This is a genomic window from Erythrobacter sp. S43 (assembly GCF_057364955.1).
Genome location: NZ_CP200285.1, coordinates 2,124,884 through 2,180,208, shown reverse-complemented (window position 1 = coordinate 2,180,208; position 55,325 = coordinate 2,124,884). Strand labels below are relative to the sequence as shown.

Genomic DNA, 55,325 nt, shown 5'->3' with positions numbered 1-55,325 from the left:
ATTGCCTTTCGGGCCTATGGGCTTGGGCTGAACCACAAACATCTTCCCGAGATGCAGAGATACGCTGAGCTGGGATTGGCACCGGTCTTTTCGCCAGCCGTTGTGCCTGCGCATCGCGGGATGATTGTCGACGTTCCGATCTCGCTCGACGTCATGCTCGATGAGAAATTTGAAGAGCCCGCCCTGCCCGTTCTGATTGAGGCGCTGCAAAAGCAATATGCGGACAGCCAGATTGTGACGGTCAATTCGGACAATGCCGACCTGTCAGAACTGCTGTTACGCGAAGATGCGGAGCCTTGGGACGGGATGGAACTGTTCGCGTTCGAAGGTGATTATCAAGCTCGCCTCATCGCGCGGCTCGACAATCTCGGCAAAGGGGCATCGGGCGCGGCAATCCAGAACCTCAACATCATGTGCGGCCTGCCCGAGACGACTGGTTTGCGGCTCTAAATCACATTGCGCTGCCTAATTATTAGGCAGTCAACGGTTGCACATTGGGCAGTGTTGCAGCGCACCAAACAAAATTGCTAGTTCGCTTGGCACCAGTTGCGACTCGTTGCGTTTGATCAATGCGTGGGGTCACAAACTGGCTCAAAAGCTCCAATCTCTTGGCACGATTCTTGTTAGGGTTTCGTCAAGAATTAGACCAAAAACGGGCCCAAGAGGACGGATTTCACGTGAAGAAGATCGAAGCGATCATCAAGCCCTTCAAACTCGATGAAGTGAAGGAGTCGCTCCACGAGATTGGTGTCTCCGGTATCACCGTCACCGAAGCTCGCGGTTTCGGCCGCCAGAAAGGTCATACGGAGTTGTATCGCGGCGCTGAATATGTCGTCGATTTCCTGCCGAAGGTTAAGCTCGAAGTGGTCGTCGAAGATGATCAGGCAGAGCGTGTGGTTGAAGCGGTTGCTGCAGCTGCGCAAACCGGCCGCATCGGCGACGGCAAAATCTTCGTGACCGCAATCGAAAGCGCTCTTCGCATCCGCACCGGTGAGACCGACGGCGACGCGATCTGACGCAAGTACAAATTACCCTCTCACGCTCGCAACGCTGCGAGCACAACTTTTAAGAACTCTCAACTGGAGGCAATACCAAAATGGCAAGCACCAAGGACGTCCTGAAACAGATCAAGGACGAGGAAATCGAATGGGTTGATCTGCGTTTCACCGATCCGAAGGGTAAGTGGCAGCACCTCACCATGGCCGCCTCCGTCATGGACGAAGACGCGCTTGAAGACGGCCTGATGTTTGACGGCTCTTCGATCGAAGGTTGGAAGACCATCAACGAATCCGACATGATCCTGAAGCCGGACATGGATGCCGCTTACATCGATCCGTTCAGCGCAACGCCGATGCTCTCGCTGTTCTGTAACATCGTCGAGCCTTCGGACGGTCAGCTTTATTCGCGCGACCCGCGTTCGACCGCGACCCGCGCCGAAGCTTATCTTGCTTCGACCGGCATCGGTGACACCGTCTATGTCGGCCCAGAGCCGGAGTTCTTCATGTTCGACGACGTGCGCTTCGAAGACGGCTATGCCGGTTCGGGCTACGCCATCGACGACATCGAACTGCCGACCAACACCGGCAAAGAATACGAAATGGGCAATATGGGCCACCGCCCGCGTGCCAAGGGCGGTTACTTCCCCGTCGCGCCGGTTGACAGCGCCATGGACATCCGCGGCGAAATGGTCGCCACAATGATGGAAATGGGCCTCAATATGGATAAGCACCACCACGAGGTGGCCGCTGCCCAGCACGAACTAGGCATCACCTTCAGCTCGCTGACCCGCGCAGCCGACCAAGTGCAGGTTTACAAGTATGTGGTTCAGCAAGTCGCGCACGCTTACGGCAAAACCGCGACCTTCATGCCGAAGCCTATCAAAGAAGATAACGGTTCGGGCATGCACAGCCACATGTCGATCTGGAAAGATGGCAAGCCGACCTTCGCTGGCAATGAGTATGCCGGTCTTTCGGAAACCTGCCTCCATTACATTGGCGGTGTGATCAAGCACGCTAAAGCCATCAACGCTTTCACCAACGCGACGACCAACTCGTACAAGCGTCTGGTGCCGGGCTTCGAGGCTCCGGTTCTGCTCGCTTACTCAGCGCGTAACCGTTCCGCATCGTGCCGTATCCCGTATGGCGCTGGCGAGAAAGCCAAGCGCGTCGAGTTCCGTTTCCCGGATGCTCTGGCCAACCCGTATCTCGCTTTCTCGGCGCTGCTTATGGCTGGTCTCGACGGGATCGAGAACAAGATCCACCCGGGCGAAGCCATGGACAAGAACCTCTACGATCTGCCGCCGGCAGAGCTCGCCGAAGTTCCGACCGTTGCCGGTTCGCTTCGCGAAGCGCTCGAAGCTCTGGAAGAAGATCACGAGTTCCTGCTCAAGGGCGACGTGTTCTCGGTCGATCAGATCGAAGCTTACGCCGAACTCAAGTGGGAAGAGCAGCTGCGCCTCGAAACGACGCCTGCCCCGGTCGAGTTCGACATGTATTACTCGTCATAATCACGAATCACACGGACATAAAAAGGGCCGCTCGGGAAACCGGGCGGCCTTTTTCTTTTGGCAAAAATGAGATGGCTACCCTGCCCGCGAATACGCCTCGGCAATGTAACCGCGCACTTCGTCATCCAATTCATCAACGCCCTCGATCCGCACACGGTGTGAGCACATCGCGTTGTAAGTCTCCAGCCGTCCCGCCGGCTCATCTCCTTTGAGCGCTAGCCCCAGATCAACCCGCGTCTTCGTCGCAGGTGTGATCAGCGCGAACTGTTTTTTGCGGCGCAGGCTTACGCTCGTTTTCTTGGGCGCGATTTCGACATCATCACCGAGCCCCTTGGCATAAGCGACAATCGCATCGTGGATCGGTTTGAGATCGGCCTTCGCGCCCGAGTACTGCTCGGCAACCGGATCAGTGGACGCATCGCTTTCCAGCGCTTTCGCCGCGATCAGGTTGGCAAAACCATGAGTCACACCGTGTTCGCCTTTCAGGAACTTCACGATCTGACCGTGCTTTTCCAAGCCCTCTTTGCCGACTAGCGTGAGCCAATCATCCAACGGCTTGCCGGTTTTCTCCGGTAAGTTCGCAAGCATCGTCGCAAGCTGCTTGTCTACGTCTGACATGATTGTCCCTCCCTTGTCCAAGACTCTACACGCGTGATGCCGCAAAGCAAAAGGGCGAGCCTCACGGCCCGCCCTTTCGTGTTCAAATCTTGTGAGTGATCAGATGCCGTCGAGGCTCTTGCTCACCAGAACGTTCACCGCGACGCGGCGGTTCTGCGCTTTGCCGTATGCGGTGTCGTTGTCTGCCAGCGGATCAGCCGCAGCCATGCCCGTCGGGGTCAGCATACGCCACGGCTTCCAACCACACTGCTGTTGCAGGTAGTTTTTCACCCGTGCGGCGCGCTTCTCGCTCAGCGCCTGGTTCAGTTCATAGCTACCGCTGGAGTCGGTGTAACCAACGACCAGCAGAAGCGAGTTGTCCATCGAATCTGCCTGCGATGCAGCGGTGCACAGATCAGCGCGTGCTTCAGGCGTCAGGTTCGATTTGTTCACATCGAAATAGACGTTGGTCGTCGCTTTGATGTTGTACTTGTCGATATCGCCAAGCGCGCCGCGAAGAGCCTCGGTCGCTGCAGTGTTTTTCGTGATGCGCTTGCCCTGCGCATCAAACTGCTGCGCCGTGCCGCTGCGGATCATCTGAGCCGTCTTCAGGTCTTTGCCTTTGAAGCGGATGCGGCTTGCGACCAGTTGGCCCGCCCATTCGACGGTGTCGACTTTGACGACCAGACCGTTGAGAAGCGATTCCGCACCAAGCGACTGACGTGAAACACCCAGGAAACCTCCGGTTGCTTTGATGTCCGTGCCGTCGGAAATCGATACCAGCGTGGTTTCGCCGTTGGCTTTGGTCACGCGAACTTTGTTGTCATTGCGTTCGGAGATGAAGCCGGAAACTTCCGGGCCTTCAACCAGACCCGAAAGATCTGTTGGCGGTGAACCCAACACCGTCGTGAGCACTTCGCCTTCAGGCGGGGGAACATCTTGCGCTACGGCGATGCCTGATGCCGGGATGGCGGCAACTGCTACCAGCGCCAGCGCGCTCGTTTTCAAAGGGGTGATACGCATTTTACGACTCCAATAATTCTTCAATTTCCGACCTCGCATGTGACCGGCGTTCTGACCGTCCCCTGTCATCACATGAACGTTATTCAAGGCCCCACTTGCGGAACAAATCGGACCGTGTGAACCCGACCGGTCCGCACTGCTCCACGTTGCTCGGCTTGTTAAGAATACCCTTGATGATTGATGAATAAAAGGGGTTAACGGGGACTTAGCAACGTCCGCTAGGGCATCAAATGCGGCGAAGCGAAGTGTATCTCGAAGCGCCTGTGAATTTTCCTACTGCACTCAATTCTGCCTAATAGGGCCGCCTCAATTTCAATCAAACGAGGCACATCCCCTATGAAAAATGTAATATTTTCAAACCCTCTGGCGATTTTTGATTGGATGCGTGGCACCGTTGGCCAATCGTTGAAAACGATCGGCTCCGTTCCCCTGCAGCCCGAGCAGAGCCAAACCAATCAGCCTGAAGTTTTGGATCAGGACAGTGTCTCATGTGGTTCAAGTGAGCCGAAAGTGCGGCGAACCGAGTCTAAGCCGTTACCCACCCCAAAGAAGGTAAGTCCAGCGGGCATTGCGTTAATCAAACGCTTCGAGGGCTGTGCGCGCTTGCGCCGTGATGGCAAGCTGGAGGCCTATCCCGACCCAGGTACTGGCGGCGATCCTTGGACCATCGGCTGGGGCGCGACCGGCCCGGACTACAACGGGAAAGGCCGCATCACGCGCGGCACGGTCTGGACGCAGGCACAGTGCGACAAACGGCTCGAGCGTGATCTGAAACGCTATACCGCCGGGGTGAAGCGCGCATTGGGAAAGGCCCCGACCACGCAAAGCCAATTCGATGCCATGGTCAGCTTTCATTACAATACCGGTGCGATTGGCCGTGCGACGCTGACCAAGAAGCATAAGGCAGGCGACTATGAAGGCGCGGCGGCCGAGTTTGCACGCTGGAACAAGGCGGGCGGCAAGGTGCTGAAAGGGTTGGTGAGAAGGCGCGCCGCAGAAGCGGAGCAGTACCGGAGTTAGACCGGCTTGAAGCTGCCGGGTTGTCCGTCTTTGTTGCCCGAGCCACCGGCATTCGCTCCGCGCTCGCCGCGCGGAGCGGTGGCTTCGGCAATCAGCTTGGACTGGAGCTGCTCGTCCATCCGTTGCCACCCTTCACGGGTCAGCCGTTCCAGCGGGCGATACCGCACCTTGTACTGCATGCGCGGGCTGCCTTCGACCCAGTAGCCGAGATAGACATAAGGCAGTCCGCCCTGAGCGGCGCGCATGATGTGATCAAGGATTATGAAGTTGCCCAACCCCGCACGATCGGTGTGATCAGGATCATAGAAGGAGTAGATCATCGACAGGCCATCACCCTGGCGGTCTGTCAGACACGCGCCGACAAGCTTGCCCTGGCTGCCATCGGCGGTCGGCTCGCGATATTCGACCAACGTCGTCGATACCGGCGTGTGCTCAACCATATCTGCGTAATCGAGCTCATCCATTGCCGACATACCGCCATCGGGATGACGCACACCGAGATACTTGGCGAGCAATTCAAACTGTTCATCGGTTGCCCATGGGCGGCATTCGGTCACCACCAGATCACTGTTGCGTCTCATGTCGCGCTTCTGGGTGCTCGACGGTTTGAATTCGCGCGTCACCACGCGGACCGAAACGCAAGCCTGACAATCGAGACAGCTTGGGCGGTAAGCTACAGTCTGGCTGCGGCGGAAACCGATCCGACCCAGAGCTTCGTTGAGCTGATCCGCATGCGCACCCTTCAGCTCGGTGAACACCTTGCGCTCTTCTTTGCCCGGCAAATACGGGCACGGCGCAGGGCTGGTCACAAAAAAGCGAGGGAAGCGAGATCGGTGCGGTCACAGGAAGACCTTGGCCCTTGTCAGCTACGAAGGAATCGGCGGCGTGTTGTTAAGACAATGTTATGCCTGCTGATCGGTGCCGGTAAAAGACCCTTAACTATGAAACAAAGTGAATAATGGCTTAGTTTGCACAAGCCACGGGGTCCGAATGCACCGCAATGGAGCAAATCGGGACAAAGCAGGGTGCAATTCCTTCGAGAACGCAGACCCGAGTCGCGCTTAGTTCAATTCGACCAGCTGCACTTCGTACCTGGCGTCGCGCAGAGCGGTCACCAACTCTTCCACCTGCTTTGCATCGCGCGCCTCGCATTCGATATCGGTGATCAGCCCCTTGGCCGGAAGCGTGGTGAAGATACGCTGGTGGTAGATTTCGATGATATTAACGTTGTGCGCATCAAACAGGCGCATGACTTTGAACAGCGCACCGGGGCGATCCTGCAAGGTGACGCGAAGCCGCGCGAGCCGCCCTTGCCGGGCGAGATCGCGAAGCAACACGTTGGCCAGCAAGCGCGTATCGATGTTGCCGCCGCACAGGACCAGACCAATCTTCTTGCCTGCAAACCGCTCCGGATTGCTGAGCACGGCGGCAAGGCCAGCAGCGCCGGCGCCCTCGACAACGGTCTTCTCGATCTGAAGAAGCAGCGCGACCGACTTTTCGAGCGCTGGCTCATCCACCAACAAAATATCATCAACCTTTTCGCCAATGACCTTACTGGTGAAGGCCCCCGGGCGCTTGACCGCGATCCCTTCTGCCAAAGTATCGCCACCGCACTCACGATCTTCGCCTTTGAATCTGGAGAACATGCTGGGGAAGAGTCCCGCCTGCACGCCCACCACTTCAATGTTAGGGTTCATGGCACGCGCCACCGTAGCCATGCCGGAAATCAAACCGCCACCACCAATCGGCGTAACAAGACAGTCGAGGTCCGGCTTCACGTCCAGCATTTCAAGCGCAACGGTGCCCTGACCCGCAGCAATATGCGGATCATCAAACGGGTGGACAAAGGTCAGCCCGCGCTCCACCTCAAGCTCACGTGCATGCGCGGCGGCATCATCAAAGGTTTCTCCGTGGAGCACCACGTTGCCGCCTACGCTTTCGGTCTGCATCACTTTCACAGTCGGCGTCGTGCTAGGCATGACGATGGTGACTGGCACGCCCAATCGAGTGCCGTGATAAGAAAGTCCCTGCGAGTGATTGCCGGCCGAAGCCGCGATTACCCCGCGCTGCTTCTGCTCCTCGGTCAGCTGCAACAACGCATTGAGCGCGCCGCGCTCCTTGTAAGCGGCCGTGAACTGAAGGTTTTCGAACTTCAGCCAAACTTCCGCGCCCGTAATCTCTGACAGCGTAATCGAGTGCATCATAGGCGTGCGGACAACCGCGCCTTCGATGCGAGCCGCGGCGGCGCGCACATCGTCGATGGTCAGGTCGGCTGGGGTCGCTTTCGACTCGCTGGCCGTTACGGCAGAGGCTGTTTCAGTGCTCATAGGCGGGCGGGTTAGGCGCAATGACTTTGCAGAGCAACGGCCCGAAGCATTTGTTGCCACGTTGGCAAGCCGCGCTTTACTGATTAGGGCACGCGCCATGAGTGATTTCAAGAATGTGGCTTTCATTGGACTGGGCGTCATGGGTGGCCCGATGGCGGGGCATCTGGCGCGAGCCGGTCACCGGGTCACGGCTTACAATCGATCGCCAGAACGTGCCGGAAAGTGGCGCGAAGTTTGGGCGGGCGAAGGCCTTGAAGTCAGTTTCGCCGAAACGCCAGCCGATGCAGCATCAGATGCCGAGATCGTCTTCACCTGTGTCGGCAATGACGAAGACTTGGTTTCTGTCACGTCAGCAGCAAGCGGTGTGCTCGAAACGATGCGCGCCGGTTCTCTTCTGGTCGATCACACGACAGTATCTGCCGATATGGCACGAAGGCTCGCCGAAGAAGCCGCCGCGCGACATGTCGAATGTGTCGATGCCCCCGTTTCGGGCGGGCAGGCAGGCGCTGAGAATGGCCAGCTCGCGATCATGTGCGGCGGCAGTGCCGAAGCCATGGCCCGCGCCGAGCCGGTGATGCAGGCTTATGCCAAGTCCATCGTCCATGTCGGCCCGACCGGCGCGGGCCAGACTGCCAAAATGGCCAATCAAATGTGCATCGCAGGCGTCCTTGGCGGCCTGTCCGAAGCGATCCGCTTGGCGGAAGCCGCTGGTCTGGATCTCGAGAAGACTTACGAAGCCATATCCGGCGGTGCGGCGCAAAGCTGGCAGATGGACAATCGCTGGGCGACCATGACCGAAGGCACCTTCGACTTCGGTTTTGCAATTGACTGGATGCGCAAAGACCTTGGCTATGCGCTTGATGAAGCCAAACGGCTTGGTCTCTCCTCGCCGATCTCCGCCCTGGTTGATCAGTTTTTCGCCGATGTTCAGGCTTCTGGCGGTGGACGCCATGATACAAGCGCGCTCATCACTCGCCTTCCACAACGCAAACCCGATCAAGGATAAATCACTTGCGTCTTTTCACCACTGCCATCGCAGCTTTGGCTGCTTTCACCGCCTTGCCCGCTTCGGCTGACACACTGGTCGACAACGTCGATGGCATGACCATCGATGAGAAGGGTGAGGTCAAGCGCTTCACCGGTCTGGTTTTCGATGATGATGGCAAGATCACGCAGGTGCTGGCGCGCGGCGATGAACGCCCCACCACGGACTTTCTGTTCGATGGGGAAGGAAAGGTCATGCTGCCCGGCATGATCGATGCGCATGTCCATGTCATGGATATCGGCTTCGCCGCGCTGACGCTCGATCTGTCTGACACAACTTCTCTTGAAGACGCTTTGGTGAAGATCAAAGCCTTTGCAGAGAACGAAGGTGAAGGTCGCCCATGGATCATCGGGCGCGGCTGGAACCAGGAAAAGTGGGGATTGGGACGTTTCCCGACTGCCGCCGAGCTGGACGCGATTGTTCCGGACAAACCGGTATGGCTTGAACGGGCGGACAACCACGCAAACTGGGCCAACAGCGCCGCGATGAAGATTGCAGGCGTCAACGCACAAACAAAGGATGTCGACGGCGGACGTATCATCCGCGACGCTTCGGGCAACCCGACGGGCATCTTCGTTGACAATGCGATCCCGCTGGTAGGGAAGTTCGTCCCTGAGCCGCGTGCAAAGGATCGCGACGCAGCCTTCCAGAAAGCGCAGGAGCGTTTGCTCGCGAATGGCATCACCGCGGTCGCCGATATGGGCACGCCGATCGAGGATTGGCAGACCTTCCGCCGTGCGGGCGATCTGGGCCAGCTCAAGATCCGCATAATGTCATACGCGAACAGCATCGAATCCATGGTTCTGATCGGAGGACCGCGCCCTACACCGTGGTTGTATGACGACAAGCTGCGACTTAACGGGATCAAGCTGTATCTGGACGGCGCGCTCGGTTCACGCGGGGCTATTCTGAAGGAACCTTATGAGGATCAACCAGATACGCGCGGACTGCCTTTGCTCACGCCGGCACAGTTGCGCAACCTTATGAGCCGCGCGACGCTCGACAAGTTTCAGACCGCAATCCACGCAATCGGCGATGCGGCAAACGCCGATGTGCTCAACGCAATTGCCGATTTGTCAGACAGTTATGAGGGCGATCACCGCTGGCGGATCGAGCATGCACAAATCGTCGATCCCGCTGATCTGGAGAAGTTCGGAAAGAACGGCATCATCGCCTCAATGCAACCACTTCACCAGACATCCGACCGGACGATGGCGGAAGCGCGACTTGGGCCTGACCGGTTGGGCGGTGCCTATGCTTGGCGGAGTATCCTCAATGCCGGTGGACGGCTCGCGTTTGGATCGGACGCGCCAGTTGAGCCCGCTGACGCCTTTGCCGGAATTGCAGTGGCAATCAGCCGTACGGACGCAAACGGGCAGCCCTTTGGTGGTTGGCGTGCTCAGGAAACAATCAATCGCGGAGCTGCAATCAAAGCCTTCACGGCCGACGCCGCTTACGCTGGGTTCGCAGACGGTCGGTTCGGAAGGCTGCTTCCCGGCGAGCGCGCCGATTTCATCTTGGTGGACCGCGATCCCATGCTCGCATCACCCGGCGATATCAGGGAAACGCAGATCTTGGACGTATGGGTTGGCGGAAAGCGCGCTTTCAAACCCTGAGCCAATCACATTCTCTGCTTTTTCGGCATTCATCATTTGGTCATGAATGTGCTGCAAAGGCATTGGAGTGAAAGGGATATACCGAAACCGTTGAGTTGAGTGATTCTTTTGGGAATCGGACACCGTTCGTTGTGCAGTTGCACAAATACGATGAGCCGATTGGCTGAGAAAAGCGATGCAAAATGGCCACTCTCTTTGCAATGCATTGGTATTCAATAGGATTTTTTGCCCCGTCAGATGAGATTGTTCTGAGAAAAGGGGTTGTCACAAATCGCCAAATGACTTAAACGAAGGGCGATTAAAGTTAATAAAAGAGCTCATAGGAGACGAAAAAATGGCATTCCGTACAATCGCTCTGGCAACCGCAGCTGTTTCGCTCGCTGCCGCACCAGCAGTCGCAGAAGCTTCGCTTGAGCGCGCCAGCGCTCCTGTTGAAGGTGAAGCTCTTGGCGGCGAAGGCAACGGCACTGGCGTAATCATCGCCATCGGTGCTGCTGCTGCAATCATCGCCGGTATCATCATCGCTGCAAGCGACGACGACGACGATGCGGTCAGCCCCTAAGGTCGGACCAAAACCAGTTTCAAAAGGGCTCCGTTTACGGGGCCCTTTTTTTGTCTGCGGTTCAGAGGCGAGATTGTTTTGGGCGGTGAGGGAAAAAAGGAAAGCGCTTCGCTCTTCTAGGCCAGGAGCCCATTGGCTGAAGCGTTGCAAGAGTGCCAATAGTGTCACGATTAGTTGAGCGTCGATTTGCGATGGCTATTCGCTTGGCGCGGTCTCATCAGTGATCTGCGCCTCACCCTCGGGCTCCGCTTCGGTGTCAGACTTGTCGACCTTCGCCTCCTGAAAACGCATCAGGAAAAGCGACCCCTCAAACAATACTAGCAAGGGCACAGCCAGGATCAGTTGAGAGCCTGGGTCCGGCGGGGTCACAATTGCCGCCAACGCCACCACCCCTACGATCACGTAACGCCGAGCGCCTGCAAGCTGCTCGCGCGTCACAATCCCGGCTCTATGCAGAAGCATAAGCAGAACCGGCAAAAGGAATGTGACACCAAATGCCAGAATGAACTGCATCACGAGATTGAGGTATTCTCCGGCCGCCGGCAGCGCTTCCACGTCCAGCCCACCAGCATCACCTCCGAATCCGAGAAAGAAGCGGAACGCGGTTGGCATCACGACGAAGTACGCAAGCGATGCACCACCAATAAACAGCACTGGCGTCGCGATCAGAAAAGGCAGAAACGCGCGTTTTTCTTTGGCATAAAGTCCCGGAGCGACGAACGCCCATAACTGGTTCGCGATGATCGGAAAGCTGACCATAAAGCCGGCGAACAAAGCGACTTTCAAATCTACGAAGAACAGCTCCGGTAGCTTGGTGAAAATCAACTGCCCCTCGCCCTCAGGAAAGGCATCCTTGAGCGGCTGGACCAGAAATCCGAGGATAGGGTCAGCGAAGTAAAGGCAGATCCCGAAGCCAACCGCCAGCGCGAGCACACAGCGCACCAATCGCCCGCGTAACTCGATCAGATGATCGAGCAGCGGAGCGCGCGATTCGTCGATGTCTTTGATCTCGAATGCCATGCCCTGCGCCTACTCCTCATCCGCCTTAGGCGGGGTTGCGGGTTTTGGCGTGGTTGGTTGGGGCTGGGCAACCGGCGCAGGCTCGGCTGCCTCTGCCGAAGCCGAAGGGATATCCAACCCATGATCAGCCGGACTGTCGTCAGGGCCGCCCAAAGGATCGCCGGACGGTGGAGGTCCACGCATCTGGTCCATCTCGGCCTCAGACATGCCAGCGGTTTTGCGCATGATCTCGTCGTTCTGCGCTTTCCACTTTTTCTCAAGATCCTCCAATTCGGCCTCGCGCACCATCGCATCAACGCCGGTGCGGAAGTGTGAGGATACCTTGCGGATCTTGCCGATCCAGCGGCCAGCGGTGCGCATGGCGAGCGGCATGTCTTTCGGCCCGATCACAAGGATCGCGACGATCACAATGACCAGTAATTCAGCTGCGCCGATATCGAACATCGCGGACCTTTATCTCAGCTGTCGCGTACACATGTGGCGCGAAGCTGGTGAGATCAATTGGCGGAGTCGGTCTTCTCGCCGGTCTTGGTCTCGGTGGTGGCTTCTTTCGCAGGCGCTTCGATCTGGGCTTTGGCCGCGGGTGTATCATCCACCTCTTCAGTCATACCCTTCTTGAAGCTTGAAATGCCCTTACCGAAATCGCCCATCATCTCCGAGATCTTCCCGCGTCCGAACAGGACCAGCACGACCAGTGCTACGATGAGGATTTGCCAGATACCGATACCGCCCATTGCGAAGTCTCTCTCAAAATTGCTTTACATCTATATAGGCGCTGTCGAGCGGTTGTGCCAGCGCTCTATCAATCAGGCGTCAGGTTCCGCTTCACACTCGCCCTGATCACCCTCGTCACCTTCACCGTCATCCTGCGTTCCTGCCGCATCCATTGCCTCTTCAAAGGCATCATCGACCGGATCAAGCAGACCGGTGGCACGCAGCTCATCAATACCAGGTAAATCGCGGCGAGAACCGAGGCCGAAGTGATCGAGGAATTCTGGCGTTGTGGCGTAGATGACCGGGCGGCCCGGCACTTCGCGGCGGCCTGCCAGCTTTATCCAGCCTGCCTCCATCAGGACATCGAGTGTGCCCGAACTGGTCTGCACACCGCGGATCGACTCGATCTCCGCACGGCTGACCGGCTCGTGATAGGCGATGATGGCAAGCACCTCAGTCGCCGCACGGCTCAATCGGCGGACCTGTTCACGCTCCGTGCGTAGCAGATGCGCCTGATCCGGAGCGGTCTCGAAATGCCAGCGCTTGCCGCGTTCAACCAGATGAACACCGCGGGTGGAATAGTGCTCTGCCAGCGCCTTTAACCCTTCGCGAACGCTCGCATTGTCGAGATTGCCCAGATGCTTGGCAAGAGCATCCACAGCCATCGGCTCCTCGGCCGCAAACAAAGTCGCCTCCAGCGCGCGCTCGATCGCGTCAGGAGCCATGTCCGGCTGGGGCTGCTCTGACGCAGTTTCTTCAGTCACGCTTTTGCTGCCTCTTTCACTCGCCGGATGCGCAGCGGCTCGAACGCTGCCTCCTGATCCAGCTCGGCCTTGCCCAGCCGCGCCAGTTCCAGTGCTGCGACGAAGCTGGAAGCGAGTGCCGATTTGCGCAGCGCAGGTTCGGCGCGCGGGGGTAGGAAGTCGCGAATATCCATCCAATCGAGTGTGACGCCCAGCATGGCGGAGACACGGTCCAGCGCGCTGTCGAGCGTCATTACTGGCCGATCAGCCACTTGATAAATGCGCGGCGCAGTCCGGGCCTTCACCTGTCCATAGGCCTGGATCAGCGAATAGGCATCGGACTTCCACAAGGTCTTGCGGTCAATCCGCAGCCCCTCTGGTTTGCCGCGCAGGAAGATATCACGCCCAATCCGGTCGCGCGCCATCAGGCGGGCCGCCGACTCGCGCATCGCGCCCAAGCGCTGAAGCCGCAATTGCAGGCGCAATGCGAGTTCTTCGGGGCTTGGATCTTCCTGTTCTTCCTTGGGAAGCAGCAACGCGGACTTCAGGTAAGCAAGCCACGCTGCCATGACGAGGTAGTCTGCCGCCAGCTCAAGCCTCAGGGCTTCAGCACGCTCGATATAGTCGAGATATTGATCGACCAGAGCGAGGATCGAAATCTGTCGCAGATCGACCTTCTGACGGCGCGACAGGTCTAGCAGCAGGTCTAGCGGGCCTTCCCACCCGTCCAGCTCCAGATAGAGTTTGTCCTCGACAGACCGCGCGCCGCGCCGTGCGGCATCATCCGCAGGCCAGCTTTCGGGCATCTCAGCGGTTGGCTCGCTCGCGCCAGCTGCTTCACCCGTCAGCATGAAGCCGTCTTCAGTCGAAGCACTCATCCGGCGTCTCCAGCGAGCTCTAGCAGCGCGTCGCGCTTGGCCAAGAGCTGCGGCTGCTCGTCGGGGATGGCATCCGCGATGCTGGTGCCTTCAAGAGCAGCATCCAGCTTGGCAGCGACCGCATCACTCATGGCCGGCAGAACATCGCAAACACCCTTCATGTCATCCATCTTTGCCCAGCAATTCAGGATGATATCACAGCCAGCCGCATGAGCCGCGACAGAGCGTTCGGGGATCGTGCCATCGAGCGCTTGCATATCGATATCGTCGGTCAGCAGCAGGCCTTCAAAGCCGATCTCACCACGAATGATGTCTTTGATGATCGTGCTCGAGAGCGTAGCGGGATTCTCCGCATCCCAGACGGGGAACAGCAGGTGCGCAGTCATGCCGATGGTCGCGGAATTCAGCGCGCGGAACGGTGCGATATCTTGCTCCAGATCCTCCACACTGGCCTCGACGCGCGGCATTTCCTTATGCGAGTCGACCAGAGCGCGGCCGTGACCCGGCATATGTTTGACGCAGCCAGTGACACCGCCATCGGAAAGCCCGTCCAATATGGCCCGGCCAATCGCGGCAACCTGCATCGGATCGCTGCCCAAAGAGCGATCGCCAATTGCGTCAGTAGCGCCCGGTTGGCGAACATCCAGCGGTGGATGATAAGTGACGTTTATACCCATTGCGGAGAGTTCAAGCGCCATTGCGCGGGCGTTTACCCGCGCTGCCTCAATCGCGCTTGCCGGTGCGACTTTGTACAGCAGATCGAAGGCCTCGCCCGACGGGTAAGGAGACCAGTGCGGCGGACGCAGGCGCGCTACCCGTCCGCCCTCTTGATCGATCGAAATGAGCAGGCGTTCGCGCCCATGTAATTCGCGCAGCTCATCGGTCAGCGCGCGCAATTGTTCCGGAGTCTCGCAATTGCGACCAAACAGGATGTAGCCCGCCGGATCAGCCTCGCGGAAGAATGCGCGCTCATCGGCCGTCAGAGAGGGGCCAGAACATCCGAAAATTGCCGGAACCATGGCGAAACTCTCGCAGGCAGGCTCTTTTCAGGCAAGCAATAAGCCGCTCATCCCGCGCGGATTCGTGGGGAAAACGCGCGGATAAGGCGGTGCGCTTGGTTTGACCCGTCCTGAAATGGATCAGGGTTTGACCTGACAAGGCAATCCGTCGGCCTTCAAAGCGTTACACAGCTTGTCTGCCGTAGCACGGTCGCTGGCGACCGCTTGCAGGCGATAGACAGTGCCGATGTCGGCCTGACCCTTCACGATGCGATAGCGGACACCTTCCAAAGCGGCGCTGCTCGCGGTCAAAGTGGCCCAACCCTGCTGAGCACGCTTTTCGCTGCCATAGGCGCCGACCTGCACGCCGACGCCGCCGCTGCTCGAGGATGCCTGCTGTGAACCGCTTGAACCATTCGAGCCAGCACCATCAGAGCCGCCACTCGCCTGCGCGCCGCTGGAGCCTTCGTCCCCGTCGCCATCGCTCTTATCGGCCATTTTACCGTCGGTGGTCTGGCCTTCGCCAACACCCGGAGCGACATTGCCGGTGCCTTCGAATTCCTTGCCGCCGGGGTCCTTGGGCTTCACTTTGTATGGGCCGTCGGGCGCCTCGATCGTGCTGCCATCGGCGACGACCTCGGAGTCGTTCGCACCCTTGCTAAGATACCAGATGCCGCCGACCATCGCGCCGAGCAGCGCGAGCAGGATCACGAAAAAGCCGCCAAACTGCACCCAATCAAAACCACCCGTGTCCTCGTCCTCATCGGACTCAAGCCACGGCAGGCTGTCATCTTCGCTCAGATCAAGCTCGCCTTCGGCATTCTCGATCTCTTCAATCGCGTCGTTATCACCTTCGATCATGGCTGACCCCGCGTCCTTGTTAGCCGCGCTGCATAACCGGCAACGCGTCCCTTACATTGATTCAACGGCTTCAACGCCAAGCACGCGAAGCCCATTGCGGATCACCTGCCCGATTGCGTCTCCGAGGAAAAGCCTTGCGCCGGACAAACCCTTATCGTGTTCCACGATGAAGCGCTTTTCGGTGTCCTTGTTACCTAACGTGTAGAACGAATGGAGCTCGGCTGCCAAATCGTAGAGGTAAAAAGCAATCCGATGCGGTTCGCGCGCCTTGGCAGCGGCTTCGATCTCACGCGGGAATTGCGCGGCGCGCCGGATCAGAGCGATTTCCTCGTCACCCAGCTGGCCTATTGCGTCTGCGCTAGGCGTGATGCCGTGTTCGTCGGCCGCTTTGCGCGCCGAACGCCGCAGGCGAGCATGCGCATACTGGACGTAATATACCGGGTTATCCTTCGACGCTTCGACCACCTTGGTGAAGTCAAAATCCATCTGCGCTTCGGGCTTGCGGGTCAGCATGGTGAAACGCACCACATCCTTGCCCGTTTCGTCGCCCAATTCATCGATCATATCAGCGATGGTGACGAAATTCCCCGAGCGCTTGGACATTTTGAGCGGTTCGCCATCGCGCATCAGTTGGACCATCTGGACCAACTTCACGTCGAACGGAGTCTGAACGCCCTTCCCTTCCGAAAGCGCAGCCACGGCCGCCTTAATCCGTTTTACAGTACCAGCATGGTCCGCGCCCCAGATATCGATCAGAGCGTCGGCCTTTTCCGCCTTCTGCATGTGATAGGCGAGATCCGCTCCGAAATAGGTCCAGGCACCGTTCGATTTCTTGATCGGCCTGTCCTGATCGTCACCGAACTTTGTCGAGCGGAATAACGGCAGTTCCACCGGCTCCCAATCCTCTGGTGGGGCCTTGCCTTTGGGCGCTTCCAGCACGCCGTCATAAACCAGATCGTGTGCGCGCAGCCACGCTTCGGCTTCATCCGGCTTACCCGCTGCATGCAAAGCTGCCTCGGAAGCGAACACATCGTGGTGGATGTTGAGCAGAGCGAGATCAGACTTGATGACTTCCATCATCTGATCGACCGCTTCATTGCGGAAGGTAATCAGCCATTCGCCTTCGTCAGCGGCGGCGTACTGATCGCCGAATTTCTCGGCCAGCGCCTTGCCCACTGGGACCAGATAGTCGCCGGGATATAGTCCCTCGGGAATCTCACCGATATCCTCGCCCAATGCCTCGCGATAACGCAAATGCGCCGAGCGGGCGAGCGTATCGACCTGACCGCCTGCATCGTTGATGTAGTATTCGCGCGTCACGTCATGCCCGGCAAATTCGAGCAGATTGGCAAGCGCATCGCCGACCACCGCGCCGCGGCAATGGCCCATATGCATGGGGCCGGTGGGGTTGGCTGAGACATACTCGACATTGACCGAAGTGCCCTCGCCCATCGCCGTGCGGCCATACTCGTCACCCAATGCGGGGATGTTCTGAAGTTCGCCCAGCCATGCCGATGGATCAAGGCGCAGATTAATAAAGCCCGGCCCCGCGATCTCCGCGCTGGCAATGGTTGGTTCCGCTTCAAGCTTGGCTGCAATCGCTTCAGCCAAAGCGCGCGGATTGGTCTTCGCAGGCTTGGCCAGCACCATCGCTGCATTGGTTGCCAGGTCGCCATGCGCCGCATCGCGCGGCGGCTCCAGCGTCACATTGGCAAAGGACGTGCCTTCCGGCAGCGTTCCCTCAGCGACCAACGCCTGAAGAGCGGTTTCGATTTTCGCCGTGTATGCGGCGTAGAGAGTCTGTGTCTCGGACATAAATCAGTGCGCCTCCGCAAAAGCAGAGGCCTCCTTGTTCCATGACCCCGCCTTTGCGGGGAGTCACAATTTTTTCAAGGGTTCGCTTAACGCGTCGCGTTGTAAGCGAGTTGTGCTTCGGTCAGCTGGAAACCCACGAGCATCTCGAAGCGCGTGCGCGCAATTGCGGCCTTCACCTCGGGATTGGCCAGCGGATCAAGCGCGGCCTCGGGGTCTCCGGGGCGTCGTCGCTTGGTGATGCGTTCACGAATGTCTTCGGGAAGCGATGCGGCAGCGCGATCGACGAATGACCCGGCTTTGCCGCTTGCACTTGCGCGCGCTTCACCGTCGGCAAAGGTCAGCGTGAGCTCACCCAAGCGCTTGGTCACAACAGCGCGGCCGCCCTGCAGGACGGTCACAAAGTATGGTAGCGTGACCGTACGTGCACCGGACGTATCCGCACGGCGAGCATGCACATCAAATGTGGCCTCGCTGTACACTTTCGCGCCCGTGTCATCGCATGATGAGCGAAGATTGGTCATCGAAGCCGACACATCCAAATTGCCAAGCGTCGGATTGCCCGCGCCACGGAACAGGGTCATGTCACCAAGATAATCAGGGATGCCCACAGTCGGGCATGTGGTCAGCACCGATGTGATACCAACGCCCTGGTTCACAACCAGTTCGCCGGTCTGCGCGCAGCCTGCCAATGCGGCAGCAGCGGTAAGAGCGCCAAGGGTACGAGTGCGCAATTTCATCAAGGCCGTCCTCAATATTCGATCAATTCAAAACGCAGCGTTGATCCAATTCCGCTGCATGTGCTTGCTCGCCCTAGCGAGACGCGTCGCAAAGCGCTAGATGCAACCACATGAACGCCTCATTTCCAAATTCGCAAGCGGATGGTGGTGCGACCACCGCCGAGCGCCCGCCTCTCAATCTGCTTATCGCAGCCCCACGCGGCTTTTGCGCAGGGGTAGATCGGGCGATCGAGATCGTAGAAAAAGCGCTCGAAAGGTACGGCGCACCGGTCTATGTCCGGCATGAAATCGTCCACAACAAATATGTGGTCGAAGGGCTGAAAGCCAAAGGCGCAATCTTCGTCAAAGAGCTTGATGAAGTTCCAACCGACGCGCCGGTTGTGTTCAGCGCGCATGGTGTGCCCAAATCGGTGCCTGCCGAGGCAGAGCGTCGCAACATGATCTATGTCGATGCGACATGCCCGCTTGTATCGAAGGTGCACCGCCAGGCAGAACGCCAGCTGGAAAAAGGGCGTCACATCATCTTTATCGGTCACGAGGGCCATCCCGAAGTGATCGGCACAATGGGTCAGGTCGAACCGGGTCAGATGACTCTGGTCGAAAATATCGAGGACGTGGACAAGCTCCCTTTCGATAGCGACGAGCCACTCGCCTACCTTACGCAGACCACTCTTTCGGTCGATGACACCCGCGAAGTGATAGACGCGCTGGAATGGCGTTATCCGAACATTCGCGGGCCCAAGGCGGAAGACATCTGTTATGCAACCTCAAACCGTCAGGCTGCGGTGAAAGAACTGGCGCGTGATTGTGATCTGGTGCTGGTGGTCGGTGCGCCCAATTCATCGAACTCGCTACGTTTGGTCGAGGTGGCCGAACGGCTGGGCACACCGGGCAAACTGATCCAGCGCGCAGACGAGATCGATCCATCGTGGGTTGACGGTATCGAGACGATCGGCCTGACTGCGGGTGCTTCTGCCCCAGAGGTTTTGGTCCGCGAAGTGGTGGATGCCCTGGCGGCGCTGCGCCCTCTGAACGAGCGCGAAATCACGCACACCGAAGAAAAGATGGTGTTCAAGCTGCCGCGCCAATTGACCGAGTAAGAAAGCGCGCAAAATGGCGGTTTACACCCATCTTGGCGCAGAAGAGCTTGGCGCTTTGATCGCGCATTACGATGTCGGCGAGCTTGTCTCTGCCAAAGGTATTGCTGAAGGCGTATCCAACTCGAACTGGCTGATCGAAACGAGTGCGGGACGGTACATCCTGACGATGTACGAGCGGCGCATTGACCTTGCCGACCTGCCTTATTTCCTTGGCCTCCTCGATCATCTGTCAGCAAAAAACTGCCCGGTTCCGCGCACGATTCATGACCGCGAGGGCGCCGCGTTCCGCATGGTCAATGGCAAGGCGGTGGCGCTGATCGAATTCCTTCCGGGGGTTTCCCCGACCCAACCTACGGCCGCGCAAGCACACGCGGTCGGCGCAGTTCTGGCGCACCTGCATCTCGCGAGTGGAGATTATGGCCTGTCGCGAGCCAACACGATGGGGTTTGAAGACAATCTTCGCGTGCTTGAGGCATGCGGTGAAGCGGGGCTCGCATCGATCAACGCCGAGCTACCCTCTGTGTTAGGGCCGGCGCGCACAGCGGCGGACATTGACCTCTCATCGCTCCCCCAAGCGAACATCCATGCCGATCTGTTTCCGGACAATGTCCTGATGCTCGGCAATCAGGTTAGCGGGCTGATTGACTTCTACTTTGCCTGCACCGGGGCAATGGCGCTGGATCTTGCCACGACGCACGCGGCCTGGAGTTTTGATTCCAGCAACGCATACAGGCCCGATGTGGGCGCAGCGCTGCTTGAAGGATACGAAACGGTCCGCGAGTTGACTGAGCAAGAGCGCGCTCTCCTGCCCGCAATCGCCAAAGGGGCAACGCTGCGCTTTGTCGCCAGCCGTGCCGAGGACTGGCTTGATACTCCCGACGATGCTTTGGTGACGCGCAAGGACCCATTGCAGTTCGTGTCACGCTGGGACTTTTACGACAAAAACGCGGAAGAAGTGTTTGCGAAACAGCGTTTGAGCGGCAAGGACTAAGCCCATGAAACGCGTTGAAATCTTCACCGATGGTGCCTGCAAGGGCAATCCCGGCCCCGGCGGCTGGGGTGCTTTGCTGCGCATGGGCAAGCACGAAAAAGAGCTTTCGGGCGGCGAGGAAGACACCACCAACAATCGCATGGAAATGACCGCGGTTATTCAGGGCCTCTCCGCTCTGATTGAGCCGTGCGAGGTCGATCTGTATTCTGACAGCAAATATGTGATCGACGGGATCACAAAGTGGGTGCACGGCTGGAAGAAACGCGGTTGGGTTAATGCCAGCAAGAAGCCCGTGCGCAATGCCGATCTTTGGCACGATCTAATTGAGATCACCGCCAAGCATCAGATCGAATGGCACTGGATCAAAGGGCATTCTGGCCATCCGGAAAATGAGCGGGTGGACCAGTTAGCGAGTGGCGAAGCTGAGAGGATCGCCAGCGAGGTTAGTTGATCAAATACAGCCGAGGGCGGGAATCCGTGATTCCCGCCCCCGTCCTACAATTTCCTAATGTCGCAACAATCTGCTGCGCCAAGCTGATTAGCTGTTGTCTTCCACCGGCGCACCGGGGCCGTTCTTCTGGATCGACTTGATCGCGTTCTGCGCGCTCGTCTTGCTCGAATAGCCTTCAGTCGAGAACATGATTTCCGAATTGTATTTGAAGCGGACGCGGAACTCGCCCTTCTTGTCTTTGTAGATTTCGAACTTGTGCGCCATGTCCCATCTCCTTCGTTGGCCTACCGAGTTTTCCTGACAGATCGCTGTTCGCTTGGCTAGGCGGATTTCGCCTTGGAAACATCGTGATACCTATCCGGCGCATACATTGCCGGATCAATCGCCGCCGTCATGACGTCGAATCCCTGCCCTAGGGCAATCTGCGCGGCCAGCCGCGCCGCTGCTGGCGCAGTTTGGATGCCAAAGCCGCCCTGCCCCGCGAACCAGAAGAACCCCTCAATCTCCGGATCGGCGCCATAGACCGGCAAGCGATCAGGCGAGAAACTGCGCAAGCCCGCCCAGCGCCGCTCCACCGCTTCTATGTGCCAGTCGGTCACGCTCTGGAACCGGTCAATCGCTAGCGCCACGTCGATCTCTTCGGGCGCCGCATCGCATGGCTCGGTTGGGATTTCATCGTGTGGGCTTAGCCATAAGCGGCCATTGTCCGACTTGAAGTAGAACCCGCCATTGATATCGAGCACCAGCGGCAAGTCTTCAGGAGCCGCAGGCGAAACGCGCAATTGTGCGACCGTGCGGCGAAGCGGGTTTATGCCCAGCGTCTTGGCACCAGCCAGCTGCGCCATTGTGTCTGCCCAAGCACCCGCAGCGTTGATGACTGTAGCTGCGCGGTATTGCGCACCCGCCTCGTCAGTGATGCTCCAAATGCCGTTCTGTCGTGACAAGCTGGCGACCCGCGCACGGCAGACCAGTTCTGTCCCACCTTGTTTCATCGCCTTGAGGTAGTGCTGGTGCAATCCTGCCACGTCGATATCCGCACAGGCTGGCTCCCAGATCGCATCGCACCATTCTTCGCGCGTTTGTGGTACGCGCTCGGCCAGACTTTCACGCCCTAACCGTTCAATGGTGACGCCTGTGCCTTCAAACCGTTCGACGAAGGCATCTATCTCGCCTTTATCTTCGGCCCGTCCGACATACAGCGCGCCGCGCCCACGCAGAAAACCGTTGTCGCGCAGGAATGCCCCCGATGGTAGAGTAAGCGGCACTACGCCCGGACCACCATAGCATTCCTCCCAGAATGCCGCCGAACGACCGGTCGAATGGTATCCGGGCGCATCTTCAGCCTCGAGCACCAGCACGCTGGCATGGGGTGCGATCTCGGCCGCGATGCTCGCGCCCGCCATCCCCGCTCCGATCACGGCAAAGTCGTACACCCGCTCCGACATGCTCACCCTTTGGGCGCCACCCGATCAAGGAAATCCGCAAACGCGTCCATCACACGGTCGCGCACAGCATCCACCTCGCGCAAGACTTCGTGGTGGGCTTCCTCGCCCAGCTCCAGCAGTTCGCCCTTGGGCAATCTCTCTGCAGCACGAACATTGGCTGCATGGCTCACAAGCTTGTCCGATGTGGTCGATGCGATGAACACCGGCACCTCTACACCTTCCATCGCGCCGGGTTCTTCCAGCATGCGCCAAGAGGCATAGGCACGCTCAACCCAATTCCAGCTCGCTGGGCCCATCACAATCTCAGGCCGCTTCTCGCGCCACCAGGATTCGTCTTCGTACCGGTCAGGGTCATGGGTCAGCAGATTGGCGCGGTCAGCGGGAAGTTGTCCCGGCTTCTCGCTCCATTTCCATGCCTGACGTTTGGGATTGCCGACACGGGTCATCAATTTGGCGACACCGTGAAGCATGGGCAGCGGCAATGGCGGTCCGTTCATACCCAGCATCGGCGCGCTCAGCGCAACCGCAGCCGGCGCAATTCTCTTCTCAATCAAGGCACGCATAACTAAGTGCCCGCCCATCGAATGCGCGATCATTACATGCGGGCCGGGCACTTCGGCTTTCCATGCCTCCCATTTTGCGGCGAGATCATCCACCCAAACAGCAAAGTCTTCGATATGGCCGGTATAGGCATCATCCCCCAACCGTCCGCTGGCGCCCTGCCCGCGCCAATCGAAAGCGGTTACGCGCCAACCGTCACGGTGCCATTCCTCAAGGCTTTCGAGATATTTTTCGTAATTGTCCCCACGGCCAGGCATGAACAGGATTGATCCGCGCGAGTTAACCGCGTCGCCCCTTTTCGCTCCGGCCCAATCAATTCGCCGCACAGAATGTCCATCTGGAAGATCCCAACGGCTTTCTTTTGCGGCAGGCGGAATGGTGCGTCGATCAATCGGCGCATCCCTGTCTGGCTTGGCTACCGCCTCTGTTTGACTCGTTTGGCTAATGGGAGCCCTCCGGTGTTGGTTACTTTTTGGTAAGCACTGCCCTGTAGCAACACCCTTGAAAGAGACCCGAGCGGGATATCCGCACGGCATTCTAACGGGGGCAAAATGCTTACGACGTACCTTCACTACGGGCTGCTGATTGCCTTGGCAATTGCGCTGGTCTTTGCTGCGTGCACGGACATTAAGCGACGCCAGATCGACAATTGGCTGAACATCGCCATCGCAGTAGGTGCACCGGTTTTCTGGTGGACCAGCGGGCTTTCGCTGTGGCCAGATGTGGCATTGCAGCTCGGTGTCGCGTTGGGCGTGTTTGCTGTCCTTTGCGCCATGTTCGCAGCCGGCATGATGGGCGGCGGTGATGTGAAACTGCTGACCGCGCTGGCGCTCTGGATCGAACCAATAGCGTTTATGCAATTGCTTATCATCATGGCAATTTCAGGCGGCATCCTGACGATCGTCATGGCGGCCTACCATTTCCTTCAGAACTCCAAAGATCGGCTCGCGATTCCATACGGCGTGGCCATCGCATTTGGAGGCCTTTGGGTCCTTGCAACCAATTATCTCCCTGAAACGGCACATGCAGCTGTGACCGGGTGAACCCGATTTTAACCATTCAGACCTTACTGATCGCAACCATACCCGCCCGCTAACCATCAATGGGCACGAAAAAGGGGGCTTAGAAAGCCATGGACAAGAAGAAGCTGGTTCTGCTGCTAGGAGCGCTGATCGTTGCGGTCGGCACTGCGTTTGCAGCCCGGAGCATGTTTGCTGGAAACGCAGCACCCGAAGTTGTCGCCGCTGAGCCGGCTGGCCCATCGGTGCTGGTTGCAAAGCGCGGCCTTCCCGCAGGTACGATCATCACCGCCGATGCGATGGTTTATCAGCAGTGGCCTGAAGAGTTGGTGCAAGACGCCTACTTCATGGAAGGCGAATCTGACATGGACTCGCTGGTCGGTACAGTCGTTCGTCATCCGATCACAGCGGGTGAGCCTGTGACTCAGGGATCGCTTGTCAGCCCCGGCGATCGCGGCTTCCTTGCTGCGGCGCTTGGCCCGGGCATGCGCGCTGTGACCGTTCCGGTCTCAGCCCGTACCGGTGTTGCTGGCTTTATCTTCCCTGGTGACCGCGTCGATCTTGTCCTGACGCAAACGGTCCAAGGTGAAGGCCGTCCTCTGAAAGCCGCCGAAACGGTATTGCGCAATCTGCGCGTTCTGGCGACCGACCAGTCGACCGAGCAGACCACAGACGAAGACGGCAAAACGATTGTTCGTGCATTCCGTACTGTGACTTTGGAAGTGACGCCGAAGATTGCCGAGAAAATCTCAGTCGCACAGACCGTTGGTACGCTCAGCATGGTGCTGCGTTCGCTAGCCGACAATCAGGCAGAGCTTGAGCAGGCGATTGCATCAGGCGACGTAAAAATCCCTGACGGCGCGACGCCTGAAGAAGAAGAGCGTTTCATCCGCGCGGCTATGGGTCGCCCGGTTGACGGCAAGTCAACTTTCGCAACCGGCGGTGACGTCTCACGCTTCCAGCGCAAGTCGATCCCTGAAGATCGCGATGAAACACGGCGCAAAGAGCGTGCTCGTCGCGACGCCGAGAACAAGGCTCGTGCAGCCCGCGCTGAAGCCATGGCAGAACGCCGCCTGGCCATTCAGGAAGGCCGTAATCCCAACGCTTCCGTTCCAACTGGGCCGACTGTTCGTGTGACCCGCGGCAAGAAAGTCTCCGAGGAAGCGGCTGGACGCACACCATCGAACGCTGGCGCAATGCTGCGTGAAGGTGGCGACAACATTCGCCGTGCCGGACAGGCTGGCGCCGGATTGATCCGGTGAGGAGACCAGACATGCCGATCGAGACCAACACTCTGCCACTTCGCACGGAAAAACCCATGGGGGGCCGTAAAATGAAACGCTTCAATGCCAAATTGCTGCTGGCCGGACTGGCCGTTGCAGGCCCGCTGACTGCGGTGCCGACAACGACCGCGACCGCGCAGCAAGTCCAGCGCCCTTCACAGGATGTAGTCCTGTCGATCGGCCGCGGCGAGTTGATCAACATCCCTGGCACCATGGCTGACGTGTTCGTCGCCAATGATGCTGTGGCCGATGTACAGATCAAATCGCAGCGTCAACTTTATGTGTTCGCCAAATCGGGCGGTGAGACCACTATCTACGCCAGCAATGCCGCTGGTGCAGTGATCTGGTCCGCCAATGTTCGTGTGGGTTCGAATATCGACTCTGTTGATCAGATGCTCGCTCTGGCCATGCCTGACGCCAAAGTCGGCGTGGCGACCATGGGCACAAACACTGTGCTTCTGACTGGCACTGTCGGCGCACCTGAAGACGCAGCTGAGGCGGAACGCCTTGTGCAGGCGTTTCTTGGTGAAGAAGCCAATGTCATCAGCCGCCTGAGAACGGCAACGCCGCTTCAGGTAAACCTGAAAGTGACCTTCGCAGAAGTCAGCCGTTCGCTGGTTCGTGAAATCGGCGCAAACCTGACTTCGGCAGACAGCGGCCCAGTCGCTGGTGTGGCTGACAACGGGTTCAAGTTTGGTGTCGGCTCAGGCCGCGGCGCAGTTGCGCAATACACCCCGGGTGGTCCCGCTGGCGTCAACGTTACCGATGGCGCTGACGGCACGACGGTTATCGACTCGATCGAAAACGGCACTACTCTCGCTGGCCTTGGCAGACTGTTCGGCCTGGATCTGGCGGGTACGCTCGATCTCGCAGAGAACCTTGGTCTGGTGACCACTCTGTCCGAACCGAACCTGACCGCGCTCTCGGGCGAAACGGCGACGTTCCTTGCGGGCGGTGAGTTCCCGATCCCGATTTCACAGGGTCTGGGCAACGTATCGGTCGACTTCAAGAACTTCGGTGTCAGCCTCGCTTACACGCCGACGGTTCTGTCGAATGGCCGCATTTCGATGCGCGTTCGTCCTGAAGTTTCAGAACTGTCGTCACAGGGTGCGGTAAACCTCAACGGTTTCCAGATCCCCGCGCTGACCACACGCCGGACCGAAACCACGATCGAGCTTGGCTCTGGCCAAAGCTTCATGATCGCTGGTCTCATGAGCAACAACGCTCAAAACAACATCGAAAAGGCGCCGGGCCTCGGAGACATTCCGATCCTTGGCAACCTGTTCCGTTCGCGCTCTTTCCGCAAGGGTGAGACCGAACTGGTGATCGTTGTGACGCCGTATCTGGTGAAGCCGGTTGATGCCAAAGACATCCGCCTGCCAACCGATGGTTTTGGTGCCGCAAACGAGCTGCAGCAGCTGCTCGGCTTCCGCGACAACAACGGCAAATCGGGCGCAACCCGCCCTGGCCCGACCTCCACGCAAGGCAACGCCCCTGCGCCGGGTGTCAGCAGCGCCGATCCGGCCGCCATCACACCGAACAATCCGCCCAAACCGCGCAATGCGGGCAAGAAGGGCAAGAAAAAAGACCGCTCGGCTGAGAACGCCGCTCCGGGCTTCAGCCTCTAAGTGAGAAAGGTGATACCAATGCCCTTTGCAGTAAAAAACAAACTGACCGGTGCTGTTGCCGTCTCGCTTGGCCTTGCGCTTGCAGGTTGTGGCGGAATGCCGAGCAATCCGAGCCTCTACTCCACCAAGCAGGCTGTGGTTGAACGCACCAACTACACGTTTGATGTGAACACCAACACGAGCGGCCTCGCTATCTCTGAACAGCAGCGTTTGAACGGCTGGTTCGAGGCGATGGACCTTCGCTACGGTGATCGTATCGCGATCGAGGATCCTTCGGCCAACCCGGCTGTGACCACTGCGGTCAACGATCTCGCAAACCGCTATGGCATCGCAGTTTCGACTGCCGCTCCGACGACCGAAGGCTTTATGCAGCCCGGTCAGGCCCGCGTGGTTCTTACTCGTTCGACCGCTTCGGTTCCGGGTTGCCCCGACTGGTCGGCCAAATCGGACATGAACTACACCAACGGCACGAGCCCTGGCTACGGCTGCGCGGTCAACAGCAACTATGCCGCCATGGTCGCCGATCCGCAGGATCTGCTCGAAGGCAAAGAAGCCAAGGGCGGCAGCGTGATCGCAACTGGCAACAAAGCCATTGAGACCCTTCGCGAAGCCAAACCAACCGGTGCCGAAGGTCTTCAAAACGCCGCTGGCGGTGACGGAGGGAACTGATCAATGAACGCGCCTTGGAAATCGGGACTACCCGGAAATCGTGACGCCTTTGCAGCCTACATTTGTGATGATGCTGCTCTGGATATCCTGCGCCCTGTCGTCATCGAAATGGGCTGGCAGCCGGAAAAGTGTAACAAAGGCGGCCTGCGCAACGCGATCCAATCGCTCAGCGTCAGCGCCAGCCCGGCGATCCTTGTCGTTGACCTTTCGGAAAGCGGCGATCCGCTGAACGATATCAACGCTCTGGCCGAAGTTTGCGAACCCGGCACGGTTGTGATCGCCATCGGTCAGGTGAACGATGTTCGTCTGTATCGTGACCTTCTGGCCAGCGGCATTCATGACTACCTGCTCAAGCCGCTTTCGGCGCAGGCTCTGCATGATACGCTGAACCAGGCACTGGCTATCTTCACCGCGCCCAAAGCGGGCGACGATGAGACCGCCAAACGCCACATTTCGACGGCCATCGTTGGCACACGCGGTGGTTCGGGTGCTTCAACGCTCGCAACCTCGCTGGCGTCGCTCTTCAGCACCACGCACGAAGCGCCGACCGCTTTGCTTGATCTTGATGTCCACTTCGGCACCGGCGCTCTGGCGTTGGATCTGGAGCCGGGTCGCGGTCTGACCGATGCGATCGATAACCCCAGCCGTATTGACGGCCTGTTCATCGAGCGCGCCATGATCCGCGCCAATGACAATCTGTCGATCCTTTCGGCAGAGGCTCCGATCAATCAGCCGCTGATGACCGATGGCACCGCTTTCGTTCAGCTGGAGGAGGAATTCCGCCAGGCGTTCGAAATGACGGTTATCGATCTGCCGCGCAACATGCTGATCAACTTCCCGCATCTGCTTGCAGACGTGAATCTGGTTGTACTGACATGCGAGCTCACCCTTGCATCGGCACGCGATACGATCCGCATTCTCTCGTGGCTGAAAGCCAACGCAGCACATGCGCATCCGATGATCGTAGCCAATAAAGTTCAGCAGAATGTTGCAGAAATCAGCAAGGCCGATTTCGAAGCATCGATCGAACGCAAGATCGATTTTGTTGTCCCTTACGACATCAAAGCCGCTTCGAACGCTGCCAAGCTGGGCCAGACTTTCGTCGATGCCAACGCATCCAGCAAAGCCAGCTCTGCCATCAAGCAGATCGCTGAGCGGATCGTGGGTGCAAGCGAAGATGAGGACATGTCCTCTCTGACTGAAGAGAAGAAATCGCTGCTTGGCGGCTTCGATCTGAAGTCACTGCTGGCGAAGAAGAAGAACAAAGAAGAAGAGCCGGCTGAATAAGCGGGTTCCGTGATGGCCAGCGTTGGGATCATTCCCGGTGCTGGCAATCAAGGCCGCAAACTCAGCTTCCTCTAACCACCGCAATCAGGATCGACGTTCATGGATATCACACAGACATTGCTGATCACCGGCGTGATCTTTGCTGTGATCGTTGGCGCCTACTTCGCGTTGAACGGTTCTGGTGCAGGCAAAGCGCAACAGCGCCGTTTGGATGCCCTGCGTTACCGCCACTCGGAAAACACCGATACAAAGGTGGAATCGCAGCTCAAGAAAGCCATCGCTGCGCGTAAGCCAAAAGCGCACAAAGTGGCCGGCTCGGGCTCGCGTACTGAAGCGCTGGAAGGTCGTCTGGATCGCACTGGCAAGGGCTGGTCGCTGTCGCAATATCTGTACGGGTCGCTTGGCCTTGCGTTGGCGGTTGCAGTTGTTCTTTACATCCAGACGGGCGCACTTCCGCTGTCGTTGGGCGTGGGCCTGCTGCTTGGCGCAGGGATTCCACACCTTGTGGTCGGTTTCTTCATCAAGAAACGCACCAACGACTTTAACGCCAAGTTTCCTGACGGGATTGAATTGCTGGTTCGCGGTTTGCGCTCTGGCCTTCCCGTGACCGAAACGCTGGCTGTGGTGGCGCAGGAAGTACCCGGTCCTGTCGGGATCGAGTTCAAAGGTATCGTTGAGCGGATCAAAATCGGTAAGCCGATGGAAGACTCGCTTCAGGAAACCGCTGACCGCCTGGGCATTCCGGAATTCAACTTCTTCTGCATCACGCTCGCCATTCAGCGCGAGACGGGTGGTAACCTCGCGGAGACACTGTCGAACCTCGCCGATGTTCTGCGCAAACGTTCTCAAATGAAGCTAAAAATTAAAGCGATGAGCTCTGAATCGAAAGCTTCGGCGTATATCGTTGGTGCCCTGCCCTTCATCGTCTTCGGTCTGATCTACATGATCAACCCGAACTACATCGGCGGCTTTTTCACCGAGGACCGTCTGATCGTGACCGGCCTAGGCGGCCTTGTCTGGATGGGCATTGGCGTCGGCATCATGGCCAAAATGGTCAGCTTTGAAATCTGATCGGGGGCTCAGAATATCATGATCCAACAAGCATCCGGTCCAACGCTCCTCGGCTTTGACGTCATTGCCGTCGGGACGCTTCTTGCAGGGCTCGCAGCCTTTGCAGTCCTTTTCGCAATCTACACCGCGATCACCATCCGTGATCCGATGGCTAAGCGCGTCAAATCGCTCAACGAGCGCCGCGAACAGCTAAAGGCTGGCATCGTCACGCAGTCGGCGAAGAAGCGCGCGAGTCTCGTTCGCAAGACCGACACGACCGACAAAGTGAAAGATCAGCTGGGCAAGATGAAAATCTTGCAGGACAGCCAGATCACTGATGTGCAGCAAAAGCTGGCTTTTGCCGGGTATCGCAACAAAGAACTCGCTGTGGTCATCATCGGCCTGCGCGCCGTGCTTCCGATCGTGTTCGGGATTATCGGCTTCATCGTATTCTACATGGTCGATTTCTTCGAGTTCGGCGAAGGCTCGCTGAAGAAGGTATTTGGCTTCGGGGGCCTCGTATTCCTTGGCTATAAAGGCCCTGAACTGTTCCTCAGCAACAAGGCATCAAAGCGCACCAAGGAAATCCAGAAAGGTCTGCCTGACGCGCTCGACCTGTTGGTGATCTGCGCCGAAGCTGGTCTGACCGTTGACGCCGCGTTCAACCGCGTCGCCAAGGAATTGGGCCGCGCCTACCCTGAATTGGGTGACGAATTTGCCCTGACCGCGATTGAGCTGTCCTTCCTCAACGAACGTAAGCAGGCCTTCAACAACCTCGCTTATCGCGTGGATTTGGAAGCAGTCAAAGGCGTGGTCACCACCATGATCCAGACCGAGCGTTACGGTACGCCGCTCGCCAGCGCCCTGCGCGTGCTTTCGGCTGAATTCCGTAACGAGCGCATGATGCGCGCCGAAGAAAAGGCCGCGCGTCTGCCCGCCATTATGACGGTTCCGCTGATCCTGTTCATTCTGCCGGTTCTGTTCATCGTGATCCTTGGCCCAGCGGCCTGTTCGATCAACGACGCACTGCTCACCGACGAATAGTCGGGAGCAAGGTTGGCGCGAGCGCAGCGAAGCCCCCGCTCCCTGTGCTCGCGCCTTACCCTTCTGAAAGTTCGGTGAGGCTGGCCGCCTGCTGACGCATACGTTCCAGCAAGGTGCGAAACTGCTCCTGCTCCACCGCATCGAAGCCTTTGAAAAGCTCCTGCTCCGTCGCAAGCGCCAAGGGCATAACCTCTTCATGGATCGACTGACCTTCTCCTGTCAGTTCCAAGAGGTGCGATCGGCCGTCTTCCTTGTTCGGCGCACGCGCAATTAGCCCACGATCTTCGAGCACTTTGCACGCGCGATTGACGGCAACTTTGTCCATCAAAGTGGCCGAAGTCAGCGCGCGCTGGGTCAAAGCTTCGCCCCTTGCCTGCGCGTCGCCCAGCACCGCGATGATGCGCCATTCGGGGATCTTGAGCGCAAACCTCTTGCGGTACCTCTCAGCTATTAGGCTGCTGACCGCGTTTGATGCGATCGACAGCTGATAAGGCAAGAACCCTGCAAGGTGGCCCGCGCCATTGGCTTCGCCCTCAGACATGGTGTGTCGCTTTCATGGCAAGTGGTTTCCCATGAAACCAATCGCAAATGCAAGTCTGTCGCTCAACCGTAGCCGCGATCATCCCACCATGGGTAGAAGTCCGGCATATCCTCGCTGACTTTGCCTGGATACTTGGGTGCGCGCTTCTCCAGGAAGCTGGCGATGCCTTCCTTGGCGTCTTTGCCGCGCGAAAGGCGATAGATGGCGCGGCTATCAATCTTGTGCGCTTCCATCGGGTGGTCCGCGCTCATCAATCGCCACATCATTGCGCGTGTCATCGCCACCGAAATGGCTGAGGTGTTTTGCGCAATCTCCAGAGCGAGTTCGCGCGCAGCGGCCATCAGGTCGCTTTGCGCGTGGACTGATCGGACAAGGCCGCCCTTCTCCGCCTCGGCAGCGTCGAAAACGCGGCCTGAATAACACCACTCAAGCGCCTGACTGATCCCGACGATACGCGGAAGGAACCAGCTCGATGCAGCTTCCGGCACAATCCCGCGCCGGGCGAAGACAAAGCCGAAGCGCGCATTTTCGCTCGCCAGCCGGACATCCATCGCGAGCTGCATGGTTGCCCCCACGCCTACAGCCACGCCATTGCATGCGCTGATCAGTGGCTTCTTCGATTCAAACAGCCGCAGCGTCAGCAGGCCTCCGCCATCGCGGACTTTGGGGTCGCTCAGATCCTCAACCTCAGTCGGGTCAGAGAAGACATGGCCACCACCCTCTGGGGTCAGGTCGGCACCTGCACAAAAGGCTCGGTCGCCGCTGCCGGTGAAGATAACTGCGCGCACCGAGTCGTCTGCGTCGATATCGTCCATCGCCGCCATAATCTCCGCACCCATCGTGCGGGTGTAGGCATTCATTTTCTCTGGCCGATTGAGCGTAATGGTCGCAACTCCATCGCTCTTTTCGACGAGTATTTGTGTGTAGTCGGGCACGTGGACCTCTCTCCAATTGCGTCTCTTATTGGCACCATGAAGCATCGCAAAGCCCCGTCAGGCAACCCAAAATCCGAGTCGCATTGCGCAGCACGGAATTCTCACGTGTGAAAATTTCAAAGAAAGTTTGTGAATTGGCTTTTTTGGTCTAGGCTGCTCGTGTGCAAAGGGACGGCTGTTTACGACGCGGCCGGATATTGGGGGAAAATCTATGGAAGGCTACATTGCCGAGATCAAATTGTTCGGTGCGGATTGGGCACCGCGCAACTGGGCGCTTTGTCAGGGACAATTGCTTCCAATCAACACGAACCAAGCGTTATTCTCGATAATTGGCACAATTTACGGCGGCGACGGGCGCACGACGTTCGGCCTTCCCGATATGCGTGGTCGGGCCTCGGTTGGTCAGGGCACTGGACCAGGACTTTCGCCGCGAAGTCTTGGCCAAAAACTTGGCAGTGAAACCAATTTGCTGACCACAGCAAACATGCCGTCTCACAACCACAGCGTCGCGCTTAAGGGCGAGTCGACACCTGGTGACAGCAAGAACCCCAACAACAAACTGTTGGCCTTCGTGAACGGCGACAGCGAAGTCTATGCAAGGGCAGTACCTGAACAAGAGTACAACATGCATCCCGACTCGATCTCGCAGCAGAACGTCGGTGGCAATACTGCCGTCAACAACATGCAGCCGGCATTGGTGATGAACTACATCATTTGCCTGCAGGGCATTTACCCAAGCCGCAACTAAATTGGAAACGTCAGCGTGGAGCAGAGCTCCACAAAAATTCGGAGAGAAAAATGGATCCCTTCATTGGTCAAATCGTTATGTTTGGCGGAAACTTCGCGCCGCGCGGGTGGGCGTTTTGTAACGGGCAACTGCTTCCGATCGCGCAGAACACGGCGTTGTTCTCGATACTAGGCACAATCTACGGCGGCGATGGTCGAACGACCTTTGGCCTTCCGGAGTTGCGCGGCCGCGCAGCGGTTCACGCTGGCTCATCATCGGGCCCAGGCCTGACAAACCGTCCGCTTGGTTCGCGTGGTGGCAGTGAAACCAACACGCTCACGACCAACAATATGCCGTCGCACAACCACGCCGTCGCGCTGAGAGGCGAGTCAACGCTCGCAGATAGTAAGAACCCGAATAACAAGCTGTTGGCGTTCGTAGATGGCGATAGCGAGGTTTACGCAAGAGCAGTGCCCAACCAAGAGTACGCCATGCATCCGGACTCGATCTCACAGCAGAATGTTGGTGGCAATCAAGCGGTCAACAACATGCAGCCATACACGGCGATCAATTACATCATCGCGCTTGTGGGCACGTTCCCGAGCCGCAACTGATCGACCTACCGGGCATGCACTCGCTCTGCCTTAATGAATAAAAGGACAATCCCAACATGGATCCCTTTCTAGCACAAATCGTTATGTTCGGCGGCAACTTTGCCCCGCGCGGCTGGGCGTTTTGCAATGGCCAGATATTGCCGATCAATCAGTATCAGGCCCTGTTTTCTCTCTTGGGAACGACTTATGGCGGCGATGGCAGGACGAGTTTTGGCCTCCCAGAATTGCGAGGCCGTGCTCCGGTTCACGCGGGTGGGTCATCGGGTCCCGGCCTGACCAACCGTCCGCTTGGTTCGCGTGGTGGCAGTGAGACCAACACGCTCACAACCAACAATATGCCGTCGCACAACCACGCCGTCGCGCTGAGAGGCGAGTCGACGCTCGCAGACAGTAAGAACCCGAATAACAAGCTGTTGGCGTTCGTAGATGGCGATAGCGAGGTTTACGCAAGAGCAGTGCCCAACCAAGAGTACGCCATGCATCCGGACTCGATCTCACAGCAGAATGTTGGTGGCAATCAAGCGGTCAACAACATGCAGCCATACACGGCGATCAATTACATCATCGCGCTGGAAGGGGTCTTCCCGAGCCGCAGCTGATTTTCCATTAATTGGAATTCTCGAAAGGGCCGCCGGAGCAATCCGGTGGCCCTTTTCTATTGTGCATCTGCTGGAAGCTTACCCGCGAAGTGCAAACGCGTGAGGAACTTCTCATGCGCATCAGACCAAATCCGCAACGCCTTGATAAATGTGCCATTGGTTAGCGCCGCACTGACGTGGCGCTCTGGCAGCCAAGGCTTGGCCGGACCGTTGAAGTGCAAAACCATAGCGTCTTCCAAGGCCAAATCCGCAACACCCCGCAAACGGCTTGAATGCAGGAGCATGCGATTGAAGCGTTGGTCCAGCAGCGAGACTGTGTTGCCAAACAGCTTGTACAACACAGCCTGATCGGTGTGATCAGAGCGCATCTGGTCCCAATGCTCCGGCTTTAACATGTCAAGGATAGCCGAGCAGGTTTCTTCATTGCGTATGCTTGGGCGCAGCACCATCAAGCCGGCGTTGAAGCTGTGGAGTTTGTCGGTCCCTGCGTCCCCTTCCCGCTCCTCCAACGTCACCGGATCCCGCCGATTGCCTTGCAACATCGCGCGGTCGGGAGCGGCCAGAATGGTGCCGCGCTCTGCCAGAATGGAACTAACATCACCCGTAAAGACGAGATCGCTGTCGAGGAACAGCATGTCTCCTTTCGCATCCAACCAGAACATAGACAGCGAATGAAAACGCGCGATGCGACCAGCAAGATGCGGTTGCTCTGCGGCAAGTTCATTAAGCGCTGATGCCAACTGCGCCGGCGGCGTTGCAAAGGTGACCTGCGGAAAAGCTGCCTGAAGACCAGCCCTTTCGCCATCATCGAGATCGCTCTGCACCAGCACAATATCGCCCTTGAACCAGCGGTTATGCGCCAGAAAACTATCCAGCATGACCCGCGTCCCCGGCAGAAAGCTGCGGCTGGTCACTGTGACAATGGTCAATGGCGCGCTTGTGTTGCTCACAGGTCGAGCAACTGCACGGCTAGGCGGAGATGCGCAACGCCCTTGGCCTGTTCCGGCTCCCGAATGGCGGCGCGCAAGCGTTCCATATCCAGCATACCGGCGCGTTCGAAGTCATCACGGTGTTCGATGTCTTCGCCAATTTCACGGAGCGCCGGGATCACCGCATCCTTCGCGCCCTGCACCCGCACGGGTTCGTATTTCGAGTGATTCAGACGCACTGTTTCGGGCAGTACACCCTTCATCATCTCACGGAACAGCCAGCGCCGAACACCGTCTCGCCAAAAGAGCTCCACCGGCACCGACAGTGCAAATTCAATCACCCGCCGATCGAGCATCGGGAAGGAGTATTGCAGGCCATACTGCTCCCCACTCTGCGCTAATGTCTCGATCCTCTCGTTCAAGCTGCCGCTTGCCAATCGATCAAGTTGGTGCTCTCTCGGTCCTCGTGCATGTGGTTTCCAAGAAGGCTCGATTTCGACGCGTGAAAGCAAATCAGGGTGCGCAAGTGTCTTCGCTAACTTTTGCGGGTTTGTTGTCTTGGGCTGGCGGATGAAGAATTCACGGAACGCCTGCAATACCCCCGCAGCAAACCCTCGCAAGCCGCCCTTTCGATCCAGTTTTGTGAGCGCACGAACATTCCCGCGCCGCGCGTGGTGGCTGGACATGAACTTGCCGTTGAAGGTCAGCAGTTCATCCCCACCAAAGCCGGACAGGATTAACCCGATGCCCTGATCTGCAGCTGCGCGCTGAATTCGGTCTTCATTGAACAGATTGCCGACATTGTAGTCCGCCGCCAGATCAAGCTTGAGAAGCCGCTTCGAATCCTCAACCGTCGGCTCTAAACCGCTGATTGGGATGCCCAGCTCGCTCTGCAGAGATGCAATCCAACCGCCCTCGCTGGTTGGCGCGTCCTTTTCACTCCATCTTTGCCAAGCGAAGCCTTGTGGGTCGGACAGTCCCTCTTCGCGCCTAAGCCGCGTGCAAGTTGCCGCAATAGCGCTCGAATCCAACCCACCGCTGGCATGGACCCCAATCAAGTCGGCATTCAACGAACGATCTTTGACGGCAGCAGCGAAGACTTCCCGGCCTCTCTCAACATAGGCTTCTGTGCTGGGCAGCTTGAGCGGCTCGGTGCGTTCGGGAAACCAGTACCGGCGCACCGTCTTGCGCCCTTGGCCCCATTCAACTGTATGGCCCGGTGGAACCTTGTGAATAGCGCTGCAGAGCGTTTCGCTGTGGCTCCAATGCATGAAGTCCACCAGCAAGTTAGCTGCAAGCGTCTCGTTCAGCGCGGGATGGCCACCCAAGTGATCAACCAATGCGCGCACCGAGCTGCTGAAAACCGGCTTTCCTTCAACCTCTGCGTAGAAAAGCGGGCGGGTGGCCATATGGTCCACGGCGGCGAACACCATGCCTGAGGACGTGTCCTCAACGACGAATCGGTAGTCACCATTCAGATGCGCGGAGAGTTCGCTGCTCCAGCGGCGATAACCGGCGAGCAGAAGGGCTGTATCCGAGCCGTTGGTGTCTATGGCCAGCGCATCGGCAAGTTTCTCACGGTCAAAAAGTGAAACCTGCGCGACAAGTGTGAGGTTCCTATCGCATACGACTTCACATTCAGCGAATTGTCCAACGCGGATCATGCGACTGCTCTAGCTATGAACCTTTTACCACAAAGAAAAACGGGCCCATCTAACGAAGAGCCCGTTTCAAAAATTTGTCTTTGAGCCCGTGGCGTCGCTCAAGAATCGTAAGTGACACCACTTTCGAAGCCCGCACCAGCATTGAATCCGGAGCGAGTTTCAGTAACGTTGGCTACAGCTTCAACGCGCGGCTCATTCCAAGCCTTCTTCGAAGTCTCTTTTTTCTGATCGGTCATTGTCTTCCCCATTGAAATGCTCCGCGACTTTTAACGGTCATATGACACTTGGCAACTCAATTTTCTAACAATTGCGAAAGGTCTTCGCCAAGGTTTGACACTATCCAAACTCGGTCATGCCACCAAGGCGTTCATTCAAACAACGCTGGCGTGGTTGAGCTCGACAAGTTTACCAAGAAACCCAAGTGTTTGCTGCTCGCACGTCGCTTCATCGACGTCATACTCCTCTAGCAGCTGCTTGCAGATCGCAGCGACGGAGGCTTTTCCGTCAATCAGCTCCCAAATGCGCGAGCCGACTTCCTCATACTGAAAATACTCACCGCGATCGATATCCATCAGCGCGGTGCCATCGCCAACATCGGCGAACAGCATCGTTTCATTCTGCACAACTACGCTTTCAAGCGTCAGGCTGTTGTTCTCTTGGCTCACACGCCATTCCCCAAATAATAATCGGACACCGCCAGCAACTTCAGGATGTATACATTGGTCCTGATTCCATCATGCTCAGAAGGATGCCGCCGCGAGTTTCACGAACATTAGCCAGCGCGTCCACGCGAGGTTCGTTCCATTCTTTCTTATGAGGCCCTGTGTCTCGATCAGTCATTGTTTTCCCCCAAATCGCTTACTCGACCGAATAGCCGAACCGATCCAAGATTGCACCATGATCCGCGACAATCCTGTCGATTTGGCCGCGGCTCAAAGCACGCGCACCATCGCCGCTTTGCCCCGATCGGAAGAAGACTCTTGTTTCGCTTGGCTTTTCGGAGAACCCATTCGCGTCCTCAACGTTCTTCAACCGATCAAACCGGCACGCTTCAACGGCATGGGCAACACCTTCAGGTGCAGTCTCGATGCCGCAGAACCCCGCCACTTTGGCCAATGACGCGTCGGGATCTGCCAACATATCCTCATACCGGATCACCAGCACCGGGAAGCCCGGATCGCTCACCCATCCTTCAACATGATTGCTCCATGAACTCATCAACTGAGGCAGGTTCGCGCCGCTGCGATTCTCCCACTGGTGCAAGGTGGCTCCGCTATCACCCATCCGCGCAATCACCTCGTCGATCGGCTTTGCATCGTGATGCGCGTAAGACACGGTCACATCGAGCGGATTGCGCACCAGATAGACCGCACCGGCGGTGGCCTCAGGCCCGAAAAGCGGGGTACCGTCGCCTGCGGCGATGATTGCAGCATGGGTCTTGGCAAGCTCGGGCGGTTCGGCCTCGCGCGAGACAGCGGCGAACAGCTTCGCTTGATACGGGACAAGCTCTTCAGGCGTCATCGTCATGGACGAGATCGCGGCGAAGTCATCGAGTAACTGTCGGTCAAACAGGTCCATGCCATAGGGCAGATTGCGCAGATCAAGCGGGCGGTCTGGCTCTCTCAAAGCCGCCAGCATGGATCGCAGCCATGTGTTGCCCGATTTGGGATAAGAACTGAGCCAAACGAGGCTGCGGCCAGGAGCGAAATCGGCCTTCATATGCCCAATGCGGCCAGTGCCTGCTTTGCGACGTCGACTGGTGGAATAGCAGTGCTTGGCCGTTCAAACCGCACCATCGGCACATCGCGCGCCAGCGTTGCAACGGCGCGGAACGCGAACGCTTCCAAGCCAAAGCTCTTCAGGAAGTTCTTGCGGTAAACCATCTGGCGCAAGGGTGCGATCCGCTGGGCCGGGTCGAGATGGGTGACCGAAGGCTCCACTCCATTACCGGCGACTATATGGATAATCCCGACTAAGGGCTCAGGTTCGCCGTGGAAGTTGTCTACAGGCACGTAATACTTCGCCATATCGGGCCGCACGCGGTCGAGCGTGGAGAAATTCGTTCCGGCGCGTTCTAGGACATCCTGCCACACTCGGACGGAAGGAAAGGCTGGAATAGCGAGCGGCGCGTCCCCCTCACTCACCAGCACTCCGGTGACGTCATCCACCATCATGGTGCAGCCGGCCTCGAGCAAGCCGGTCAGCGTTGTCGACTTGCCCGCACCCGATTTGCCCATGACAATCGCGGCACCTTTGTCGGTTTTCACGCAACAGGAATGGATCGGCAGTATTTCACGCTGGAGCAGGATAGCAGCCAAGCCCGTTCCCATGATGGTCGAGACGAGATGAAAGCCTTTGTCCCCTGCGAACCGTTCAAACGTGATCCGCCTGCCTTCTTCGACAAGCATGCGCCCTTCACCGAACAGCTCCAGAAACAAGCGGCCCGGTTCGGCCCGCCAATTGCGGAAATTGTCGCCTTCTATTGCGTCAGGATCCACCGGACCTTCTGCAATTGCCAGGTCCGCATCAGCGGCGGCGCGCTCAACCATGCCGGGAAGCGCAATCTCGCTAGCGATGGTCATTCCATAGGCGAAATAGTGGTGCATGGTGTGGCCGGATCAGGCGTCTGCTTCTTCGAAATCGCCTTCATAGACTTCGAAGATGAAGTGGATTCGGTCCTCGGCGCCGCCATTCACCACGCCGTGACGGGCGACATTGTTGACCTCGTAAGCGCGCCCTTCTGCCAAATGGGCTTGTTCGTCGGCGACCATAAACATCGCATCACTATTGGTGATCAGCGGCACGTGGATTTTGTGACAGCGCGGATCTCGACCCTGCCCCGTCCACATGCATGTCGATACTCGCACCTGCCGCCAGCCGCGCGAACATCGCCTTGGCAAAAACTGGTTTGCGGAAATCATAGGGCGCAATCGCCTGCTCTATCACAGGCTGAAGCAATCCACTCCAAGCCGCCCAGCCCGGATTGGAATAATGCACCGCCGGATTACGATTACCCTCAATAAAGCGCAGGATGATGTGCCGGGTGTGATGGAACACCTCGAAGTCATTTTCCTTGAGCGCGTCTTCGCGATTCCACGCCGTTTCCGATAGGCGCGCGACCATGGCCTTCAGCTTTGTGATGTCGACATCGCAAAGCTCACGGATCGTGCGCGGCTTCTTTACGCACGGCGGCAGTGGTGCTTCCTTCCCCATTGGCGGATTTGGTACCATTTGCGCATGCGGGGTCAATTGCCCGCTCCCCCAATATCGTATCCGAGTGGTTCGAATAGTTGGCGATGGGCAGAAAAAATGCGGGCTGCCGCGTTGATGTCCTCTTTGGAAAGGCGAGCGATCTGGTCCGCATTCATATTGCGCAGCGGTTCGTCATACTGGCCCTTCACCGCGAGGCGTTGGGACAAATCGAGGTCATCCAGTTCAGGCACCAACGCCTGAATCTTGCTCGCCATACTGCGAGGATCGGCACACAGTTCTTCATAAGTGAAGGCGCAGGAAATGTCAGCGTAGCGATCCCGGTTTTGGGCCTGCACCTCGAAACAGGTGACGATATGCCGCGCCACCGATTCGACCAGATCGGTGCGCGTTTCGAAGCGGCCTTGCGTCGCATAGCGGCGCACAATCCCCTCCATCATCGCAAACGGGTTTCGTACCATGAAGATGAAACGCGTGCCTACGAAATGCGTTCGCAACTGCTCGGCTATCAGCAGGAACGGCGGCGACTTTGTGAAGAACACCGGCGCATCCTCCCGCGCAGCATTCGCATGGTGATACCAAGTCTTTTCGATCCGCGGCCAATTGTACTCGCCCTCTTCAAACAAAGCCCGCGCTTCGGGTGCGCTTCCCCAAATCAGCGCCCAGTTTGATCCGCGCGTATGTGGGCCGGCAAATCCGAAGACGTGCTGCCCTTCTTTCTCGAAGCCCCAAACATGGTTCGAACGCTTGATCGCGTTGCCGAGAAAGGTCGAACCGCTGTTGTTGGGGCACAGCAGAAACAAGTGGGTGCGTATCGCGGCGCGGCGCGTCTCGATATCAGCGAGGCTCATGCCAGTGATCCCTTTCCCCAACCCTGCGAGGCGGAGCGTTAGGCGATTGCATTGCGCGAAACAAGCAAAGGCCATAGTCCTGTTTCATGACATCGCCCGAGCCAACCCTGTTTGCCAAAGCGCTGAGAAAGGCTCGCGCGGCGACGTCTAGACCTTTCGGTGTGACGCTTTTGACCGGATGCGCATGGTTGTTGCTCTGGCCCGCACGGCTGGCGGTGATGACCATCCCTTTGCGACATCTGGTCAAAGTGTTTGGCAAAGACCAAGGGGTCAGCCCCGCAATCCCTCTTGTAAACGAAGTCCAAACCAAGCGCGCACGCTGGGTAAAACAGGCGATTGCCACAGCGGTGCGATACAGCCCGGAATCGGCCAATTGTTACCCGCAGGCTTTGGTCGCACGGCTGTTTTTGCGGCTGTTCAAAGTGCCGCACGCATTGTCCTTCGGGATCCGCCGCGAACCGGACACCGACGCGCTGGACGCGCATGCGTGGGTAATGTCCGGATCTCTCGCGGTAACAGGCGGCCATTCTTTTGGCCGCTACACCGTGGTCCGCTCATTCCTGAGCGGACCCGGCGATTAGGTTTTAGCGGCCAAGGCCAGCGTCAACGATGTCTGAGCGGCCTGCGGTCACCAGTTGGGCGATCGTGGTCTTTGTGTCGCCGACATTCTGGCCCCACAGGCTGGCGAGACGCGCAGCGTCTTCGTAACTATAGCCAACTTCGCCCCATGCGCATTTGGCACCGCCTTCACGGGCGCGATCCAGATACCAAGGAACGTTGCTGATCAATCCAGCCTTGATCTTGCTGCCGATGAACAATTTTCCCTGATAGGCGTCCTGCGTGAAATACGCGCCGATCATCTGGGCGTCACAATAGGTGAAACCGGAATTGAAGAAGGTCGACAAAGCGGCTGACTGACGCTGCTCGTCATCGCTCGCGCTCGCCAGAGCCTGCGCAACGACCTTGGGCCTGCCAGCAGTGTAGTAGGCAGCAGCTTTGGTCTTGGCTTCCCAAGTGCTTGTTCCCCAATACCGGCCCAGCTTTTCAGCATCGCTGTAACTGTGTGGTAGATCCTGCCAGCCGCACTTGTTGCCCTGAGTGCGACTTTCACGCAGCATCAGCGGGATATTCGATCCAATGCCATTGGCGATTTTTTGACCAATGATGATCTTCCCGCCCCACGGATCGCGATCAAAAATCGCACCGATCAGCTTCGCATCACAGTAATTGTAAGTCGATGCGGCATAACGTTCGAAATCCGCCTGATCCTGCGCGCTCACAGGCGTCGCAATCGCCAGCGTTCCTGCCGAAGCGCTCATCAAAAGCGCCAATGCCATTTTCAATGATTTAGTTTTTGTAGCCATGATAATGACTCCCCCTTTGCTTTGTTGCCTCCACCAATCTGAGACCTACAGGCTGAACGGGGGCTTGCAAGAAATACTAGCGATTAGTCAGGAAACTTCTGACGTCGGGTGCGAGCGTAAGCGTGGCCAGCAAGCCATCAAACGTCTCCGGCACTGGCTCTGATCCTTCGTCGCACCAACGCAGCAGAGCCTCGAAAAACGCCGCGCAGGACAGGATTGTGCCAGTGTCCATCAGTCCCGGTAAAATGCGCACTTCGACGGTGTCTTTGCCGTCCGTCTGGTTGACCATGTTGACCAGATTGAAGTCGCAATACTTGGTGATGCCTGTGCCCAACAGTGTCGCGCGAACCTCGTCCCAGCTGTTGGTCAGGAAATCGGGCTTGGCCACCGCTTTGGCCAGTTCGGGAGGCCATCCACCCATCCGCACGCAATTGGCATTGGCCTGCATCAGCGTGCGCAATTCCATCGGGAACCGGCTGATGGTTTCGACAAAGCGTTTGATAAAGTGCGCCGAACGCAGTGGAGCGGCATCGAAATGGATGTGGGTTGCACTCTCTTTGGGTAGTGAGAAGCCAAGCGCGCGGGCATCTTCGAGCAACGTATCGAGCGCTGTATGATGATCGCTGGCGATGGGCGCCGTGACGAGCTCACAAGGCCGCTCGCGCTCACCTGGCAAGGGCGCACCGATTGCTATGGTGGCCCCGCGCGTGTCAGTCAGCTTCATCATGCCTTCGGGGTGGCTCTCAACTTCGACACCAAACAACACTGCAGCCGGGTCGAGCACCGTCTCGAGCGGCATCGTGGGGTCGCATTGCCGCTCCAGCAGCCGCAGCAGACGAGAATCGTCACTCACGATGCGATACCAATCGGGCTTGGGCCTCGCCTCTTTATCGAAGTCTGCCTGAAGCGTCAGATCATCGACGCAATCGCACACCCACGCGCCCTCGCTGTCCGTTACGCGATAACCGAGCGTAAGATTCTCGAAAATCGGGGTGCCGGGAACAGCCGAATGCTCGGACTCAGGGTGAAAAATGCGAGTGGCGGCACCGCCAATGCGGGCCGCCAACTTCTCTGCGAGCTCGCGCCGAGACGAACCCGGCGGAGCCATCATCTCAATCTCGAAGCCGACTTTCCAGTTTAAGTGCACTGTCATGGTCGGCTTCGATATCGTGTTGTTTACCTCGGCGCCATACGGATCGCGCCGTCGAGGCGGACATCTTCGCCGTTGAAGTAACCGGTCTCGATCATAGTCATGGCGAGACGCGCATATTCGTCCGGATTGCCAAGACGCTTGGGGAACGGAACGCTTGCAGCGAGCGCTTCTTTCACCTGCGGCGGTGCAGCATTCATCAGCGGGGTTTCGAAGATACCCGGCAGGATGGTGTTCACGCGGATGCCTTCGCGCATCAGATCGCGCGCGATGGGGAGCGTCATGCCAACCACGCCGCCCTTGGACGCAGAATATGCCGCCTGACCCATCTGGCCGTCTTCAGCAGCAACCGAAGCGGTGTTGACGATCGCGCCGCGCGCACCGTCTTCGTTGATCGGGTCAACGCTCATCATGCCTGCGGCCGATTTGGCGATGCAGCGGAACGTGCCGATCAGGTTGACCTGAATGACGAAGTCGAACGCGCTGATCGGGAAATGTTTGATCTCTCCGCTTTGCTTGTCGCGGCTGGCGGTTTTGATCGCGTTGCCGATGCCTGCGCAGTTGACGAGGATGCGCTCCTGGCCATGCGCCTCACGCGCCTTGGCGAAACCTGCGTCAACGTCTTCGTCGCTGGTCACATTGACCTTGCAGAAGATGCCGCCGATTTCGGCAGCCATCGCTTCGCCCTTCTCTTCATTCATGTCGAAGATGGCGACTTTTGCACCTTTGGCAGCCAGAGCGCGCGCAGTCGCAGCGCCAAGGCCCGATGCACCGCCGGTGACGACTGCGGGGGTATTTGCAGAAACTTCCATTATGATTTTCCTCTCAGATTGAAGGGCTTAGACCGATTCCACGATGGTTACGTTGGCGACACCGCCGCCTTCACACATCGTTTGCAGGCCGTATTTCTTGTCGTGACGCTTCAGCGCGTGGACCAGCGTCGCCATCAGTTTGGTGCCTGATGCGCCGAGCGGGTGACCCAGCGCAATTGCGCCGCCGTGTACGTTAAGCTTTTCGGGATCGGCACCAGTGTGCTTGAGCCATGCAAGCGGGACCGGAGCGAAGGCTTCGTTGACTTCATAAAGATCAATGTCTGCCATTTTCATACCGGCGCGTTCAAGGGCGCGATCGGTTGCAAACAGCGGTTCTTCAAGCATGATAACCGGATCACCCGCCGTCACGGTCAGGTTGTGAATGCGCGCCATGGGGGTAAGGTTATGCGCCTTCAACGCCTCTTCACTCACCACCAGAACTGCGCTCGAACCGTCGCAAATCTGACTAGCAGACGCAGCGGTGACCATGCCGTTGGGGTCGATCAGTTTGACGCCTGCAATCCCTTCGAAAGTCGCGTCAAAGCGGATGCCTTCATCCACCGTGTGCATCTCAACGCCTTCAGGTGTTTCCACTTCGACGGGCACAATCTCGTTCTCAAACGCTCCCGCCTCGGTCGCGCTGATGGCACGTTTGTGACTTTCCAGAGCAAACTGGTCGAGCTCGTCCTTGCTCATGCCATGCTTCTTGGCGATCATCTCTGCGCCCATGAACTGGCTGAACTGCACGCCAGGATACTTCGCTTGGATGTCGGGCGACATGTAGTGGCCAAGACCTTCCTTCATGTGGAAGGTTGCGTTCGAGCCCATTGGCACGCGGCTCATGCTTTCAACGCCGCTGGCGATAACAACATCTTGCGTGCCGCTCATCACGGCTTGGGCAGCGAATTGAATAGCCTGCTGAGAGGAACCGCACTGGCGATCAATCGAAACTGCCGGAGTCGACTGCGGCAGAAGCTTGGAAGCCAGCACGCCCATGCGGCCAACCTGCATCGCCTGCTCACCCGCCTGCGTGACACAGCCAGTCACAACATCGTCAACCGCGTTGGGATCGATCCCGCTGCGCTCGACCACCGCATCAAGCGACTTGGCGAGCAGATCAACAGGGTGAACGCCAGCGAGACGACCGCCGCGGCGGCCTCCAGCAGTGCGAACGGCATCGACGATATAGGCTGTGGCCATGGGGGGCATCCTCTCGTTTACGTAAACGTTGCTCTCTGCAACCGACCTATGGGAGCCAGAGGAGCAAATCAAGCGAACAAAACGGCGATTTGAAGCCAATCGCCCTTGCCCACCGCCTTGCGCCGGTTATCACCTGTACCGGACGGGAGACATTGAGGCCGATGATCGGACTTTCGCCAGAGGACTGGTACGACAAAGCGCGCGCAGCCACCCAGATGGGTGATCCGATGGGGGCGCTCAACGCCTTACAAAGCGGGCTGGCTGCCCACCCCAAATCTGCGTTGCTCGAACATGCGGCTGGCAGCGTCCTTATGATGCAGGGACGTCCGGACGTGGCGGCGGAGCATTTCGGGAGAGCTCATTCTCTAGAGCCCAAAAACTTTGATCATGCCGTAGATCAGGCAATCGCGCTGACCGAGTCGGGCCACAATTCCGTAGCGCTGGCCGTTTTGACCAAGGTGGAGAAGAAAGCCGCGCGCTATGCACACTACTGCTCCACCCGCGCCAATGCGGAACGCGGCGCTGGCAACGGAGCAAAAGCTGCCGTTTGGTATGACCGGGCTCTCAAAATTGAACCAGAACGGCCCAAGGCTCTGGTGGGCCGAGCCAACGTCGCGCTCGAACGCGGCGAAAGCAGCGCCGTGAAGCGGTTCGACAAGGCGCTGTCGGTCGATCCGGGCAATCCGATGGTCCAGATGGGCAAAGCGCAAGCCTTGGAGATGGCGGGCGATTTTGACGCCGCGATCGAACAGCTGGATCGGGTCACAGCCACCCATCCGCAGCTCACCGATGCCCTGCATTTGAAAGCGCAATTGCGCCATGCGCGCGGGGAAGAGGAGTTTGCGTCTCACTACGCCGAAGCGATGAAGCGTGCACCGGAGGATTCGAATATCCCATCGAGTTGGTGCATCGCGCTCACCGGTATGGACCGAGAGGAAGAGGCGGTGGAGGTCGCTGCGCACGCCCGCACCGCCTTCCCAAATGAACCTCATTTCGCGATGCTCGAGGCGGTCTATGCCGGGGCAGCAGGAGACCAAGCACGCGCGAACGCAATCTTCGAAAGTGGTTCTGCAGCGGGAAATGACTGCGATGTCCACCACGCCCGGCACCTCGTGCGCCAAGGCGAATTTGATCGTGCTGAGGCATTGCTGGAGCACTTTCTGATCGACAAGCCCGACAGCATCGATGGCTGGTCGCTGCGCGGGATCGTGTGGCGCTTGCTGGACGATCCGCGCACCGACTGGCTGCACGAACAGGCTGGGATGGTAGAACTGATACCGCTTAATGCGCGCTCTGGCCTGATCGACAAGGCCGCGCGGTCTTTGCGCAAGCTTCATGAGGCTTCGACAATGCACCTCGGACAAGCCCTGCGCGGCGGCACGCAAACTCGCGGCGCACTGTTCCAGCGCGCGGACCCGGCGCTCGCCGAGCTGCATGAGACGGCCCGAAAGGCCTTGCAGCGATACCGCGCCGGATTGTCAGATCAGGACGGGACCCACCCACTCCTTCGCCATCTTGATACGCCATGGCGGATCACGGGTGCTTGGTCCGTCCGCATGACCGGAGATGGCGGACATCATCGTTCGCACATCCATCCGGAAGGCATCGTCTCAAGTGCGCTCTATCTGGTGGTCCCCGACGAGGTTCAAGACGAAGGGCAGCGTGGATGGCTCGAACTCGGGCGGCCACCGGCGGACCTCGGCCTCGATCTGCCTCCCCTGCGCGTGATCCAACCACAGGCAGGGCATCTCGCGCTGTTCCCATCTACGCTTTATCACAACACCACCCCGTTCGAGACTGCGGAGAGGTTGACTGTGGCGTTCGACGTTGCCGCCGAACCCCGCTAAACGCCGGAACGACATGAAGAAGCTGTTCGAACTCAATCCGGCGCTCGACCGTCCTGCCCTCGCCCAGCGTTTTGCAGAAACAGGCCGGGTGCAGATCCGCGATGTCCTGACCGAGGAAACTGCGCGCGAGATGCTGTCGGTGCTGACCAAGGGCACGCCGTGGGGCATGGCAACGGGTGCAGGTGACGAGAACCGCCAGAGCTTTCGCATGGAAGAAGTGCAGACACCCGAAGGCGCGCAGCGGGTGAACGCCGCCGCGATGGGCGCACAGGAAAACTCTTCGCGCGGTGAATATGGCTTCCGCTTTGCCCATTACCCTATCGTCAAAGCCATGCAGGACGGATGGGACCCCGGCGGCGCGCACGAGGTGCTGCTGGAACATATCAACGCTGAAGAATTCATGGGCCTAGCGCGCGACGTGACCGGCATCGACGGGCTTATCAAAGCCGACGGTCAAGCGACATTGTTCGCGCCCAACCATTACCTTGGCCGCCATATCGACAGCCATGTCGCCGAAGGGTGGGAAGTCGCCTACGTGCTCAACTTCGCTCCGCCAGACTGGCATCCTGACTGGGGCGGCTACCTTATGTTCCTCGACGAGGAGGGCGACGTTGTCGAGGGGTTCCGCCCACGTTTCAACGCGCTAAATCTGTTCAAAGTGCCGCAATCGCATTTGGTCAGCTATGTGCCGCCGTTTGCACCGGTTGGCCGCATAGCAGTGACCGGATGGCTGCGAACGGTATGACCGCTACCGCGCCTCAATCAGCCGCTGAAGCGCTTGTAAAAGCGCGCATGGCGATGCAATCGGGCAATGTTACAGGCGCGCGCTCGATTGTGGAGGCCGCCCGCCTCTCCTTTCCTAAAGATGCGCCATTGGCAGATGCTGCGGGCGATTTGGCCCTGAAGGCTGGCGATGCTCAGGCCGCCGCTCAGCATTTTGGCGCCGCATGTTCTGCGGATCCCGGCAACGTCGATTACGCACTCAATCACGCCATCGCCTTGCAGCGATTGGAACGCCACGCAGACGCGCTCGCGGCGCTGCTCCCCCACGAGAGGACCGCGCGCAGCACAACGCGCTATGGCAGCGTGCGGGCGCTTTCGGAGCGCAGCCTGGGGCGGCCAGCGGAGGCAGCCAAGTGGTATGATGCCACGCTCGCCATCGACCCGCGCCATCCGCGCGCTTTACATGGGCGGGCGCGGGTCGCGCTCGAGCGTGGAGAGGCCGATGCCGTTGCACGCTTTGATGCGGCGCTGGCAGTCAATTCCGGTGATGCGGATTTATGGCTCGGTAAGGCCCAAGCGCTCGAAGTGACGGGCGATATCACCGGGGCCCGCACGATTGCAGAGCAGATTTGCGGTCAGGCCCCCAGCTTTATCGCGGCGCTGGAATTTCTCACCGGCCTGAAGCTGGCAGCAGGAGAAGCGGACTTCACTGCCGCTTTCGCGCAAGCCGCCGCACGGGCGCCGCAAGATCCCAATATCGCTGCTTCGCACGCTGAGGTGTTTGCCGGGCTCGACTACGCCAAGGAAGCCGCAGAGGTGGCCGCAGAGGCGCGTGTCCGTTTTCCCAATGAGCCGCATTTCGCGCTGCTCGAAGCGATCCATGCAGGGTCTGCGGGTGAATGGGACCGGGCTGATGCGATCTTCGCACAATTGCCCGTCCAGAGCGCTCTACGCAGCACGCATGAGGCACGCCACCATATCCGTGCGGGTGACACTGAAAAGGCGCAGGCGCTGCTTGATCAGGCCTTGGCTGCCAATCCGTGGGACATCTCCGCATGGGCGCTGCGCGGTATCGCGTGGCGGGTTGCGGACGATGCGCGCGGGGATTGGCTTCATGAGCAAGCCGGCCTCGTGCAGTTTCAGCCGCTCGTTGGCCGTGACGGACTGATAGATGATTCTGTGGCCGAACTGCGCGTGTTGCACGCGGGGTCGGCCATGCCATTGGGGCAATCACTGCGTGGCGGGACGCAGACACGCGGTATCCTATTCCACCGGACGGAAGCCCTTCTGGCAGAACTGCACGAGGCGATCCTCGTCACGCTTGAGGCGTATCGCGCAGAACTAACTCCGCGTGACAATACGCATCCGCTGCTGCGGCATCGCGAAACACCGTGGCAATTGGCTGGTTCATGGTCCGTGCGCCTGACAGGCGGCGGTGGCAGCGCGGGCGACTACCACACCTCGCACATCCATCCGCAAGGCATCATCTCATCGGCGCTTTATCTGGTCGTGCCGGAGGCAGCACAGGGGCCCGAGCAGTTGGGCTGGCTAGAAATTGGGCGCCCACCTCCAGACCTAGGATTAGACCTGCCACCTTTGCGGACCATCCAACCCAAAGCAGGCCATCTCGCTCTGTTTCCCTCCACACTCTATCACGGCACCACGCCATTCGGCGCAGCGGGCGATGCGTCGGCCGAGCGAATGACGGTTGCGTTTGATGTTGTGACACGCAATGGCTCCAACACATGAGTGACAGCATAACCGCAACGGCAGACCGCGCAGCGTGGAGCGATTTTTGGGCGAACAATGCCGGATCAACCGCCGGTGGTTGCCTGCCCACGCGCTCTGCCGAGATTGAAGCAGCACAGCGCGCGATGTGGGCGTCGTTTGTTGCTGATCTACCAAAAGGCGCAGCGGTTCTTGACCTCGCCACGGGCGATGGCCGGGTACTGGGCTGGATGCGGGCCGAGCGGGATGATCTTAGTCTGTTCGGCATAGACTTCGCCCCAGACCTACCGGAAGCGCCAGAAGGCACGGAAACGCGCGGCGGAATCGCGATGGAAGACCTGCCACTGGACGCAGACACGCAGATCGCTGTCGTTAGCCAGTTTGGCTTCGAATACGGCGATGTCGCCGCCATCGCGGAAGAGATTGCCCGCGTGTTGGCACCTGCCGGCAAGGTGGGTCTGATGATCCACCGCGGCGACGGGCCAATCCTTGAGCATAATCTGGGCCGGAGCGCCGCGATTGACTGGGCAATATCCGAGAAGTCTGTGGGCGCCGTCGTCCGCAACGCACTGACTGCGCCCAATGGTGGGTCAGACGCAGCGGCACAGGTCTGCGCCGCACTAGCGATGCTGGGGGCCAACAAGTTTGGGCAAAACACCCCAGCCTGGGAAATCCCGGAAGCCATGCGCCGCGCAATTGTGATGGGCAAAGATGACGGCACCGAGGGTATTCTTGAAGTGATCACAGCGGTTGAAGAGCAAGCCGCCAATGAAACAGGGCGTATCGCGTCACTGCAGCGTGCCTGCGAAACTGCCGATGATCGTGCAACAATCGTTGAGGCGTTCGCCAAACTGGGACTGACGCTGCAATCAACCCAAGAAGTCTCGGAGCCGACGGGCCGTGCTTTGGCTGACTTCCTGACCTTCAACGCATAACCAAAAAAGCCATCCTGCCTCACTGGTTCGCGTGATGCTAGGCGCTCTCTTGCGCCGCGCGTTCACCGCTGGCGCGCTTTTCATTTGAGCAAAGAAAAAGGGCGGCGGACCGAAGTCCGCCGCCCCTTTCGTTTCACTGATTGCCAGTTCTTAGAACTTGAAGGCAACCGAAGCGAAGAAGTCACGACCCAGCACGTCGTAAGTGCTCGGGTAGGTGTTGGCCTGCTCTTGGTTGTCACCCAGCAGGAGGCTGTTCGGACGGTTCGTGACGAAGATGCCATCGAACTCCGGAGCACCCGGCAGAGTGTTGAACAGGTTGTTGACACCGATTGCGAACGTCACGTTTTCGCTCGCGTCGAACGAGAACGTAAGGTCGATCAGGTCGTAAGCGTCGATCGCGTCAATGCCGCCGAACGATGCATAGTCAACACCGCCGCCGTTCAGGACCGAGTCTTCCGAGGTCACGCTCGAAAGGTGACGCCAGCGGACCGAAGTGGTCAGCGGACCGTCGGTCCAGTTGAAGCGCGAGGTCCACTTGAACGAAGCCTGTGGCTCGCCACAACGACCGCCAAACAGGCCAGAACACTCGATGTTGTCGTCCGGGATAGCGGCAACCGGCGTGAACAGGTTGCTCTCAGTCCAGGTGCCGAGGAACGTCAGGCTGAAGCGCGACGAACCGGTGTCGGTCAGGAGCGAGAACGGAAGATCCGTGCGGTAGTTGACCTGAAGGTCGATACCGGATGTCGACAGTTCGGCAGCGTTAACACCAGCCACAAGCGGCGGGTTGTCGACGCTGATCGCACCGTCGGCGTTACGAATGCCAACGAATGGCGCACACAGCGGATCGTTCACATCCTGGGCCGTGCCGTAGCACAGTTCCAGAAGACCCTGCAGACCACCACCAGCAACGGTGATGAAGTCTTCGACTGAGATGTCGAAGTAGTCAGCAGTGATGGTAAGACCCGGAATTGCATCCGGCTGAAGAACGATACCAGCGGTCCAGCTTGTCGAAGTTTCTTCACCCAGGTTCGGGTTACCACCGAACAGAGCAGGGATCTGAGCGTTCAGCTGGATCACAGCGGCGTTACCAACGTTGCTGGCAGGAACACCGGTCGCGATACAGGTTGCGTCCGCACCCGGGTTGGCTGCGATAAACGCCGAGGTCACCACAAGGGTCAGTTGCGCCTGGGAAGCCAATTGCCTGGCCACCGAAGAGCTCACCCACGTTCGGTGCACGAACAGCGCGCTGGTACTGACCACGCAGGACAACACCGTTGATCGGAGCGAACTCAACGCCACCGGCGTAGGTCCACACACCACCAACTGCGTCGAGCGAGTAGTCAGAATAACGAGCTGCACCGTTCAGTTCGAGACGCTGCGTGCCATTGTCGATGATCGGGATGTTAAGCTCAGCGAAGAGCTCACGTACGTCATACGCGCCTTCGGTTGCTTCACCGGCGTTAAAGCCGATCACGTCACCCGACGACAAAGCTGTGTCAGGAATGAACTGCGAAGCAACACGGCGGTATTCAGCACCAACCGCGAAACCTACGTCCCCAGCACCTTCGGTGAGCTCACCGAGGAAGCCAGAGATCGAGCCCGAAGCCACTTCCACGCTGGAAATGTCGCCGTTTTGGGCTTGGATGCGGAGCGCATCGACCATTTCCGGCGTCAGAGTGTTCGCGCCGAAGATGTTGATCGGAGTGCCCGTGCCGTCGAAGCCAGCCTGCAGAGCGGAACGCGAAACGTTACCCTGCTGGATGTTCGAGTTACGGGTACGTGCGAACATGTAGTACGCATCGTAGGTCAGGTTATCGGTGATGTCGCCGGTAACACCTGCGAGCACGCGGAATGCGTTACGCTCATCGAGGTTATTACGTGCGCCAACTTCGAGCATACGACGCTGAAGGAAGGTGCTGACAACACCAAGCTCAGCTTGCGGGCCGATCGAAGAAAGGCCGTTGGCAAGACGAGCAGCGTCAGCAGCAGCTTCGTTTGCATCGAGGGTGTTCAGTTCGGCGATGGTGTTGGCATCGAGGAACTGCGACACGGTGTCGATGTCGAGCAGGAACGTACCGGTTGCCGGCGTCGGTGCCAGCTCGGTTGCAACGCGGTTGTTGACGAACGCGATTTCCGTGTAGGCGCGGTGCCCATCGGTGAACTCGTAGTCAGCATAACCACCAAGCAGGTAACGCTCTTGCGGGATCTGCAGGTAGTTAACCGGGTTGTAGTTGTAGGTGTCGCCTGCGCGCGGACGCGGGGTGCCTGGAGTGTCGAAGATACCATCATCGATCACAAGGCCCTGTGCCAGCGGCAGGGTGTTGCCAGCAGCGTCTACCACGATTGAACCCGGCGTGTTGATACGACCTTCGAGAACCGACGACGAACCGAACTGGATCAGCGGGAAGTCGAAGGTTTCACCACCAAGAGCGAAGTTCGAGAACTCACGGTCGCCCTGGAAGATGTCTTCACGATTGTAGTATTCAGCGAAGACGGTTGCGTTACCGCGGCCATCGTCGAAGCTGGTGCCGATCGCACCGTACAGTTGATAGCGGGCGCCGTCGCCTTCTTGGGTCAGCGAGTACTGGCCACCCATTTCGAGACCTTCAACCTTCTTCAGGCGGAAGTTCACAACACCTGCGAGAGCGTCCGAACCGTAAACGGCGGAAGCGCCACCGGTCACAACGTCGACCGATTCAAGCAGGAAGTTAGGGATGGTGTTAAGGTCAACCGTTTGCGAGGTGTCGAATGACAACCAACGACGGCCGTTGACGAGAACCAGCGTACGGGTCGAGCCGAGGTTACGCAGGTTCAGAGTAGCAGCACCGTTACCTGGGTTGTTCGAGTTGGCGGTGAAGCCCGGAACAACCTGAGGAAGCGTGTTGACCACGTTCTCAACGTTGACGGTACCCGACAGTTCGAATTCTTCAGCGTCGACAACGGCCACCGGAGCGGCAGTCTCAACGTTGCGCTGCTGAATACGCGAACCGGTGACAATGATACGATTGTCTTCGGTTGCACCGTCTTCAGCAGTCTCGGTGTCTTGAGCATATGCCGGGGTAGCAATCATGGCGCCGGCCATGATCGTACCTGCGAGCAAAGAGCTCTTGTTAAAGCGAGTCATTCTAGTCCCCTTAGTATATGCCCAGTCCATTGGGCAGGCAGAGTCCGACATTCACGGGCAAACGCCCGGATGTTGCGGGCTTATGACATCCGCGATGCCAATCGCAATCTGAGGCTGTGTCTGTCTGAAACGTTGTGTAACACCTGTGGCAATGATGCTACAGTGGTAAACGCCGGCTTGGGCCGCCTCCCTGAGGGGGTGTACAAAAGGTTTACGAGAGGCGGTAAAATTCACCGCCAGACAATGAAGTTTTAGTTTGAGAGGGAAATCAACAATGGGGTCGAATCGGCTTAAAAAGGGACGGTCTGCAGCGCGGCGCTGTATCTTGGCAGCCGCGCTGGGAGTGCTTGCCTTTCCCGCTGCGGCGCAGGACGCACCGGAGCCATCGGGTGAATATGTCGACAAGTTGAAGAAGTGTCAGTCGATTGCCGATGGTGAGGCGCGACTGGCCTGTTTTGATGCTGCCGTTGCCGAGATTGTCGCCGCGAATGACGCAGGCGAAGTGCGGATCATTGATCAGGAAGATATTCGGAACACGCGACGTCAATTGTTCGGCCTGTCTGTGCCCGAAGTGGGTGTTTTGAAACGCGATGCGGATGAGGACAAAGAGGCAAGCGAGCTTCTCGAGACTACGATCACCAGTGTGCGGTATCTCTCTGCCAAGAAGATCCGCTTTACGACGGAGGAAGGCGCAATTTGGGAGATCAATCGCCCACCTCGCCGCCTGCGTACGGTGAAAGCCGGGCACAATGTTGTTTTCAAGAAAGCCGCACTTGGGACTTTCTTCATCCGGATTGACGGCCAGATGGGCGTCAAAGGCAAGCGCATTCAATAGAAAAACGGTAGTCTATAGGACAAAGAAAAGGGGGCGAACCGCTTTGGTCCGCCCCCTCTCTATTTCGCGTTCTTGCAGAACCCGCTGACCCGTTAGAGTCCGCCAGGACCGCAGTCGTTCTTCAGGTAGTCGATGAGCTTGGTGTAGAATTGCTGTTGGTGCTCATACATCAAGGTGTTGCCGAAGTGATCGGCGCCCTTGAGTGTCAGGAACTGACCATAGCTGCCCTTACCTGCCTTCTCGACGGCTTTCTTATAGTCAGTGTAGTGCCAGTAGAGCACGCGACGATCGACATCACCGTGAACCATCAGGAACGGAATATTGATCTTGTCGACTTCATTGATCGGGTTGATACCAATCATGCCGCGACGCTGCGCCCATTCGTCAATCGCCTTCGGGCTGGATCGGCTTCCGCTGCGCTGACGATAAGACTTCGCAGGATCAGACACAGCAGCAACGGCTACAGCACACTGATACAGCTGTTCTTCACGGCTGGTCGCAACCAAAGCGGCATAGCCGCCATAGGACCAGCCAAAAAACGCAACAC

59 protein-coding genes and 1 pseudogene (2 of these 60 running past the window's edge) are annotated in these 55,325 nt (G+C 58.4%); 26 read left to right on the top strand and 34 right to left on the bottom strand.

Annotation, left to right across the window (positions count from 1 at the left end; genetic code table 11):
• The 3 genes from argC to glnA form a co-directional block, all read left to right on the top strand.
• Positions 1-450, top strand: partial view of an N-acetyl-gamma-glutamyl-phosphate reductase gene (gene argC, locus AC0V6K_RS10610; RefSeq protein WP_472622031.1) — the final stretch only. Its footprint begins 486 nt before the window's first position; only the last 450 of its 936 coding nucleotides appear in the window; its start codon lies off the left edge, out of view; the stop codon is at positions 448-450.
• Between the two features lie 227 nt (positions 451-677).
• On the top strand, positions 678-1,016 hold the full coding sequence (locus tag AC0V6K_RS10605) for a P-II family nitrogen regulator (RefSeq protein WP_472622029.1): 339 nt from the start codon (positions 678-680) through the stop codon (positions 1,014-1,016).
• An 80-nt stretch (positions 1,017-1,096) separates the two neighbouring features.
• The gene (gene glnA, locus AC0V6K_RS10600) at positions 1,097-2,506 is read left to right on the top strand and encodes a type I glutamate--ammonia ligase (RefSeq protein ID WP_472622027.1); all 1,410 of its coding nucleotides are present in this window, start codon (positions 1,097-1,099) and stop codon (positions 2,504-2,506) included.
• A gap of 75 nt (positions 2,507-2,581) precedes the next feature.
• Here the strand turns inward: glnA and AC0V6K_RS10595 are convergent, their stop codons facing one another.
• On the bottom strand, positions 2,582-3,124 hold the full coding sequence (locus tag AC0V6K_RS10595) for a DUF4287 domain-containing protein (protein ID WP_472622025.1): 543 nt from the start codon (positions 3,122-3,124) through the stop codon (positions 2,582-2,584).
• 99 nt (positions 3,125-3,223) lie between these two features.
• Positions 3,224-4,126 carry an OmpA family protein gene (locus AC0V6K_RS10590; protein WP_472622023.1) on the bottom strand — a complete coding sequence of 301 codons (903 nt, stop codon included), beginning with the start codon at positions 4,124-4,126 and terminating at the stop codon, positions 3,224-3,226.
• 510 nt (positions 4,127-4,636) lie between these two features.
• Here AC0V6K_RS10590 and AC0V6K_RS10585 point away from each other — a divergent pair.
• Positions 4,637-5,146 (top strand): lysozyme, encoded by a 510-nt coding sequence (locus AC0V6K_RS10585; protein WP_486172693.1) that lies wholly within the window; start codon positions 4,637-4,639, stop codon positions 5,144-5,146.
• On the opposite strand, the pseudogene AC0V6K_RS10580 reads toward AC0V6K_RS10585, so the two are convergent.
• Positions 5,143-5,989, bottom strand: a pseudogene (locus tag AC0V6K_RS10580) (arginyltransferase). The gene AC0V6K_RS10585 and the pseudogene AC0V6K_RS10580 sit on opposite strands and share 4 nt — an antisense overlap.
• A gap of 218 nt (positions 5,990-6,207) precedes the next feature.
• Positions 6,208-7,473, bottom strand: a complete 1,266-nt coding sequence (locus AC0V6K_RS10575) for a threonine ammonia-lyase (protein WP_472622019.1) — start codon at positions 7,471-7,473, stop codon at positions 6,208-6,210.
• 97 nt (positions 7,474-7,570) lie between these two features.
• On the opposite strand from AC0V6K_RS10575, the gene AC0V6K_RS10570 reads away from it, so the two are divergent.
• The 3 genes from AC0V6K_RS10570 (at position 7,571) to AC0V6K_RS10560 (ending at position 10,696) form a co-directional block, all read left to right on the top strand.
• Complete coding sequence (locus AC0V6K_RS10570; protein ID WP_472622017.1) at positions 7,571-8,479, top strand: NAD(P)-dependent oxidoreductase; 909 nt, start codon at positions 7,571-7,573, stop codon at positions 8,477-8,479.
• A gap of 5 nt (positions 8,480-8,484) precedes the next feature.
• Positions 8,485-10,134, top strand: coding sequence for an amidohydrolase (locus AC0V6K_RS10565; protein ID WP_472622015.1), 1,650 nt, complete (start codon positions 8,485-8,487; stop codon positions 10,132-10,134).
• A gap of 334 nt (positions 10,135-10,468) precedes the next feature.
• A complete protein-coding gene (locus AC0V6K_RS10560) occupies positions 10,469-10,696 on the top strand; it encodes a hypothetical protein (RefSeq protein WP_472622013.1) in 228 nt (75 codons plus the stop codon).
• Positions 10,697-10,891: 195 nt separating this feature from the next.
• Here AC0V6K_RS10560 and tatC read toward each other — a convergent pair whose 3' ends face one another.
• The 9 genes from tatC to AC0V6K_RS10515 form a co-directional block, all read right to left on the bottom strand.
• The gene (tatC, locus tag AC0V6K_RS10555) at positions 10,892-11,716 is read right to left on the bottom strand and encodes a twin-arginine translocase subunit TatC (RefSeq protein WP_472622011.1); all 825 of its coding nucleotides are present in this window, start codon (positions 11,714-11,716) and stop codon (positions 10,892-10,894) included.
• A 9-nt stretch (positions 11,717-11,725) separates the two neighbouring features.
• Positions 11,726-12,160 carry a Sec-independent protein translocase protein TatB gene (gene tatB, locus AC0V6K_RS10550; protein ID WP_472622009.1) on the bottom strand — a complete coding sequence of 145 codons (435 nt, stop codon included), beginning with the start codon at positions 12,158-12,160 and terminating at the stop codon, positions 11,726-11,728.
• A 53-nt stretch (positions 12,161-12,213) separates the two neighbouring features.
• Entirely contained in the window at positions 12,214-12,450 is a 237-nt protein-coding gene (locus AC0V6K_RS10545) for a twin-arginine translocase TatA/TatE family subunit (protein WP_472622007.1), read from the bottom strand.
• Positions 12,451-12,522: 72 nt separating this feature from the next.
• Positions 12,523-13,155 (bottom strand): SMC-Scp complex subunit ScpB, encoded by a 633-nt coding sequence (scpB, locus tag AC0V6K_RS10540; protein WP_472626116.1) that lies wholly within the window; start codon positions 13,153-13,155, stop codon positions 12,523-12,525.
• A 35-nt stretch (positions 13,156-13,190) separates the two neighbouring features.
• Positions 13,191-13,979, bottom strand: coding sequence for a segregation and condensation protein A (locus AC0V6K_RS10535; RefSeq protein ID WP_472626114.1), 789 nt, complete (start codon positions 13,977-13,979; stop codon positions 13,191-13,193).
• 68 nt (positions 13,980-14,047) lie between these two features.
• Complete coding sequence (nagZ, locus tag AC0V6K_RS10530; protein WP_472622005.1) at positions 14,048-15,070, bottom strand: beta-N-acetylhexosaminidase; 1,023 nt, start codon at positions 15,068-15,070, stop codon at positions 14,048-14,050.
• 120 nt (positions 15,071-15,190) lie between these two features.
• Positions 15,191-15,910, bottom strand: coding sequence for an SPOR domain-containing protein (locus AC0V6K_RS10525; RefSeq protein WP_472622003.1), 720 nt, complete (start codon positions 15,908-15,910; stop codon positions 15,191-15,193).
• A gap of 51 nt (positions 15,911-15,961) precedes the next feature.
• Positions 15,962-17,725, bottom strand: coding sequence for an arginine--tRNA ligase (gene argS / locus AC0V6K_RS10520; protein ID WP_472622001.1), 1,764 nt, complete (start codon positions 17,723-17,725; stop codon positions 15,962-15,964).
• A gap of 86 nt (positions 17,726-17,811) precedes the next feature.
• Complete coding sequence (locus AC0V6K_RS10515) at positions 17,812-18,462, bottom strand: hypothetical protein (protein WP_472621999.1); 651 nt, start codon at positions 18,460-18,462, stop codon at positions 17,812-17,814.
• 110 nt (positions 18,463-18,572) lie between these two features.
• Here AC0V6K_RS10515 and ispH point away from each other — a divergent pair, with 110 nt between their 5' ends.
• Genes ispH through rnhA form a run of 3 tightly spaced genes read left to right on the top strand, consistent with a single transcriptional unit; the run spans position 18,573 to position 21,004 of the window.
• A complete protein-coding gene (gene ispH, locus AC0V6K_RS10510) occupies positions 18,573-19,562 on the top strand; it encodes a 4-hydroxy-3-methylbut-2-enyl diphosphate reductase (protein WP_472621997.1) in 990 nt (329 codons plus the stop codon).
• 13 nt (positions 19,563-19,575) lie between these two features.
• Positions 19,576-20,553: a homoserine kinase gene (gene thrB / locus AC0V6K_RS10505; RefSeq protein WP_472621995.1), complete on the top strand. Its 978-nt coding sequence runs from the start codon at positions 19,576-19,578 to the stop codon at positions 20,551-20,553.
• A gap of 4 nt (positions 20,554-20,557) precedes the next feature.
• Entirely contained in the window at positions 20,558-21,004 is a 447-nt protein-coding gene (gene rnhA / locus AC0V6K_RS10500) for a ribonuclease HI (protein WP_472621993.1), read from the top strand.
• Positions 21,005-21,091: 87 nt separating this feature from the next.
• On the opposite strand, the gene AC0V6K_RS10495 is transcribed toward rnhA, so the two are convergent.
• From AC0V6K_RS10495 to AC0V6K_RS10485, 3 genes are read right to left on the bottom strand one after another with little or no spacing between them, the layout of a single operon-like run.
• On the bottom strand, positions 21,092-21,268 hold the full coding sequence (locus AC0V6K_RS10495) for a YegP family protein (RefSeq protein WP_472621991.1): 177 nt from the start codon (positions 21,266-21,268) through the stop codon (positions 21,092-21,094).
• A gap of 56 nt (positions 21,269-21,324) precedes the next feature.
• Entirely contained in the window at positions 21,325-22,449 is a 1,125-nt protein-coding gene (locus tag AC0V6K_RS10490; RefSeq protein WP_472621989.1) for an NAD(P)/FAD-dependent oxidoreductase, read from the bottom strand.
• A gap of 2 nt (positions 22,450-22,451) precedes the next feature.
• A complete protein-coding gene (locus tag AC0V6K_RS10485) occupies positions 22,452-23,456 on the bottom strand; it encodes an alpha/beta hydrolase (protein ID WP_486172692.1) in 1,005 nt (334 codons plus the stop codon).
• A 105-nt stretch (positions 23,457-23,561) separates the two neighbouring features.
• Here AC0V6K_RS10485 and AC0V6K_RS10480 point away from each other — a divergent pair, with 105 nt between their 5' ends.
• The 7 genes from AC0V6K_RS10480 to AC0V6K_RS10450 all read left to right on the top strand — a co-directional run bounded on the left by AC0V6K_RS10480 (position 23,562) and on the right by AC0V6K_RS10450 (position 30,990).
• Complete coding sequence (locus AC0V6K_RS10480) at positions 23,562-24,053, top strand: A24 family peptidase (protein ID WP_472621985.1); 492 nt, start codon at positions 23,562-23,564, stop codon at positions 24,051-24,053.
• Positions 24,054-24,142: 89 nt separating this feature from the next.
• On the top strand, positions 24,143-25,291 hold the full coding sequence (gene cpaB / locus AC0V6K_RS10475; RefSeq protein WP_472621983.1) for a Flp pilus assembly protein CpaB: 1,149 nt from the start codon (positions 24,143-24,145) through the stop codon (positions 25,289-25,291).
• A 71-nt stretch (positions 25,292-25,362) separates the two neighbouring features.
• Positions 25,363-26,940: a type II and III secretion system protein family protein gene (locus AC0V6K_RS10470; protein WP_472621981.1), complete on the top strand. Its 1,578-nt coding sequence runs from the start codon at positions 25,363-25,365 to the stop codon at positions 26,938-26,940.
• An 18-nt stretch (positions 26,941-26,958) separates the two neighbouring features.
• Positions 26,959-27,609 carry a CpaD family pilus assembly protein gene (locus AC0V6K_RS10465; RefSeq protein ID WP_472621979.1) on the top strand — a complete coding sequence of 217 codons (651 nt, stop codon included), beginning with the start codon at positions 26,959-26,961 and terminating at the stop codon, positions 27,607-27,609.
• Positions 27,610-27,612: 3 nt separating this feature from the next.
• The gene (locus AC0V6K_RS10460) at positions 27,613-28,896 is read left to right on the top strand and encodes a pilus assembly protein CpaE (protein WP_472621977.1); all 1,284 of its coding nucleotides are present in this window, start codon (positions 27,613-27,615) and stop codon (positions 28,894-28,896) included.
• Between the two features lie 99 nt (positions 28,897-28,995).
• Positions 28,996-29,967: a type II secretion system F family protein gene (locus AC0V6K_RS10455; RefSeq protein ID WP_472621975.1), complete on the top strand. Its 972-nt coding sequence runs from the start codon at positions 28,996-28,998 to the stop codon at positions 29,965-29,967.
• A gap of 18 nt (positions 29,968-29,985) precedes the next feature.
• Complete coding sequence (locus tag AC0V6K_RS10450; RefSeq protein WP_472621973.1) at positions 29,986-30,990, top strand: type II secretion system F family protein; 1,005 nt, start codon at positions 29,986-29,988, stop codon at positions 30,988-30,990.
• A gap of 55 nt (positions 30,991-31,045) precedes the next feature.
• Here the strand turns inward: AC0V6K_RS10450 and AC0V6K_RS10445 are convergent, their stop codons facing one another.
• Both AC0V6K_RS10445 and AC0V6K_RS10440 read right to left on the bottom strand, forming a co-directional pair.
• A complete protein-coding gene (locus AC0V6K_RS10445) occupies positions 31,046-31,531 on the bottom strand; it encodes a MarR family winged helix-turn-helix transcriptional regulator (protein WP_472621971.1) in 486 nt (161 codons plus the stop codon).
• A gap of 62 nt (positions 31,532-31,593) precedes the next feature.
• Positions 31,594-32,466 (bottom strand): crotonase/enoyl-CoA hydratase family protein, encoded by an 873-nt coding sequence (locus AC0V6K_RS10440; RefSeq protein WP_472621969.1) that lies wholly within the window; start codon positions 32,464-32,466, stop codon positions 31,594-31,596.
• 211 nt (positions 32,467-32,677) lie between these two features.
• Between AC0V6K_RS10440 and AC0V6K_RS10435 the strand changes: the two genes are divergently transcribed.
• From AC0V6K_RS10435 to AC0V6K_RS10425, 3 genes are read left to right on the top strand one after another with little or no spacing between them, the layout of a single operon-like run.
• On the top strand, positions 32,678-33,214 hold the full coding sequence (locus tag AC0V6K_RS10435) for a phage tail protein (protein ID WP_472621967.1): 537 nt from the start codon (positions 32,678-32,680) through the stop codon (positions 33,212-33,214).
• 50 nt (positions 33,215-33,264) lie between these two features.
• Positions 33,265-33,807, top strand: coding sequence for a phage tail protein (locus AC0V6K_RS10430; protein ID WP_472621965.1), 543 nt, complete (start codon positions 33,265-33,267; stop codon positions 33,805-33,807).
• A gap of 56 nt (positions 33,808-33,863) precedes the next feature.
• Positions 33,864-34,406, top strand: a complete 543-nt coding sequence (locus tag AC0V6K_RS10425) for a phage tail protein (protein WP_472621963.1) — start codon at positions 33,864-33,866, stop codon at positions 34,404-34,406.
• Between the two features lie 56 nt (positions 34,407-34,462).
• Here AC0V6K_RS10425 and AC0V6K_RS10420 read toward each other — a convergent pair whose 3' ends face one another.
• The 9 genes from AC0V6K_RS10420 to AC0V6K_RS10380 form a co-directional block, all read right to left on the bottom strand.
• Positions 34,463-35,356 carry a glycosyltransferase family 8 protein gene (locus AC0V6K_RS10420; RefSeq protein ID WP_472621961.1) on the bottom strand — a complete coding sequence of 298 codons (894 nt, stop codon included), beginning with the start codon at positions 35,354-35,356 and terminating at the stop codon, positions 34,463-34,465.
• Positions 35,353-36,999: an asparagine synthase-related protein gene (locus AC0V6K_RS10415; protein ID WP_472621959.1), complete on the bottom strand. Its 1,647-nt coding sequence runs from the start codon at positions 36,997-36,999 to the stop codon at positions 35,353-35,355. Before AC0V6K_RS10415 ends, AC0V6K_RS10420 begins: the two co-directional genes overlap by 4 nt.
• Positions 37,000-37,097: 98 nt before the next feature.
• A complete protein-coding gene (locus AC0V6K_RS10410; protein WP_472621957.1) occupies positions 37,098-37,235 on the bottom strand; it encodes a hypothetical protein in 138 nt (45 codons plus the stop codon).
• Between the two features lie 135 nt (positions 37,236-37,370).
• Complete coding sequence (locus AC0V6K_RS10405; RefSeq protein ID WP_472621955.1) at positions 37,371-37,664, bottom strand: PqqD family peptide modification chaperone; 294 nt, start codon at positions 37,662-37,664, stop codon at positions 37,371-37,373.
• A 193-nt stretch (positions 37,665-37,857) separates the two neighbouring features.
• Complete coding sequence (locus AC0V6K_RS10400; protein ID WP_472621953.1) at positions 37,858-38,718, bottom strand: sulfotransferase domain-containing protein; 861 nt, start codon at positions 38,716-38,718, stop codon at positions 37,858-37,860.
• Entirely contained in the window at positions 38,715-39,605 is an 891-nt protein-coding gene (locus AC0V6K_RS10395) for a phosphoenolpyruvate carboxykinase (ATP) (RefSeq protein WP_486172633.1), read from the bottom strand. The genes AC0V6K_RS10400 and AC0V6K_RS10395 overlap by 4 nt, the downstream gene beginning before the upstream one ends.
• 12 nt (positions 39,606-39,617) lie before the next feature.
• On the bottom strand, positions 39,618-39,803 hold the full coding sequence (locus AC0V6K_RS10390; protein WP_486172632.1) for an aspartyl/asparaginyl beta-hydroxylase domain-containing protein: 186 nt from the start codon (positions 39,801-39,803) through the stop codon (positions 39,618-39,620).
• Positions 39,784-40,212, bottom strand: a complete 429-nt coding sequence (locus AC0V6K_RS10385) for a hypothetical protein (protein ID WP_472621947.1) — start codon at positions 40,210-40,212, stop codon at positions 39,784-39,786. Before AC0V6K_RS10385 ends, AC0V6K_RS10390 begins: the two co-directional genes overlap by 20 nt.
• Before the next feature lie 32 nt (positions 40,213-40,244).
• Complete coding sequence (locus AC0V6K_RS10380) at positions 40,245-41,060, bottom strand: sulfotransferase (RefSeq protein WP_472621945.1); 816 nt, start codon at positions 41,058-41,060, stop codon at positions 40,245-40,247.
• 86 nt (positions 41,061-41,146) lie between these two features.
• Here AC0V6K_RS10380 and AC0V6K_RS10375 point away from each other — a divergent pair, with 86 nt between their 5' ends.
• Complete coding sequence (locus AC0V6K_RS10375) at positions 41,147-41,641, top strand: lasso peptide biosynthesis B2 protein (RefSeq protein ID WP_472621943.1); 495 nt, start codon at positions 41,147-41,149, stop codon at positions 41,639-41,641.
• Positions 41,642-41,644: 3 nt separating this feature from the next.
• Here the strand turns inward: AC0V6K_RS10375 and AC0V6K_RS10370 are convergent, their stop codons facing one another.
• From AC0V6K_RS10370 to AC0V6K_RS10355, 4 genes are all read right to left on the bottom strand, one after another.
• On the bottom strand, positions 41,645-42,424 hold the full coding sequence (locus AC0V6K_RS10370; protein ID WP_472621941.1) for a hypothetical protein: 780 nt from the start codon (positions 42,422-42,424) through the stop codon (positions 41,645-41,647).
• A gap of 76 nt (positions 42,425-42,500) precedes the next feature.
• Positions 42,501-43,577: an amidoligase family protein gene (locus tag AC0V6K_RS10365; RefSeq protein WP_472621939.1), complete on the bottom strand. Its 1,077-nt coding sequence runs from the start codon at positions 43,575-43,577 to the stop codon at positions 42,501-42,503.
• Positions 43,578-43,600: 23 nt separating this feature from the next.
• Complete coding sequence (locus AC0V6K_RS10360) at positions 43,601-44,386, bottom strand: SDR family NAD(P)-dependent oxidoreductase (protein ID WP_472621937.1); 786 nt, start codon at positions 44,384-44,386, stop codon at positions 43,601-43,603.
• Positions 44,387-44,413: 27 nt separating this feature from the next.
• Entirely contained in the window at positions 44,414-45,586 is a 1,173-nt protein-coding gene (locus tag AC0V6K_RS10355) for an acetyl-CoA C-acetyltransferase (protein ID WP_472621935.1), read from the bottom strand.
• Positions 45,587-45,747: 161 nt separating this feature from the next.
• Between AC0V6K_RS10355 and AC0V6K_RS10350 the strand changes: the two genes are divergently transcribed.
• The 4 genes from AC0V6K_RS10350 to AC0V6K_RS10335 are packed head-to-tail and all read left to right on the top strand — an operon-like array spanning position 45,748 to position 50,819.
• Positions 45,748-47,433: a 2OG-Fe(II) oxygenase family protein gene (locus AC0V6K_RS10350; protein WP_472621933.1), complete on the top strand. Its 1,686-nt coding sequence runs from the start codon at positions 45,748-45,750 to the stop codon at positions 47,431-47,433.
• 13 nt (positions 47,434-47,446) lie between these two features.
• Entirely contained in the window at positions 47,447-48,178 is a 732-nt protein-coding gene (locus AC0V6K_RS10345) for a 2OG-Fe(II) oxygenase (protein WP_472621931.1), read from the top strand.
• Positions 48,175-49,905, top strand: a complete 1,731-nt coding sequence (locus AC0V6K_RS10340) for a putative 2OG-Fe(II) oxygenase (RefSeq protein WP_486172631.1) — start codon at positions 48,175-48,177, stop codon at positions 49,903-49,905. Before AC0V6K_RS10345 ends, AC0V6K_RS10340 begins: the two co-directional genes overlap by 4 nt.
• Positions 49,902-50,819: a class I SAM-dependent methyltransferase gene (locus tag AC0V6K_RS10335; protein WP_472621927.1), complete on the top strand. Its 918-nt coding sequence runs from the start codon at positions 49,902-49,904 to the stop codon at positions 50,817-50,819. The genes AC0V6K_RS10340 and AC0V6K_RS10335 overlap by 4 nt, the downstream gene beginning before the upstream one ends.
• A 150-nt stretch (positions 50,820-50,969) precedes the next feature.
• Here the strand turns inward: AC0V6K_RS10335 and AC0V6K_RS10330 are convergent, their stop codons facing one another.
• On the bottom strand, positions 50,970-51,986 hold the full coding sequence (locus AC0V6K_RS10330) for a TonB-dependent receptor domain-containing protein (RefSeq protein ID WP_486172630.1): 1,017 nt from the start codon (positions 51,984-51,986) through the stop codon (positions 50,970-50,972).
• Positions 51,904-53,943: a TonB-dependent receptor domain-containing protein gene (locus AC0V6K_RS10325; protein WP_472621923.1), complete on the bottom strand. Its 2,040-nt coding sequence runs from the start codon at positions 53,941-53,943 to the stop codon at positions 51,904-51,906. Before AC0V6K_RS10325 ends, AC0V6K_RS10330 begins: the two co-directional genes overlap by 83 nt.
• 325 nt (positions 53,944-54,268) lie before the next feature.
• On the opposite strand from AC0V6K_RS10325, the gene AC0V6K_RS10320 reads away from it, so the two are divergent.
• Positions 54,269-54,778, top strand: coding sequence for a hypothetical protein (locus AC0V6K_RS10320; RefSeq protein WP_472621921.1), 510 nt, complete (start codon positions 54,269-54,271; stop codon positions 54,776-54,778).
• Positions 54,779-54,870: 92 nt separating this feature from the next.
• On the opposite strand, the gene AC0V6K_RS10315 is transcribed toward AC0V6K_RS10320, so the two are convergent.
• A protein-coding gene (locus AC0V6K_RS10315) for an alpha/beta hydrolase family protein (RefSeq protein ID WP_486172629.1) crosses the window boundary here: on the bottom strand, positions 54,871-55,325 show its end. 1,564 nt of this gene lie beyond the right edge of the window; 455 of the gene's 2,019 nt are visible here — the last part of the coding sequence; its start codon lies off the right edge, out of view; its stop codon occupies positions 54,871-54,873.

Excerpts from the sequence above, each read along its gene's own strand:
- thrB (WP_472621995.1), top strand. The coding sequence starts at position 19,576 with ATGGCGGTTTACACCCATCTTGGCGCAGAAGAGCTTGGCGCTTTGATC.
- AC0V6K_RS10385 (WP_472621947.1), bottom strand. The coding sequence starts at position 40,212 with ATGGGGAAGGAAGCACCACTGCCGCCGTGCGTAAAGAAGCCGCGCACG.
- AC0V6K_RS10395 (WP_486172633.1), bottom strand. The coding sequence starts at position 39,605 with ATGCACCACTATTTCGCCTATGGAATGACCATCGCTAGCGAGATTGCG.
- AC0V6K_RS10495 (WP_472621991.1), bottom strand. The coding sequence starts at position 21,268 with ATGGCGCACAAGTTCGAAATCTACAAAGACAAGAAGGGCGAGTTCCGC.
- AC0V6K_RS10470 (WP_472621981.1), top strand. The coding sequence starts at position 25,363 with ATGAAACGCTTCAATGCCAAATTGCTGCTGGCCGGACTGGCCGTTGCA.
- nagZ (WP_472622005.1), bottom strand. The coding sequence starts at position 15,070 with ATGGTTCCGGCAATTTTCGGATGTTCTGGCCCCTCTCTGACGGCCGAT.
- scpB (WP_472626116.1), bottom strand. The coding sequence starts at position 13,155 with ATGGCTCCTGACGCGATCGAGCGCGCGCTGGAGGCGACTTTGTTTGCG.
- AC0V6K_RS10435 (WP_472621967.1), top strand. The coding sequence starts at position 32,678 with ATGGAAGGCTACATTGCCGAGATCAAATTGTTCGGTGCGGATTGGGCA.
- AC0V6K_RS10345 (WP_472621931.1), top strand. The coding sequence starts at position 47,447 with ATGAAGAAGCTGTTCGAACTCAATCCGGCGCTCGACCGTCCTGCCCTC.
- AC0V6K_RS10480 (WP_472621985.1), top strand. The coding sequence starts at position 23,562 with ATGCTTACGACGTACCTTCACTACGGGCTGCTGATTGCCTTGGCAATT.
- AC0V6K_RS10465 (WP_472621979.1), top strand. The coding sequence starts at position 26,959 with ATGCCCTTTGCAGTAAAAAACAAACTGACCGGTGCTGTTGCCGTCTCG.
- AC0V6K_RS10355 (WP_472621935.1), bottom strand. The coding sequence starts at position 45,586 with ATGGCCACAGCCTATATCGTCGATGCCGTTCGCACTGCTGGAGGCCGC.
- AC0V6K_RS10570 (WP_472622017.1), top strand. The coding sequence starts at position 7,571 with ATGAGTGATTTCAAGAATGTGGCTTTCATTGGACTGGGCGTCATGGGT.
- AC0V6K_RS10400 (WP_472621953.1), bottom strand. The coding sequence starts at position 38,718 with ATGAAGGCCGATTTCGCTCCTGGCCGCAGCCTCGTTTGGCTCAGTTCT.
- AC0V6K_RS10590 (WP_472622023.1), bottom strand. The coding sequence starts at position 4,126 with ATGCGTATCACCCCTTTGAAAACGAGCGCGCTGGCGCTGGTAGCAGTT.
- AC0V6K_RS10380 (WP_472621945.1), bottom strand. The coding sequence starts at position 41,060 with ATGAGCCTCGCTGATATCGAGACGCGCCGCGCCGCGATACGCACCCAC.
- AC0V6K_RS10415 (WP_472621959.1), bottom strand. The coding sequence starts at position 36,999 with ATGATCCGCGTTGGACAATTCGCTGAATGTGAAGTCGTATGCGATAGG.
- AC0V6K_RS10445 (WP_472621971.1), bottom strand. The coding sequence starts at position 31,531 with ATGTCTGAGGGCGAAGCCAATGGCGCGGGCCACCTTGCAGGGTTCTTG.
- tatB (WP_472622009.1), bottom strand. The coding sequence starts at position 12,160 with ATGTTCGATATCGGCGCAGCTGAATTACTGGTCATTGTGATCGTCGCG.
- glnA (WP_472622027.1), top strand. The coding sequence starts at position 1,097 with ATGGCAAGCACCAAGGACGTCCTGAAACAGATCAAGGACGAGGAAATC.
- AC0V6K_RS10545 (WP_472622007.1), bottom strand. The coding sequence starts at position 12,450 with ATGGGCGGTATCGGTATCTGGCAAATCCTCATCGTAGCACTGGTCGTG.
- AC0V6K_RS10335 (WP_472621927.1), top strand. The coding sequence starts at position 49,902 with ATGAGTGACAGCATAACCGCAACGGCAGACCGCGCAGCGTGGAGCGAT.
- ispH (WP_472621997.1), top strand. The coding sequence starts at position 18,573 with ATGAACGCCTCATTTCCAAATTCGCAAGCGGATGGTGGTGCGACCACC.
- AC0V6K_RS10365 (WP_472621939.1), bottom strand. The coding sequence starts at position 43,577 with ATGACAGTGCACTTAAACTGGAAAGTCGGCTTCGAGATTGAGATGATG.
- tatC (WP_472622011.1), bottom strand. The coding sequence starts at position 11,716 with ATGGCATTCGAGATCAAAGACATCGACGAATCGCGCGCTCCGCTGCTC.
- AC0V6K_RS10430 (WP_472621965.1), top strand. The coding sequence starts at position 33,265 with ATGGATCCCTTCATTGGTCAAATCGTTATGTTTGGCGGAAACTTCGCG.
- argS (WP_472622001.1), bottom strand. The coding sequence starts at position 17,725 with ATGTCCGAGACACAGACTCTCTACGCCGCATACACGGCGAAAATCGAA.
- AC0V6K_RS10525 (WP_472622003.1), bottom strand. The coding sequence starts at position 15,910 with ATGATCGAAGGTGATAACGACGCGATTGAAGAGATCGAGAATGCCGAA.
- AC0V6K_RS10425 (WP_472621963.1), top strand. The coding sequence starts at position 33,864 with ATGGATCCCTTTCTAGCACAAATCGTTATGTTCGGCGGCAACTTTGCC.
- AC0V6K_RS10410 (WP_472621957.1), bottom strand. The coding sequence starts at position 37,235 with ATGACCGATCAGAAAAAAGAGACTTCGAAGAAGGCTTGGAATGAGCCG.
- AC0V6K_RS10515 (WP_472621999.1), bottom strand. The coding sequence starts at position 18,462 with ATGAAATTGCGCACTCGTACCCTTGGCGCTCTTACCGCTGCTGCCGCA.
- AC0V6K_RS10560 (WP_472622013.1), top strand. The coding sequence starts at position 10,469 with ATGGCATTCCGTACAATCGCTCTGGCAACCGCAGCTGTTTCGCTCGCT.
- AC0V6K_RS10325 (WP_472621923.1), bottom strand. The coding sequence starts at position 53,943 with ATGACTCGCTTTAACAAGAGCTCTTTGCTCGCAGGTACGATCATGGCC.
- rnhA (WP_472621993.1), top strand. The coding sequence starts at position 20,558 with ATGAAACGCGTTGAAATCTTCACCGATGGTGCCTGCAAGGGCAATCCC.
- AC0V6K_RS10340 (WP_486172631.1), top strand. The coding sequence starts at position 48,175 with ATGACCGCTACCGCGCCTCAATCAGCCGCTGAAGCGCTTGTAAAAGCG.
- AC0V6K_RS10575 (WP_472622019.1), bottom strand. The coding sequence starts at position 7,473 with ATGAGCACTGAAACAGCCTCTGCCGTAACGGCCAGCGAGTCGAAAGCG.
- AC0V6K_RS10370 (WP_472621941.1), bottom strand. The coding sequence starts at position 42,424 with ATGGCTACAAAAACTAAATCATTGAAAATGGCATTGGCGCTTTTGATG.
- AC0V6K_RS10535 (WP_472626114.1), bottom strand. The coding sequence starts at position 13,979 with ATGCCCGAAAGCTGGCCTGCGGATGATGCCGCACGGCGCGGCGCGCGG.
- AC0V6K_RS10455 (WP_472621975.1), top strand. The coding sequence starts at position 28,996 with ATGGATATCACACAGACATTGCTGATCACCGGCGTGATCTTTGCTGTG.
- AC0V6K_RS10350 (WP_472621933.1), top strand. The coding sequence starts at position 45,748 with ATGATCGGACTTTCGCCAGAGGACTGGTACGACAAAGCGCGCGCAGCC.
- cpaB (WP_472621983.1), top strand. The coding sequence starts at position 24,143 with ATGGACAAGAAGAAGCTGGTTCTGCTGCTAGGAGCGCTGATCGTTGCG.
- AC0V6K_RS10460 (WP_472621977.1), top strand. The coding sequence starts at position 27,613 with ATGAACGCGCCTTGGAAATCGGGACTACCCGGAAATCGTGACGCCTTT.
- AC0V6K_RS10595 (WP_472622025.1), bottom strand. The coding sequence starts at position 3,124 with ATGTCAGACGTAGACAAGCAGCTTGCGACGATGCTTGCGAACTTACCG.
- AC0V6K_RS10490 (WP_472621989.1), bottom strand. The coding sequence starts at position 22,449 with ATGTCGGAGCGGGTGTACGACTTTGCCGTGATCGGAGCGGGGATGGCG.
- AC0V6K_RS10450 (WP_472621973.1), top strand. The coding sequence starts at position 29,986 with ATGATCCAACAAGCATCCGGTCCAACGCTCCTCGGCTTTGACGTCATT.
- AC0V6K_RS10360 (WP_472621937.1), bottom strand. The coding sequence starts at position 44,386 with ATGGAAGTTTCTGCAAATACCCCCGCAGTCGTCACCGGCGGTGCATCG.
- AC0V6K_RS10375 (WP_472621943.1), top strand. The coding sequence starts at position 41,147 with ATGACATCGCCCGAGCCAACCCTGTTTGCCAAAGCGCTGAGAAAGGCT.